This window comes from Aeromonas sp. 5HA1 (assembly GCF_029237245.1).
In the GTDB taxonomy this organism is placed as follows: Bacteria; Pseudomonadota; Gammaproteobacteria; order Enterobacterales; family Aeromonadaceae; genus Aeromonas; species Aeromonas salmonicida.
In genome coordinates this window covers 1-55,656 of the sequence record NZ_JAACFW010000024.1, presented here as the reverse complement: position 1 = coordinate 55,656, position 55,656 = coordinate 1, and the positions used below count along the sequence as shown (strand labels likewise).

53 protein-coding genes are annotated in these 55,656 nt (G+C 61.4%); 25 read left to right on the top strand and 28 right to left on the bottom strand.

The window, feature by feature from the left end; translation table 11 throughout:
* Window positions 1–171 precede the first annotated feature (171 nt).
* Window positions 172–1,116: an ElyC/SanA/YdcF family protein gene (locus GWQ27_RS18645; protein WP_275908016.1), complete on the top strand. Its 945-nt coding sequence runs from the start codon at window positions 172–174 to the stop codon at window positions 1,114–1,116.
* A 65-nt stretch (window positions 1,117–1,181) separates the two neighbouring features.
* On the opposite strand, the gene GWQ27_RS18640 is transcribed toward GWQ27_RS18645, so the two are convergent.
* Window positions 1,182–1,796 carry a superoxide dismutase gene (locus tag GWQ27_RS18640; RefSeq protein WP_087757083.1) on the bottom strand — a complete coding sequence of 205 codons (615 nt, stop codon included), beginning with the start codon at window positions 1,794–1,796 and terminating at the stop codon, window positions 1,182–1,184.
* Window positions 1,797–1,817: 21 nt separating this feature from the next.
* The gene (locus GWQ27_RS18635; RefSeq protein ID WP_034523673.1) at window positions 1,818–2,243 is read right to left on the bottom strand and encodes a hypothetical protein; all 426 of its coding nucleotides are present in this window, start codon (window positions 2,241–2,243) and stop codon (window positions 1,818–1,820) included.
* Window positions 2,244–2,542: 299 nt separating this feature from the next.
* Here GWQ27_RS18635 and GWQ27_RS18630 point away from each other — a divergent pair, with 299 nt between their 5' ends.
* Both GWQ27_RS18630 and GWQ27_RS18625 read left to right on the top strand, forming a co-directional pair.
* Window positions 2,543–3,454: a triacylglycerol lipase gene (locus GWQ27_RS18630; protein ID WP_275908015.1), complete on the top strand. Its 912-nt coding sequence runs from the start codon at window positions 2,543–2,545 to the stop codon at window positions 3,452–3,454.
* Window positions 3,451–4,203 (top strand): lipase secretion chaperone, encoded by a 753-nt coding sequence (locus GWQ27_RS18625; protein ID WP_275908014.1) that lies wholly within the window; start codon window positions 3,451–3,453, stop codon window positions 4,201–4,203. Before GWQ27_RS18630 ends, GWQ27_RS18625 begins: the two co-directional genes overlap by 4 nt.
* Window positions 4,204–4,460: 257 nt before the next feature.
* On the opposite strand, the gene GWQ27_RS18620 is transcribed toward GWQ27_RS18625, so the two are convergent.
* From GWQ27_RS18620 to sgrR, 4 genes are all read right to left on the bottom strand, one after another.
* Entirely contained in the window at window positions 4,461–5,162 is a 702-nt protein-coding gene (locus GWQ27_RS18620) for a hypothetical protein (RefSeq protein ID WP_155602206.1), read from the bottom strand.
* A gap of 46 nt (window positions 5,163–5,208) precedes the next feature.
* Window positions 5,209–5,604 (bottom strand): thioesterase family protein, encoded by a 396-nt coding sequence (locus tag GWQ27_RS18615; protein ID WP_005316053.1) that lies wholly within the window; start codon window positions 5,602–5,604, stop codon window positions 5,209–5,211.
* A gap of 198 nt (window positions 5,605–5,802) precedes the next feature.
* On the bottom strand, window positions 5,803–7,980 hold the full coding sequence (gene katG, locus GWQ27_RS18610) for a catalase/peroxidase HPI (RefSeq protein ID WP_275908013.1): 2,178 nt from the start codon (window positions 7,978–7,980) through the stop codon (window positions 5,803–5,805).
* Between the two features lie 192 nt (window positions 7,981–8,172).
* Complete coding sequence (gene sgrR / locus GWQ27_RS18605; RefSeq protein WP_275908012.1) at window positions 8,173–9,849, bottom strand: HTH-type transcriptional regulator SgrR; 1,677 nt, start codon at window positions 9,847–9,849, stop codon at window positions 8,173–8,175.
* 100 nt (window positions 9,850–9,949) lie between these two features.
* On the opposite strand from sgrR, the gene GWQ27_RS18600 reads away from it, so the two are divergent.
* The 3 genes from GWQ27_RS18600 to GWQ27_RS18590 all read left to right on the top strand — a co-directional run bounded on the left by GWQ27_RS18600 (window position 9,950) and on the right by GWQ27_RS18590 (window position 12,296).
* A complete protein-coding gene (locus tag GWQ27_RS18600) occupies window positions 9,950–10,126 on the top strand; it encodes a hypothetical protein (RefSeq protein ID WP_275908011.1) in 177 nt (58 codons plus the stop codon).
* Between the two features lie 164 nt (window positions 10,127–10,290).
* Window positions 10,291–11,559, top strand: a complete 1,269-nt coding sequence (locus GWQ27_RS18595; protein ID WP_275908010.1) for an aminotransferase class I/II-fold pyridoxal phosphate-dependent enzyme — start codon at window positions 10,291–10,293, stop codon at window positions 11,557–11,559.
* 110 nt (window positions 11,560–11,669) lie between these two features.
* Window positions 11,670–12,296 (top strand): glutathione S-transferase family protein, encoded by a 627-nt coding sequence (locus tag GWQ27_RS18590; protein WP_275908009.1) that lies wholly within the window; start codon window positions 11,670–11,672, stop codon window positions 12,294–12,296.
* 383 nt (window positions 12,297–12,679) lie between these two features.
* Here the strand turns inward: GWQ27_RS18590 and GWQ27_RS18585 are convergent, their stop codons facing one another.
* Window positions 12,680–13,855: an iron-containing alcohol dehydrogenase gene (locus tag GWQ27_RS18585; protein WP_275908008.1), complete on the bottom strand. Its 1,176-nt coding sequence runs from the start codon at window positions 13,853–13,855 to the stop codon at window positions 12,680–12,682.
* A 196-nt stretch (window positions 13,856–14,051) separates the two neighbouring features.
* Between GWQ27_RS18585 and GWQ27_RS18580 the strand changes: the two genes are divergently transcribed.
* Window positions 14,052–14,633 (top strand): hypothetical protein, encoded by a 582-nt coding sequence (locus GWQ27_RS18580; RefSeq protein ID WP_275908007.1) that lies wholly within the window; start codon window positions 14,052–14,054, stop codon window positions 14,631–14,633.
* A 222-nt stretch (window positions 14,634–14,855) separates the two neighbouring features.
* Here GWQ27_RS18580 and GWQ27_RS18575 read toward each other — a convergent pair whose 3' ends face one another.
* Entirely contained in the window at window positions 14,856–15,308 is a 453-nt protein-coding gene (locus tag GWQ27_RS18575; RefSeq protein WP_275908006.1) for a hypothetical protein, read from the bottom strand.
* 473 nt (window positions 15,309–15,781) lie between these two features.
* Between GWQ27_RS18575 and GWQ27_RS18570 the strand changes: the two genes are divergently transcribed.
* Window positions 15,782–17,254: a C69 family dipeptidase gene (locus tag GWQ27_RS18570; RefSeq protein ID WP_275908005.1), complete on the top strand. Its 1,473-nt coding sequence runs from the start codon at window positions 15,782–15,784 to the stop codon at window positions 17,252–17,254.
* A 62-nt stretch (window positions 17,255–17,316) separates the two neighbouring features.
* On the opposite strand, the gene GWQ27_RS18565 is transcribed toward GWQ27_RS18570, so the two are convergent.
* From GWQ27_RS18565 to GWQ27_RS18555, 3 genes are read right to left on the bottom strand one after another with little or no spacing between them, the layout of a single operon-like run.
* Window positions 17,317–18,063 carry an SDR family oxidoreductase gene (locus tag GWQ27_RS18565; RefSeq protein ID WP_271773750.1) on the bottom strand — a complete coding sequence of 249 codons (747 nt, stop codon included), beginning with the start codon at window positions 18,061–18,063 and terminating at the stop codon, window positions 17,317–17,319.
* Between the two features lie 56 nt (window positions 18,064–18,119).
* Window positions 18,120–18,365, bottom strand: a complete 246-nt coding sequence (locus GWQ27_RS18560) for a DUF3624 domain-containing protein (protein ID WP_169047292.1) — start codon at window positions 18,363–18,365, stop codon at window positions 18,120–18,122.
* Window positions 18,362–18,907 (bottom strand): N-acetyltransferase, encoded by a 546-nt coding sequence (locus GWQ27_RS18555; RefSeq protein WP_011899119.1) that lies wholly within the window; start codon window positions 18,905–18,907, stop codon window positions 18,362–18,364. Before GWQ27_RS18555 ends, GWQ27_RS18560 begins: the two co-directional genes overlap by 4 nt.
* Before the next feature lie 188 nt (window positions 18,908–19,095).
* Here GWQ27_RS18555 and GWQ27_RS18550 point away from each other — a divergent pair, with 188 nt between their 5' ends.
* Both GWQ27_RS18550 and GWQ27_RS18545 read left to right on the top strand, forming a co-directional pair.
* Window positions 19,096–20,538, top strand: a complete 1,443-nt coding sequence (locus tag GWQ27_RS18550; RefSeq protein WP_275908004.1) for a RimK family protein — start codon at window positions 19,096–19,098, stop codon at window positions 20,536–20,538.
* Between the two features lie 24 nt (window positions 20,539–20,562).
* A complete protein-coding gene (locus GWQ27_RS18545; RefSeq protein ID WP_219593337.1) occupies window positions 20,563–21,099 on the top strand; it encodes an MgtC/SapB family protein in 537 nt (178 codons plus the stop codon).
* A 55-nt stretch (window positions 21,100–21,154) separates the two neighbouring features.
* Here GWQ27_RS18545 and GWQ27_RS18540 read toward each other — a convergent pair whose 3' ends face one another.
* The 3 genes from GWQ27_RS18540 to GWQ27_RS18530 all read right to left on the bottom strand — a co-directional run bounded on the left by GWQ27_RS18540 (window position 21,155) and on the right by GWQ27_RS18530 (window position 25,390).
* Window positions 21,155–22,771, bottom strand: a complete 1,617-nt coding sequence (locus GWQ27_RS18540; protein WP_275908003.1) for an alpha-amylase family protein — start codon at window positions 22,769–22,771, stop codon at window positions 21,155–21,157.
* A 149-nt stretch (window positions 22,772–22,920) separates the two neighbouring features.
* Window positions 22,921–24,888, bottom strand: a complete 1,968-nt coding sequence (locus tag GWQ27_RS18535) for a TonB-dependent copper receptor (RefSeq protein WP_275908002.1) — start codon at window positions 24,886–24,888, stop codon at window positions 22,921–22,923.
* Between the two features lie 244 nt (window positions 24,889–25,132).
* Complete coding sequence (locus GWQ27_RS18530) at window positions 25,133–25,390, bottom strand: DUF2442 domain-containing protein (protein ID WP_005316103.1); 258 nt, start codon at window positions 25,388–25,390, stop codon at window positions 25,133–25,135.
* 258 nt (window positions 25,391–25,648) lie between these two features.
* Between GWQ27_RS18530 and GWQ27_RS18525 the strand changes: the two genes are divergently transcribed.
* A complete protein-coding gene (locus GWQ27_RS18525) occupies window positions 25,649–27,613 on the top strand; it encodes an LTA synthase family protein (RefSeq protein ID WP_275908001.1) in 1,965 nt (654 codons plus the stop codon).
* A 64-nt stretch (window positions 27,614–27,677) separates the two neighbouring features.
* Here GWQ27_RS18525 and GWQ27_RS18520 read toward each other — a convergent pair whose 3' ends face one another.
* The gene (locus tag GWQ27_RS18520) at window positions 27,678–28,148 is read right to left on the bottom strand and encodes an Lrp/AsnC family transcriptional regulator (protein ID WP_021138960.1); all 471 of its coding nucleotides are present in this window, start codon (window positions 28,146–28,148) and stop codon (window positions 27,678–27,680) included.
* Window positions 28,149–28,306: 158 nt separating this feature from the next.
* Here GWQ27_RS18520 and GWQ27_RS18515 point away from each other — a divergent pair, with 158 nt between their 5' ends.
* Window positions 28,307–28,825: a cyclin-dependent kinase inhibitor 3 family protein gene (locus tag GWQ27_RS18515; RefSeq protein ID WP_234591795.1), complete on the top strand. Its 519-nt coding sequence runs from the start codon at window positions 28,307–28,309 to the stop codon at window positions 28,823–28,825.
* A gap of 15 nt (window positions 28,826–28,840) precedes the next feature.
* On the opposite strand, the gene metA is transcribed toward GWQ27_RS18515, so the two are convergent.
* Window positions 28,841–29,785 carry a homoserine O-succinyltransferase gene (gene metA, locus GWQ27_RS18510; protein ID WP_021138958.1) on the bottom strand — a complete coding sequence of 315 codons (945 nt, stop codon included), beginning with the start codon at window positions 29,783–29,785 and terminating at the stop codon, window positions 28,841–28,843.
* Window positions 29,786–29,930: 145 nt separating this feature from the next.
* Here metA and GWQ27_RS18505 point away from each other — a divergent pair, with 145 nt between their 5' ends.
* Both GWQ27_RS18505 and GWQ27_RS18500 read left to right on the top strand, forming a co-directional pair.
* Window positions 29,931–31,169 (top strand): DUF3391 domain-containing protein, encoded by a 1,239-nt coding sequence (locus GWQ27_RS18505; protein ID WP_219598292.1) that lies wholly within the window; start codon window positions 29,931–29,933, stop codon window positions 31,167–31,169.
* A 58-nt stretch (window positions 31,170–31,227) separates the two neighbouring features.
* Window positions 31,228–32,391 (top strand): CinA family nicotinamide mononucleotide deamidase-related protein, encoded by a 1,164-nt coding sequence (locus tag GWQ27_RS18500; protein ID WP_275908000.1) that lies wholly within the window; start codon window positions 31,228–31,230, stop codon window positions 32,389–32,391.
* A gap of 43 nt (window positions 32,392–32,434) precedes the next feature.
* Here the strand turns inward: GWQ27_RS18500 and GWQ27_RS18495 are convergent, their stop codons facing one another.
* The 3 genes from GWQ27_RS18495 to GWQ27_RS18485 form a co-directional block, all read right to left on the bottom strand.
* Window positions 32,435–33,529, bottom strand: a complete 1,095-nt coding sequence (locus GWQ27_RS18495; RefSeq protein ID WP_275907999.1) for an ABC transporter permease — start codon at window positions 33,527–33,529, stop codon at window positions 32,435–32,437.
* A 109-nt stretch (window positions 33,530–33,638) separates the two neighbouring features.
* Window positions 33,639–34,568: an ABC transporter ATP-binding protein gene (locus GWQ27_RS18490; protein WP_275907998.1), complete on the bottom strand. Its 930-nt coding sequence runs from the start codon at window positions 34,566–34,568 to the stop codon at window positions 33,639–33,641.
* The gene (locus tag GWQ27_RS18485) at window positions 34,561–35,535 is read right to left on the bottom strand and encodes an HlyD family efflux transporter periplasmic adaptor subunit (protein WP_275907997.1); all 975 of its coding nucleotides are present in this window, start codon (window positions 35,533–35,535) and stop codon (window positions 34,561–34,563) included. Before GWQ27_RS18485 ends, GWQ27_RS18490 begins: the two co-directional genes overlap by 8 nt.
* A 288-nt stretch (window positions 35,536–35,823) precedes the next feature.
* Here GWQ27_RS18485 and GWQ27_RS18480 point away from each other — a divergent pair, with 288 nt between their 5' ends.
* The 3 genes from GWQ27_RS18480 to GWQ27_RS18470 all read left to right on the top strand — a co-directional run bounded on the left by GWQ27_RS18480 (window position 35,824) and on the right by GWQ27_RS18470 (window position 39,616).
* Entirely contained in the window at window positions 35,824–37,491 is a 1,668-nt protein-coding gene (locus tag GWQ27_RS18480) for a FapA family protein (protein ID WP_337589937.1), read from the top strand.
* A 169-nt stretch (window positions 37,492–37,660) separates the two neighbouring features.
* Window positions 37,661–38,470, top strand: a complete 810-nt coding sequence (gene yidA, locus GWQ27_RS18475) for a sugar-phosphatase (protein WP_169047284.1) — start codon at window positions 37,661–37,663, stop codon at window positions 38,468–38,470.
* A gap of 366 nt (window positions 38,471–38,836) precedes the next feature.
* The gene (locus GWQ27_RS18470) at window positions 38,837–39,616 is read left to right on the top strand and encodes a gamma-glutamyl-gamma-aminobutyrate hydrolase family protein (RefSeq protein WP_021138950.1); all 780 of its coding nucleotides are present in this window, start codon (window positions 38,837–38,839) and stop codon (window positions 39,614–39,616) included.
* Here GWQ27_RS18470 and GWQ27_RS18465 read toward each other — a convergent pair.
* On the bottom strand, window positions 39,613–40,026 hold the full coding sequence (locus GWQ27_RS18465; RefSeq protein WP_192873393.1) for a hypothetical protein: 414 nt from the start codon (window positions 40,024–40,026) through the stop codon (window positions 39,613–39,615). The two genes, GWQ27_RS18470 and GWQ27_RS18465, sit on opposite strands and share 4 nt — an antisense overlap.
* 115 nt (window positions 40,027–40,141) lie before the next feature.
* On the opposite strand from GWQ27_RS18465, the gene GWQ27_RS18460 reads away from it, so the two are divergent.
* Window positions 40,142–41,668 carry a mechanosensitive ion channel family protein gene (locus GWQ27_RS18460; RefSeq protein ID WP_275907996.1) on the top strand — a complete coding sequence of 509 codons (1,527 nt, stop codon included), beginning with the start codon at window positions 40,142–40,144 and terminating at the stop codon, window positions 41,666–41,668.
* A gap of 41 nt (window positions 41,669–41,709) precedes the next feature.
* Entirely contained in the window at window positions 41,710–42,108 is a 399-nt protein-coding gene (locus tag GWQ27_RS18455) for an STY0301 family protein (protein WP_275907995.1), read from the top strand.
* Window positions 42,109–42,137: 29 nt separating this feature from the next.
* On the opposite strand, the gene GWQ27_RS18450 is transcribed toward GWQ27_RS18455, so the two are convergent.
* The 6 genes from GWQ27_RS18450 to GWQ27_RS18425 form a co-directional block, all read right to left on the bottom strand.
* Window positions 42,138–42,848, bottom strand: a complete 711-nt coding sequence (locus GWQ27_RS18450; RefSeq protein WP_265463054.1) for an HAD-IA family hydrolase — start codon at window positions 42,846–42,848, stop codon at window positions 42,138–42,140.
* A 116-nt stretch (window positions 42,849–42,964) separates the two neighbouring features.
* Window positions 42,965–43,933 carry a tyrosine recombinase XerC gene (xerC, locus tag GWQ27_RS18445; protein WP_275907994.1) on the bottom strand — a complete coding sequence of 323 codons (969 nt, stop codon included), beginning with the start codon at window positions 43,931–43,933 and terminating at the stop codon, window positions 42,965–42,967.
* Window positions 43,926–44,606, bottom strand: a complete 681-nt coding sequence (locus GWQ27_RS18440) for a DUF484 family protein (protein ID WP_005316158.1) — start codon at window positions 44,604–44,606, stop codon at window positions 43,926–43,928. The genes xerC and GWQ27_RS18440 overlap by 8 nt, the downstream gene beginning before the upstream one ends.
* Before the next feature lie 82 nt (window positions 44,607–44,688).
* A complete protein-coding gene (dapF, locus tag GWQ27_RS18435; RefSeq protein ID WP_011899114.1) occupies window positions 44,689–45,519 on the bottom strand; it encodes a diaminopimelate epimerase in 831 nt (276 codons plus the stop codon).
* 182 nt (window positions 45,520–45,701) lie between these two features.
* Window positions 45,702–46,952: a diaminopimelate decarboxylase gene (gene lysA, locus GWQ27_RS18430; RefSeq protein WP_005316164.1), complete on the bottom strand. Its 1,251-nt coding sequence runs from the start codon at window positions 46,950–46,952 to the stop codon at window positions 45,702–45,704.
* Window positions 46,953–46,972: 20 nt separating this feature from the next.
* Window positions 46,973–47,149, bottom strand: coding sequence for a lipoprotein (locus GWQ27_RS18425; protein ID WP_073531790.1), 177 nt, complete (start codon window positions 47,147–47,149; stop codon window positions 46,973–46,975).
* Between the two features lie 73 nt (window positions 47,150–47,222).
* Here GWQ27_RS18425 and cyaY point away from each other — a divergent pair, with 73 nt between their 5' ends.
* Together cyaY and GWQ27_RS18415 are read left to right on the top strand one after the other, a co-directional pair.
* Entirely contained in the window at window positions 47,223–47,537 is a 315-nt protein-coding gene (cyaY, locus tag GWQ27_RS18420; protein ID WP_265463052.1) for an iron donor protein CyaY, read from the top strand.
* The gene (locus GWQ27_RS18415; protein WP_275907993.1) at window positions 47,534–48,187 is read left to right on the top strand and encodes a carboxylesterase; all 654 of its coding nucleotides are present in this window, start codon (window positions 47,534–47,536) and stop codon (window positions 48,185–48,187) included. Before cyaY ends, GWQ27_RS18415 begins: the two co-directional genes overlap by 4 nt.
* A gap of 119 nt (window positions 48,188–48,306) precedes the next feature.
* On the opposite strand, the gene GWQ27_RS18410 is transcribed toward GWQ27_RS18415, so the two are convergent.
* On the bottom strand, window positions 48,307–50,838 hold the full coding sequence (locus GWQ27_RS18410) for a class I adenylate cyclase (RefSeq protein ID WP_275907992.1): 2,532 nt from the start codon (window positions 50,836–50,838) through the stop codon (window positions 48,307–48,309).
* Between the two features lie 323 nt (window positions 50,839–51,161).
* On the opposite strand from GWQ27_RS18410, the gene hemC reads away from it, so the two are divergent.
* From hemC to GWQ27_RS18390, 4 genes are read left to right on the top strand one after another with little or no spacing between them, the layout of a single operon-like run.
* On the top strand, window positions 51,162–52,091 hold the full coding sequence (gene hemC, locus GWQ27_RS18405) for a hydroxymethylbilane synthase (protein ID WP_275908023.1): 930 nt from the start codon (window positions 51,162–51,164) through the stop codon (window positions 52,089–52,091).
* On the top strand, window positions 52,088–52,822 hold the full coding sequence (locus GWQ27_RS18400) for a uroporphyrinogen-III synthase (RefSeq protein WP_275907991.1): 735 nt from the start codon (window positions 52,088–52,090) through the stop codon (window positions 52,820–52,822). Before hemC ends, GWQ27_RS18400 begins: the two co-directional genes overlap by 4 nt.
* Window positions 52,819–53,868 (top strand): uroporphyrinogen-III C-methyltransferase, encoded by a 1,050-nt coding sequence (locus tag GWQ27_RS18395; RefSeq protein ID WP_005316199.1) that lies wholly within the window; start codon window positions 52,819–52,821, stop codon window positions 53,866–53,868. Before GWQ27_RS18400 ends, GWQ27_RS18395 begins: the two co-directional genes overlap by 4 nt.
* A 10-nt stretch (window positions 53,869–53,878) precedes the next feature.
* Entirely contained in the window at window positions 53,879–55,042 is a 1,164-nt protein-coding gene (locus GWQ27_RS18390) for a heme biosynthesis HemY N-terminal domain-containing protein (RefSeq protein ID WP_113720746.1), read from the top strand.
* Between the two features lie 94 nt (window positions 55,043–55,136).
* Here GWQ27_RS18390 and GWQ27_RS18385 read toward each other — a convergent pair whose 3' ends face one another.
* A complete protein-coding gene (locus GWQ27_RS18385; protein WP_169047275.1) occupies window positions 55,137–55,388 on the bottom strand; it encodes a YkgJ family cysteine cluster protein in 252 nt (83 codons plus the stop codon).
* Window positions 55,389–55,656: the final 268 nt, after the last annotated feature.

Below are 55,656 nucleotides of genomic sequence, written 5' to 3'. Positions count from 1 at the left end.
TTTATATGAGTACTTTATATGGGTGAGGGATCAAGCGGTTAGAAGACAGCCAGATGCGACAGCCTCTGCCCGAGTGACACCATAGGCAGTTATCAAGCCTGACGCGCAGCGGCAACTTGTAATAGAATGACCCTCTGTCTCCTCCTACTTCAGACCCGAACTGCACCGCGCATGAAGAAGTTTGCCAAGATCCTCCTCGCCTGCTTTTGCCTGTTGCTGGTAGCTGCCGCCATGCTGCTGGGTTACAGCGAGTGGACCGTCTCGGACACCCGCCACTACACCTATGACGATGTCGATGCGGTGCCCTACAACAGGGTCGCACTGGTGCTCGGCACCTCCAAGTACCTGATTGGCGGCAGTTCGAATCACTACTTCAAATACAGGATCAAGGCCGCCGCCGAGCTCTACAACAATGGCAAGGTGGACTACATACTGGTCTCCGGTGACAACGCGACCGTCCAGTACAACGAGCCACGCCAGATGCGACGCGCCCTGATCCAGGCCGGCATTCCGGCCAAGGTGATCTACAGCGACTACGCCGGCTTTCGTACCCTGGACTCCATAGTGCGCGCCAAGGAGGTGTTTGGTCAGGCCCACTTCACAGTGGTGTCGCAGGCCTTTCACAACGAGCGAGCCATCTTTATCGCCCGCCACTTCGGCATCGAGGCCGTCGGCTTCAACGCCAAGGATCCCAGCGCCTATCAGGGTATCAAGACCCGGGTGCGCGAGGTGTTTGCCCGGCTGATGGGGCTGCTCGACCTCTATGTACTGGACAAGGGCCCCAAATTCCTCGGTGAGCCCATCGTCATCGGCGGCCCGGTTCCCTGTCTAACATTGAGTACCCTGGGTATGAGCCAGCCCTGCCTGCCTATTCCCCCTGTGACGCAGGACAAGCAGCCGCGCGACAAGACCGCTCCCGCCGTCAATGCCGCCAGCTCGGCCGCGGCGACCAGTGCCGCATCGACCACGAGCGCAGCAGCGACGACAGGTATATCGCCTGCAACCAGTGCTGCCACAGCGACCAGTTCGTCGGCTGCAACCACATCGGCCAGTTCGTCGCCTGCAACCAGTGCATCGGCGGCAACCAGTTCAGCAGGCGCCAATCCAACGCCCTGACCAGACAAAAAGAGACCCGCCGGATAGCGGGTCTCTTTTTGTGAATGGAACAAGACGCTAGCAGATCAGGCCAGCGCCTGCCGGTAACGACGCTCCACCTCGTCCCAGTCGATCACGTTGTAAAACGCGGCTATATAGTCGGGACGCTTGTTCTGGTACTTGAGGTAATAGGCGTGCTCCCACACGTCCAGCCCCAATATGGGCGCATGGCCCTGCATCAGGGGACTGTCCTGATTGGCACTGCTCTCCACCTGCAATTTACCCTCCTTGTCGACCACCAGCCAGGCCCAACCGCTGCCAAAGCGGCTCAACGCCGCCTGGGTAAAGGCCTGCTTGAAAGCATCCAGCCCTCCCAGATCCCGCCGGATCGCCTCCGCCAGCTCGCCAGTCGGCTCACCGCCGCCTTGCGGGCTCATCACCTGCCAGAACAGGCTGTGGTTGGCATGGCCCCCCCCATGATTGCGCACCGCCCCCTGCACCTTGACCGGCAGGCTGTCGAAGCGGGCGAGCAGCTCATCCACCGGCAAGGCGGCCAGCTCAGGAAAAGCTTCCAGCGCGACGTTGAGGTTGGTGATGTAGGTCTGGTGGTGACGACTGTGGTGGATCTCCATGGTCAGCGCGTCTATGTGGGGTTCCAGCGCATCGTAGGCGTAAGAAAGGACTGGCAGGGTATGGCTCATGATCACCTCTTTTTATTGTGATTAATGCAGTTGATGGGCGGGCTCGGCGTGGCACAGGCACTGACCGAGGCAACGCTGAATGGCATCCTGAGTACCGTGCTTGCGCACGAAGGCGATCAGCTCGGTATGGGTGCTGCGGGTATGGCGCAGAGCCGCGGCCCGCAGTGGGCTCGGACAGGCGGGGGACTGGCTGGTAGCAAGCAGGCAATCGTGGATATGGCACAGCAGATCGGCTGCGCGGTCCGGCAGCGTCATGGCGATCAACAGATCCGCCAGATTGTGGTGAGCCACCACCAGGGCAGCCACTGCCTCGTCTGCATCGTGCCAGAAAGAGAACTGCTGGCGAGCCAGCCACAGCGCCTGCTGATAGTAGGAGAGTGCCTTGGCGTACTCGCCGGCATCGAAGTAGCGATTGCCACTCAGAGTCTGCTGCTTCCAATGCACCATGCTGCTGTCCGAGTCGGTTGTCCCGACCCATCCCTTCACCCAGGTTCCTGTCATGATCCCAGCCACTCAAATGATAATAATTATTATTTAACTTATGTGGTGACCGAATACAAGGGATACTTGATCTTCGCCAGCCTGACGCCTTCTCCTCTCCTGCCCATATGGGTAGGGCTTTTTTGAATCTGTCTGTTTAGTGATCACTTGCACAGATGCAACTGGCCGGGTTGGCCATGCTGGCGGGTACTGGCATGAAGCCGGTGGCTGTCGGATGGACAGCCTATTTCACAAGGATGATGACGATGAAAAGATGGCTATTGGTGCTGCTGTGCACCCTGCCCATGCTGGGTCAGGCGGCAGGTTATACCCAGACCCGTTACCCCATGGTGCTGGTGCATGGATTGTTCGGCTTCGACAAGCTGCTCGGGGTCGATTACTTCTACGGTATCCCCCAGGCCCTGACCCGGGACGGTGCCCGCGTCTTTGTCGCGCAGGTCTCGGCTACCCACAGCTCGGAACTGCGCGGTGAACAGTTGCTCAAGCAGGTGCAGCAGGTGCTCGCCATCACGGGTGCTGACAAGGTCAACCTCATAGGTCACTCCCACGGCAGCCCCACCATACGTTATGTCGCTTCTGTCGCCCCGGAACTGGTCGCCTCCGCCACCAGCGTGGGGGGCGTCAACTATGGCTCCGAGATAGCGGACCTGGTGCGTGCCAACGTAGCCCCTGGCTCGATAGCCGAGAAACTGGCAGTCGCGGCCGCCTCGGCACTCTCTGGTGTCATCTCGCTGCTCTCCGGCGGCAGCCAGCTGCCACAGGATCCTCTCGCCTCCCTCGATGCGCTCACCAGCGTGGGAGCCCAGCGCTTCAACCAGCGCTACCCCGAGGGGCTGCCCAGCCAGTATTGTGGCGAAGGGCCGCTGCGCGCCGCCAACGGCGTTTATTACTTCTCCTGGAGCGGGCGCGGCAGCATGACCAATGTCCTGGATCCGGTGGATCCTGCGCTGGCCCTCACCAGCACCTTTTTCAGCGAGCCCAATGACGGCCTGGTCGGGGTATGCAGCAGCCACCTCGGCAAGGTGATCGGCACCGGCTACCGGATGAACCATCTGGACGAGGTCAATCAGTCGTTTGGCATCCATCACCTGTTTGATACCGATCCTGTCACCCTCTACCGCCAGCACGCCAACCGCTTGCAGGGTCTGGGGCTATGAAGCGATCCCTCCTTCTCGCCCTGCCTCTGTGCGGAGCCTTCTTGCTGGGGGCCGCCCTGTTATGGCCCGACCCGCCGCCGAGTCTGAATGCCGCCCCCGAACAGGGAGCCCTGCGTCATCAGCTGGCCCAACGCCTGGAACAGGGCGAGGCTGACGCAGAGAACCCACTGCTGGCCCGCCACCAGGTTTTTCTGGCGGCGGAGGGCCGCCTGACGGTGCCGACGGATCCGGACCTCGCCAGCCTGCAGCAGCTGTTTGACCAGCGTGAACAACTGCGCCAGCAGAGCTTCACCCCGGCCGAGCAGGATCAGCTGTTTGCCGAAGACAGACTGATGGAGCAGTGGACCCTGCGCCGCAAGGCGCTGGCCCAGGCGAGCGATGCCGACAAGAAGATGCTGGCCGGTGAACTCGAACTCTGGCTGACGGAGCAGCCCCAATGGTTCAGAGAAGCAGAGGTCAACAGCCGCCTGCTCGGCGAGTTGCAGACGCTGGCGCAATTACCCCCCGCCGAGCGGGAAGCCGTGCTGCTGGAGCAGCTGGGACCAGAGGCCGTGGATCGACTGCATCAGCTGGAACAGAGTCAGCAAGGGTTCGAGCAGCAGCTGGCAGGCTATCTGGCCGAGCTCACCCCTTTGTCCGCCCGTGATCGGGCCGAGCAGCAACAGGAGATACTGGCGCGCTGGTTTCCCGCCGAGCAGTGGCGACGGGTCGAGGCACTGACCCGGCTGCGGCTCGAAGAACAGCCATAAAAAACAAGGGGACCGCGATGGCCCCCTTGCTTCATGCTGCAACCGCACTCATTGTCGCTTGTTGGCCCTCGGCAGTGGCTGCCAGGTCCAGGGGAATAGACCACAACGACAAGGGGATCCTGACGGCACCTTGTTTCATGCTGCAACCGCACTCATTGTCGCTTGTTGGCCCTCGGCAGCGGCTGCCAGGTTCAGGGGAATAGACCACAACGACAAGGGGGCCCTGACGGCCCCCTTGTTTCATGCTGCAACCGTACTTATTGCGGCTTGTTGGCACCGGGCAGTGGCTGCCAGGTGAGACGGGTCACCTGGGTGCCTTGCACATCGCACTTGAGGTTCAGATCCTGCCAGCCCTTGTCCTGGCGCAGGGAGACCTCTCCTTCGATGCCCGATTCACTCACCTTGAGCGTCTTCTGCTCGAAGGTCACCTTGTCGCCCCTGGCCAGATCCATCAGCTTGCCGTTGCAGAGCCAGTGGGTGAGTTCGGCACCTTTCAGCTTGACGCTGCCACTGCTGGCTTTCTGCTCCGCAGGGCTGATGGCAAACAGCCTGGCCAGGTCAGCAGATCGCTTGGTGAGCCAGGCTTCACGCTGTTGCATGCTTATTTTGCTGACGAACTCGGCAGGCTGTCCCTTGTTGTCAAGCCAGTGGGTCAGCTTGCCTTGCTCATCGAAGGCAAACTGGGCGGCAGGTTCTCTGACCCCGAACAGCTTGCCCCCCTTGAAGTAGTAACGGCTCTCCCCTTGCAGCTTGCCCTGCTCGTTCATGATGGGCACGGCTATGATGACGGGGACGCCATCGATCCAGGCCTTGATCTCCACACCGTCATGACTGAACAGACGGGTGTCGAGGGCGCTCTCGGCCCCCCGGTCGATCAGGGTGAACTGCTCCGCAAGAGAAGCGGCCAAAGAAGGCAGGGAACAGAGTCCCAGTGTCAGAGCAGTCACTGTGTTGCGCATTATGTTCCTGTGCATGGTTTTCCTGTGGTAGGCCAACAGGCCAAGGTTAACTCTCTATCAGCCAGGCCCGCAGCGCTTCCCTGTGCTTGTCACTCAAGGGCAGGGATTGGCGGGTCTGATAGTCAAAATGGATCAGGGTCGTTTCGCCGGTGACGGCCAGCTCACCGCCCTGCCAGGCTTCCTGCCAGAGCGTGAAGGAGCTGGAGCCGATGCGGCGCACCCCTGTGTTGATCGATACCTGCTGACCATAAAACAGCTCGCGTTTGAACTGTACCGTATAGCCCGCGATGATCAGGTGCCAGTTATGCACATCCAGCTCGGGAGAGAAGATGCGAAACAGGGGATCCCGCGCCGCCTCGAACCAGACCGCCGGCACCGTATTGTTGATGTGGCCGAGGGCATCTGTCTCTTGAAAACGGGGTTGGATCTGCATTTCCAGCATGGGTGACTCCTTGTCAGCAGGGGCTTGGTAGCTAGCCATCATCAATGAATCAAGATGTTACCTGATATCCAGTCCAAAAAGACAGGGGCGGCACTGCTCCCCGGCACTGGCCAATCTCTGTCGCAACCCCAGGCAAGCCTTGGCTCAGGACAAAAAAATACCCCGCACACCCGGGTGTGCGGGGCCGTCGGGTCAGCCTTAACTCATCAGATCAAAGCGGTCCGCATTCATCACCTTGTTCCAGGCACTGATGAAATCGCAGACGAACTTCTCCTTGTTGTCATCCTGGGCATAGACCTCGGCGTAAGCACGCAGTACCGAGTTGGAGCCGAACACCAGATCGATCCGGGTCGCCGTCCATTTCACCTTGCCGCTCTTGCGATCGCGCACTTCATACAGACGATCTCCCGCCGGGTGCCAGGTGTTGGCCATGTCGGTGAGGTTGACGAAGTAGTCGTTGGTCAAGGCCCCTTCCCTCTCGGTAAAGACACCGTGCCGGGTGCCGCCATGGTTGGTACCGAGCACTCGCATGCCGCCCACCAGAACCGTCATCTCATGGGCCGTCAGCCCCATCAGCTGGGTGCGATCCAGCATCAGCTCCTCCGCCGTGACCGCATAGTCCTTCTTCAACCAGTTGCGGTAACCGTCGGCCAGCGGCTCAAGCACGTCGAACGACGCCACATCGGTCTGGGCCTGACTGGCATCACCACGACCCGGACTGAAGGGAACTGTCACCTCGACCCCGGCGGCCCTGGCCGCCAGCTCAACACCCAGGTTACCCGCCAGCACTATCACATCCGCCACGCTGATCTGGCTGGCGGCGGCGATGGGCTCGAGCACCTTGAGCACCCGTGCCAGTCTGGCCGGTTCATTGCCTTCCCACTCCTTCTGCGGGGCCAGCCGGATACGGGCACCGTTGGCACCGCCACGCAGATCCGAGCCCCGGAAAGTACGGGCGCTGTCCCAGGCGGTACTGACCATATCGCTGATGGAGAGGCCGCTGGCGGCAATGCTGGCCTTCATCGCAGCCACGTCATAATCGGTACGCCCGGCGGGAACCGGATCTTGCCAGATCAGATCTTCAGACGGCACATAAGGCCCAACGTAGCGGGTTTTAGGCCCCAGATCCCTGTGGGTCAGCTTGAACCAGGCGCGGACGAAGGCATCGGAGAAGGCCGCCGGATCAGCGCGGAAACGCTCGGCGATCTTGCGGTACTCGGGGTCGAACTTCAGCGCCATGTCGGCGTCTGTCATGATGGGGTTGCGGCGAATGGCAGGATCTTCCACATCCACCGGCTTGTCCTCTTCCCGTATATTGACGGGCTCCCACTGCCAGGCACCGGCCGGGCTCTTTTTCAGTTCCCACTCGTAGTTGAACAGCAGGTAGAAGTAGCCGTTGTCCCAACGGGTGGGGTGGGTGGTCCAGGCCCCTTCAATGCCGCTGGTCACCGCATTGCGACCAATGCCGCGCTGGGTCTTGTTGAGCCAGCCCAGCCCCTGATCCTCGACGTCGGCACCTTCCGGCTCAGGCCCGAGCAGCCGGGCATCCCCATTGCCGTGACATTTGCCTACCGTGTGCCCCCCGGCCGTCAGGGCGACCGTCTCTTCGTCATCCATCGCCATGCGGGCAAAGGTGACCCGCATGTCCTTGGCGGTTTTCAGAGGATCAGGATTGCCGTCGACCCCTTCCGGGTTGACGTAGATGAGCCCCATCATCACTGCCGCCAGCGGGTTGTCCAGATCCCGCTCGCCAGAGTAACGACCGCCGGGCTTGCTGCTCGGTGCCAGCCACTCCTTCTCCGCTCCCCAATAGATGTCTTTCTCGGGGTGCCAGATATCCTCGCGGCCGAAGGCGAAGCCGAACGTCTTGAGCCCCATGGACTCATAAGCCACGGTGCCGGCCAGAATAATCAGATCGGCCCAGCTGATCTTGTTGCCATACTTTTTCTTGATGGGCCACAGCAGACGCCGTGCCTTGTCCAGGTTGGCGTTGTCAGGCCAGGAGTTGAGCGGAGCAAAACGCTGATTGCCGGTACTGCCACCACCACGGCCATCGGCGATACGGTAGGTACCGGCAGAGTGCCAGGCCATGCGGATCATCAGGCCGCCGTAGTGGCCCCAGTCTGCCGGCCACCAATCCTGGCTGTCGGTCATCAGGGCGGTCACATCCTGCTTGAGGGCGGCCATGTCGAGCTTCTTGAGCTCTTCCCGGTAATTGAAACCGGGCCCCAGCGGATTGGTCTTGGTGTCGTGCTGATGGAGAATGTCGAGGTTGAGGCTCTTCGGCCACCACGCCATGTTGGCTTGCTCACCGGAGGTGGTACCACCGTGCATGACCGGGCATTTTCCTTGGGAACGTTCTGAATTGTTGCTCATCTTTTTCCTCATTTGCTCTGCTTTCCATAACCTGAACCAGCATGGCACTTTGGAATTGAATGTCCAATGAACTGCAACCCGCCGACCCATAGTAAAAACGGCAATTAAAACAGGATGACGATCTGCCGGAAGAGCACCTTGCAGGTACAAGGTGAGGCGAGATAGCTTCAACCCGCCACATAAACATCGTCCTTACTCGGGGCGAAGCCAGGCACTGCGAAAATCAAACCAACCGAGCGCCGTCATGCGCACCCCGTGCACGCCGACCCGGCTCTCCAGCTCCAGCCAGTGGTGGAACAGGGGCACGAACCAGCCCTGTTGCTGCACCCGGGCCAGCAGAGCGCGCGGGCCCGGCTCCTCACCGCTGGCACGCCACCGGGTCAGGCCCTGCCATAAAGCATGCTGACTGGCCCACACCTTGTGCAGCAGCGGCGTGCCCAGCAGCCAGGCGTAGGGGGCGAAGGCATGCTCGTGCTCCAGATTGAGGGTGCCGAGCCAGAGATCCACATCCTCATCCACCCCGCTCACCCAACGGCCGTAATCCAGGGTGCGAACCTCCAGCCGGATCCCCTGTTCTGCCAGCAGGCTGGCCATGGCGCCGGCACACTCGTTGAACTCCAGGTGCTGATTGAAACAGGCCAGCACCAGCCGCGTCGGCAGTTGCTCCGGCGTTGGCAATGATGCAGGCAGGGCCTCGCGCCAGTGGGGCAACAGACCCAGCGCACTGGTCCAGCCCCGCTGCAACTCGGGGGCGACCCGTGCCATCAGGGCGATGGGGTTGAGCAGCTGGGCCAGCCAGTGACGCAGGGCGGGATCCTGCAAGGAGACGGATCTGTCGTCCTGCAGCAGGAAGTAGCAGCCGGATTCAAGCTCGGACTCACCGCGCATGGTGCCGAGTTCAGGGCTGTCACGTCCCAGCTGCAGGTGGGTCTCCAACCGCTCCGCCAGCTCCGGCAGCATCCAGATGTCGATCTCGTCGAGCAGGGCACGCAGGCCGAAGTAGTCGTCAAACGCCTCCAGACAAAGGTGGAGGGGATCGTTGGCGGTCACCTTGTAGGGGCCCGTGCCCACCGGCTGCAGGGCAAAGCCCGCCTCCCCCTTGAGCTCCCGCGGCAATATGGTTGCCACCGGTTCGGCCAGCAGGTGGGGCAGCAGAGGATCCGGGCTGTCGAGATACAGATCCAGAGTGCGTGGCCAGGGGCTCTCCAGCCGTGCCAGATGGGCGAACAGGGGACGATCCCGCAGTGCCAGCAGACTCTCCATCACATCTTCTACCACCAGCTCACGGCCGTGGTGAAAGCGCACCACCGGCCTCAGATAGAAGCGCCAGTGACAGGGCCCCAGACACTCCCAGTGGTGTGCCAGATCCCCTTCGATTTCCCCATTTTCCTCATTTCGTCGGGTGAGACCGTTGAAGATCTGTCGGCTCAGGTGAATTTCGGAGCGACGCAGCGGATCCGTGGGCAGCAGCTGGGGCAGCGGCCGATAGTAGGGCACCCGCAGGATCTGGCGCCCCTCCCGGGTGGCCTGGCCGAGCTGCTCGATCAGCAGCGGGGTGAGCAGATCCAGCCGACCTTCCGCCAGCCGCACCGCCTGGGCAAGCTGGCCCTGACTCAACAGATCCCGCAGGCGGCGCCGGGTCAGACTCTCCTGGCTGTCGAGCAGGGTGAGCCGGGAGCGCCGTCCCCTGCCCGCCTCGGCTGACCAGCTGAGCCAGCCCTGATCCTGCATCCGCCGCAGCAGCAGGCGGGCGTTGCGCGGGGTGCAGCAGAGCAGGTCCGCCACTTCGGCGAGACTTGCCTCCCGCTCATCGCAGCCAAGCTGCTGGGCGAGTCGTTGAAACTGCTGATAGAGGCGACTGGTCGGCATAAAAGAGGAAATCCTTTTGCTATAAGTCATCAGTTTTTACTTCCGCATTTTAGCTCAATACTGCTGATGAACATGAGAGCCACAGCACAGGAGCATCATCATGAACCAGCAAAGCGCCCCCAAACCGAACCGGAACCAGCAAACCCTGCGTCGTTACTTCAAGCGGATCCTGCCTCGCCCGCTGACCCTGATTGAGGATCCCATGAGCCAGCTCAACCGCCTGATGCAGTGGGACATGCACCAGATCGATGACAAGGAGTATCGTCGCCGCCTCTGAGTGCAGCGTCAGTTGCTCAAGGGCGAGGCCCATCGTCAACGGATGCCATTGCTTTACCGGATTGGGTGGTTTACATCGCCGCTGAGCCTGATAGATTGGACGTCTATCCATCTATAACTGCCCAGCTATAACTGCGACAAGCAACATCCAACAAGGAGTGTGTGATGAAAGATGCGACCCTGGCCCTGCACCACGGCTTTTCCAGCGATCCCACTACCAAGGCGGTCGCCGTGCCCATCTACCAGACGGTGGCCTACGAGTTCGACAGCGCCCAGCACGGGGCGGACCTGTTCAATCTGGCGGTGCCGGGCAACATCTATACCCGCATCATGAATCCCACCAACGATGTGCTGGAACAGCGGATGGCCGCGCTGGAAGGGGGCATCGCCGGGCTGGTGGTCTCGGCGGGTTCCGCCGCCATCACCTACGCCATCCAGGCGCTGACCGCCGCCGGTGACAACATAGTATCCACACCCCAGCTCTATGGCGGCACCTATACACTGTTCGCCCACATGCTGCCGAGCTTCGGGGTCGAGGTACGCTTCGCCAAAGATGACAGCGCCGAGGCCATCGCCGCCCTCATCGACGACAAGACCAAGGCGGTCTACTGCGAGAGCATAGGCAACCCGGCGGGCAACATCGTCGATCTGGCCGCCTTCGCCAAGGTGGCCCACGCCCGTGGCGTGCCGCTCATCGTCGACAACACGGTCGCCACCCCGGTGCTCTGCAAGCCCATCGAGCACGGCGCCGACATAGTGGTGCACAGCCTGACCAAATATGTCGGCGGTCATGGCAACTCGCTGGGCGGCGTCATCGTCGACTCGGGCAAGTTCCCCTGGGCGGATAACGCCGAACGCTTCCCCCAACTGACCAAACCCGAGCCCTCCTACCACGGGGTGGTCTATACACAAGCCTTTGGCCCCGCCGCCTTTATCGGCCGGGTACGGACAGTGCCGCTGCGCAATACCGGCGCGGCGCTGGCCCCCATGAACGCCTTCCTGCTGCTGCAAGGACTGGAGACCCTGAGCCTGCGCATGGAGCGCCACGTGGACAACGCCCTTCAGGTCGCCCACCACCTCAAGCATCATCCCAAGGTAGCCTGGGTCAGCTACGCCGGTCTGCCGGGACATCCCCACTATCTGCTGGCGGAGAAGTACATGGGGGGCCGGCCGTCGGCCATCCTCTCGTTCGGTTTGAAGGAGGGCTATGAGGCCGGGGTTCGCTTCTACGATGCCCTCAAGATCTTCAAGCGGCTGGTCAATATCGGCGACGCCAAGTCGCTGGCCTGCCACCCCGCCTCTACCACCCATCGCCAGCTGAGCGAGGAGGAACAGGTCAGGGCCGGGGTCAAGCCGGAGATGATCCGCTTGTCGGTGGGGATAGAAGCGATCGAGGACATATTGGTGGATCTGGATCAGGCGCTGGAGGCCTGAGTCAGCCAACGAGAGAGCGGGCACTGCCCGCTCTCTTGATTTCTCCATGCCGGTGAACCAGTCACCTCGCCGACGCGTATACCGACTCCTGCCACCGAATCGAGGTTCCAATGATAATCCTGCACCACCTGAACAAATCCCGCTCCCAACGCATCATCTGGCTGCTCGAAGAGCTGGGCTTGCCCTACCAGATCAAGGCCTACCAGCGCGACGCCACCACCTTTCTGGCGCCGCCCGAGCTGAAAGCCATCCACCCCCTCGGCAAGTCGCCTGTCATCGAGCTGGAAGGACGAGTGATGGCCGAATCAGGCGCCATCACAGAGTATCTGATTGCCCGCCACGCCCCCGAGCGGCTGGCGCCAGCTCAGGATAGCCGCGACTACCCCGAATACCTGCAGTGGATCCACTTTGCCGAAAGCTCCGGCATACTGCCGCTGCTGCTCGACATGTTCGTGCGCAAGGATGGCAGCCCGATGCGCTTCCTGCCGGACTACGCCAAAGCGGAGTGCGCCAAGGTGCTGGGCTATCTAAATGCGGTCTTGAGCACTCGCCACTATCTGGTGGGGGACCGTCTCTCCGGCGCCGACATCATGAACTCCTTCCTGGTGGATCTGCTGGCCCAGGGCGGCCAGCTGGCACACTTCCCGCACCTGCAAACCTACTGGGAACGTCTCAATACCCATCCGGCCCGCCAGAAGGCCGCGACACTGGAGCGTGAGCTGGATCTGGGCGCCTGATCCTCTGCCCTCAGCGCCTCACCCCGGAATGCAAAACGCCCCGACAATCGGGGCGTTTTCTTTTCAGCTCGTCAGCCAAATGATCAGAGCCCGTGGGAAAGGACCCTCGCTACTATATTGCCCGGCTCTCTCCTTCGCCCGGAGCTGGAACCCCAGACTTAAAGAGCGTGTGACAGGATCCTGGCGACTATATTGCCCGGCTCTCTCCTTCGCCCGAAGCTGGCACCCCAGACTTAAAGGGCATGTGACAGGATCCTGGCGACTATATTGCCCGGATCTATCCTTCACCCGGAGCTGGAACCCCAGACTTAAAGGGCATGTGAAAGGATCCTGGCGACTATATTGCCCGGATCTATCCTTCACCCGAAGCTGGAACCCCAGACTTAAAGAGCGTGTGACAGGATCCTGGCGACCTTGTCCGGATCTATGTCCTGCTGCTCACCGAGCGCCGTCAGGCCGAAACGCTTGAGGTTGGAGCAGATGCCGGGGATACAGCTCTCACTCAGGCCGTAGTCGGCGAGACGGGTGCCCACCCCCATCTGCTGGAAGAACTGCTCGGTGCGGATGATCGCCTCCTCGGTGCGCAGCGCCTTGTCCTCCCGGCTCGAATGCCAGACCCGCTCGGCGAACTGGGCCAGCTTCTCCTGCTTCTGGGCCGCCTGCTCACGCAGCAGGGAGGGCAGCACCACCGCCAGGCTCTGGGCATGATCCAGCCCGTGCAGCGCGGTGAGCTGGTGGCCGATGGCGTGAGTGGACCAGTCCTGCGGCACGCCGCGGCCGATGAGACCATTGAGCGCCAGGCTGGCGGCCCACATCAGGTTGGCGCGCACCTGATAATGGGTGGGATCCACCAGGGCTTTGGGGCCGTTATCCACCAGCACCTGCAGCAAGCCTTCCGCCAGCCGGTCCTGCACCTCGCCCCCCACAGGGAAGGTGAGGTACTGCTCAATGATGTGGACGAAGGCATCCACCACCCCATTGCCGATCTGGCGGGTGGGCAGGCTGTAGGTGGTGGTGGGATCGAGCACGGCAAACACAGGTTGCACCAGCGGATTCATGAAGGAGAGCTTGGCCTCCCCCCGGCTCACCACAGCGGCGGGATTGCTCTCCGAGCCGGTGGCGGGCAGGGTCAGCACGCAGCCCAGAGGCAAGGCCGCCTTGACGGGCGCCTTGTGCAGCAATATCTCCCAGGGATCCCCGCCCTCGAAGCAGGCCGCCGCGGCCACGAACTTGGTGCCATCCACCACGGATCCGCCGCCGACCGCCAGCAGGAAGTCGATGCGCTCGCGCTTCACCAGCGCCACCGCCTCCATCAGCTGATCGTACTGGGGGTTGGCCCCTATGCCTGAAAACTCCTGCCAATCCCTCCCCGCCAACGCCTGGGTCAGCTGGTCATAGACGCCGTTTTTCTTGATGCTGCCACCGCCGTAGAGCACCAGCAGGCGACTGCCTGCCGGGATCAGGTCGGGCAGGCTGGCTATCTGGCCGTCACCAAAATAGACCCGGGTAGGATTGGCATATTGGAAGTTGTACACGGCAAAGCCCTCGGTTGAATGCATGCAAGGGGATTGTGCGCCCGTGGCTCCGGCAGGTCAAAAAACGGGAGCCGGCTATCAAAACACGCATTGCGTTCGAGTCCAGCGGGTTGGTCAGGCGCGGCTCTGCTATGGTCTGTCAGGAAGGCGGTGCCATGTGCCATCCGGGCCTGCATGCCCACCTCCTTTCATCCTCATTTCCCGTCATAAGGTCTGAAACATGAAATTGAAGCATGCATGGATTGCCGGTCTGCTCTCCCTCTCGACCTGCCTGGTGCAAGCCGCCGAGGTGGTCACCGAAGTCGCAACCGCCCCGGGCAAGGCCAGTCTGGTTGAAGCCGTGACTGCCCAGGCGACGGTGACTGCCATCGACATGGCGAGCCGCAAGGTCAGCCTGAAAAATGACGCCGGTGAAGCGTTCGACATAGTCGCCGGTGAACAGGTCACCAACCTGCAAAACCTCAAGGTTGGCGATACGGTGGCACTGAGATACCTGCAGATGCTGGATCTGGAACTGCTCAAGGGCACGGCAGGCGTCAGACAGCGCGTTGTCGAGATGGATGCGGACAAGGCCGCCGCTGGCCAGAAGCCGGGGGCCGGGGTGGGGGTCAAAGTCACACTGTATGGGGACGTCATCGACGTCGACAAGGCGCAGCAGACGGTCACGGTCAAAGGGGTGGATCACACCCTGGTGGTCAAGGTGCACAACCCGGCGCAGTTTGCCCTGATCGCCAAAGGGGATCAGATCAAGGCCGTCCAGACCCAGGTGGTGGGTATCGGCATTGTGCCCGAGAAAAAATAGTGCCCGAGAAAAAATAGTACCCGAGAAGAAATAGCGCCGGAGCAGAAACGGGGCCGGGAGGCAGCAGCCCCAAGAGCCCGTCAAAAAGGGAGGGACATCACCCCTCCCTTTCTCATTGTGATGTCATCATCCCTTCCACATGGGAAAGGCGGCGTCATTACCCGAGGCAACACCTTGCCCCCGATGACCACAGATTGCCGTTCGAGTCGTGCAGGCAATCACTCAGGTAGTCTTGGTCTCTTCCTTTGGCTCGCTCTTCTTGCCGGTGAGGCGATCCATGGCATCTTGCAGCATGGTATCCTTCTGCTCGTTCAAGGCCTTGCTCTGCTGCTCGCGCTCTTCGGGGGTCAGCTGCCTGTTGTCGGCGATCGCCTTGAGCTTCTCCTCTATCTCGTTGAACTTCTTGCGATCAAACCCAAGCGCCTTGTCCACCAGCTGCTGCATCATGCCACCCTTGTCCGAGTTCATGTCCAGCGCGGGCGGCAGCTTGCTGTTCTTGGCCAGATGCTCATAGGTGAGCGCCTGCTGCGCCTTGCTGGTCAGTCGCTGGGAGGAGAGGTTGACCAACTCCTCCCAACCGCCACCCTGACCACTGTCGGCACCGCTGAGGGTGGCGAGGGCGCGGGAGTTGGACGCACTCTGGGCAAGTTGCTGGCTGTAAGGTTTGATATCCATGGGGACTCCAATCTGTATGCCGATCCGGCATGACGCTTTGGCTGATTCGATAACATGGGGCGCCAGGCCCCACCATTGTCAATTAAACGAGCAAGTTACAGGCCAACTTTCCAGATGGGGCCAAATCCCGCACTCAGGCTGGCGCCACGCCCATTGCTCGCAGCAAGCCAGGCGTCAGAATCATGACTCCTGCGCCGCCCCGTCATGATATTGCGGCACATCTCTCTACACTCGAGCGCCTCTGCCAGAGAAAGCCAAGGATTAGCGCGCAGATCACAAAACAAACAACTACATAAGCCTACAATTTTGGCGCACGATAGAACCAGCAAGCAGTGTTATGGATGAAATGTTTGCGACATCAATGATCGGCAGACCAATCCACCGGCATACTTCCATGCCGCCATCGGCCTGCGGCAGCGCGCATCCCATCCCACCGCCTGACTTTCACTCACAGTTACGCTTCGGGCAATGCCATGAAAAAACACACCTTGAGTCTCCTCTCCGCCACCCTGCTCACCCTGCTTGGCACCAGTGCCGACGCCTGCACCGGCCTCATCGTCGGCAAGGGCGCCAGCGCGGATGGCAGCGTGATGATCGCCAGAAACGAGGATTTTGGCGTCAACAACTGGAACAAGTACCTGGCCTTCCGGCCCGCCCAGCAAAACGAGGGCAAGAGCTGGAAACTGGGCAACGGGCTGGAAGTGCCCATGCCCAAGGCCTTCCTCGCCTACTCCGCCATTCGTGACTGGGACGCCGCCACCAGCGACCCGGCAGGTAAATATTATGAAGAGCGCGGCATCAACGAGTTCAACGTCGCCCTCTCGGCCACCACCAGTGCTGAGGTCAACGACAGGGCCCAGAAGGCGGATCCGCTGATCGAAAAAGGGATCATAGAAGCCATCATACCCACCCTGATCCTGCCACAGGCCAGGAGCGCCAAAGAAGGCGTCGCGCTGCTTGGCCGCTATGTGGAGCAATATGGCGCCGGTGAGGGCAACAGCCTCTATCTGGCGGATGTGAACGAGGCCTGGCTGATGGAGATAGGCTCCGGCCACCACTGGATCGCGGTACGGGTGCCGGACGACAGCTACGCCATGGTGGCCAACGGCCTGCGCATCCACGGCGTCAATCTAGACAGCGCCGATGTGCTGCACTCCCCCAGGCTGCTGGAGTTCGTGCGCGAGCACAAGCTGCTGGATAACGCCGACCCCAAGGACTTCAACTTCGCCAAGGCATTCGGGGTCATTGCCGACCCCTACAACGTGGATCGGGAGTGGCTCGGCCAAAAAATGCTGACCGCCTCCCACCAGCAAGCCACCCGGCAGGCGCAATATCCGCTGTTCATGAAGCCGGATGCCCCTATCGCCGTGCCGGACGTGGCCAGGGTGCTGAGCGCCACCTATGAGGGCACGCCGCTCGCTGGCAAGGCGGAGCGACCGATCCGCATCGATCGTCAGCTCGAATCCCACGTGATCCAGCTGCGCAAGGAGATGCCCAAGGAGCTGCAGGGGCTCATCTGGCAGAGCTACGGCGTGCTGGCCGAGTCGGTGATGGTGCCGCTCTACAGCCCGCTGGAATCCTACCCTCTGCCCTATCGCATCGGCAGCGACAGCTACTCCGATGATTCCGCCTACTGGCAGTTCCGCAGCCTGACAGCGCTGGCCAACACCAATCCGGACAAATATCTGCCGCTGCTGCGGGGCGTCTGGAGCAAGGAGAGCGCCAAGCTCTACAAGGAAGTGGCGGTGCTAGACAAGACCCTCAAGCAGACCTACGCCAATGACAAGGCCACCGCGCTCGGGCTGGCCGCCGACTACTCCTACGGCCAGCTGGAGCAGACCTACCAGATGGCCAAAGAGTTGCGCTACAAGCTGATGACGGATCTCACCAAGCGCAGCGAGAAGAAGTACTCGGAGGAGGAGTTCAAGAAGATCATGAGCCTCTGACCGGCTCTTCAAAGCAAAGAGGCACCCTTGGGTGCCTCTTCTTGTTTCGTCAAACGGGAAGCTCAGCCACGGCTGATATGGAGCGGGCCGAAGGTCTGCGCCACCGGCATTATCTCTATGCTGTTGATGTTGACGTGGGCGGGCTGCTGGCTGACCCAGAGCACTGTATTGGCGATGTCTTCCGGCCGAATGGCCTGCACCCCCTGATAGACGGTAGCCGCCTTGGCGTCGTCACCGTGGAAGCGCACGTTGGAGAACTCGGTGCCGCCACACAGACCCGGCTCCACGTTGGTGACGCGGATGGCGGTGCCCGCCAGGTCGGCGCGCAGGTTCAAGCTGAACTGTTTCACGAATGCCTTGGTGGCGCCGTAGACGTTGCCGCCCGGATAGGGGTAGGTGCCGGCGATGGAGCCTATGTTGACCACGTGGCCGCGATTGCGCGCCACCATGCCCGGCAGCAGCAGTCGGGTGAGCAGGGTCAAACCGCTGATATTGGTGGCTATCATCTGCTCCCAGTCTTCGAGATCCGCCTTGTGGGCGGGTTCCAGCCCCAGCGCCAGACCGGCGTTGTTGACCAGCAGATCCACTTCCTGCCAGGCAGCCGGCAGGCCAGCGATGGCGGCTTGAGTCGCCGTCTTGTCCTGCACGTCGAATACCAGCGGCAGGAAGCTGTCACCCAGCTCATCGCCCAAGGCAGCCAGACGTTCAGCACGTCGGCCTGTGCCTATCACCCTGTAACCCGCATCCACCAGCTGACGGCTGATTGCCTCCCCAAAGCCGGACGAAGCACCCGTTACCATTGCAATCATCTGAACCTCCATATCTACACCGATATTGTTATTTATGTGTTTGAATCCACTCAGATTCATTCATCGCTCAATTCACGCCCGGTCACCTTGCGCCAGATAAACACAGCCAGATGGAGCAGGAACAGGCCTGAGCCTCCCAGCGCGAACAGCAGGCAGGTGAGGGCATTGACCGAGGTGTCGGCACCAAACCACCACCACACCAGCCAGCCGATCAGGCCTATGACAAACGTCTGGATGGCGCAGACAGGGCAGCGCCCCAGCTTGGCCTTGATGGCGGTGGCAAGGCAGTCTTCACAACTCATCCTGAGCAGCCCGCCTTGCCGTGTTGCAAGGCTGCTTTACCGCCTATGCGGTGCTTGCGGGCCAGACCGCGCAGCTGACGCTCCTCGTCACCAATAAGTGACAACACCAGCCGGTGAGCATGCTGGTCGCGGCCATAGTAATCTGGCAACCTCTGCTGCGCCTTGAATCCCAGCGCCTGATAGAGGGCAAGCGCCTCTTCATTGGCATCGCCCACCTCGAGGCGCACAGCCCCCCAGCCAGCTTCGCGCCCCTCCCGGATCACCTGCTCCAGCAGACGGCGGGCCCAGCCCTGACGACGAATGGTCCAGCGGATGGCGAGGGTCTGGATCACCAGCCGATCCCACCCTCTGTGCTCCAGCAGGCTGAGATATCCCATCAGCTGCGACGTCTCATCCAGCAGCAGCAGGGTGCGCCCCTTGGCGTGGGTGAGCAGATAGTGCCAGCGGCTGCGGCCAAAGGCGACTTCGGGGGGAAAGCAGTAGCGTTCCAGCTTAACGATGGCGCCCAAATCATCGGTTCGGGCCGCGCGCACGGTCAACACAGGGAGTCCTTGTTCGGTTATTTATCTTCAGCACCAGAAATGCGACTTGTATCACAAGTTACCAAAGCAGAATATTAGGCACTGTAACCTCTTGTTTCCCCTCGCGCCATTGTCGTGCTTGTCGGTGCATCGAAGCCCACTGGGGATACTGCCATTCAAGGCAGTCCTTTCTGTGGAGCCGAAGAACTATGAGTACCTATGTCATCGTCGAAGAGCTGGGCGACTGGCCTTGCCATGCCGATTATCTGCTGACCGCCCGCACCTACCTGCAACACGGCGTGCCGACCACGGGCGGCAGACCCCGCATCATCAACCTCTGCCGCGATCTGGAGCACCTGAGCGCGGGCTACTACTGCTCCCTGCTGGCGCAGGCCCGGGGTCATCACTGCCTGCCGGGATTGCAAGCCATCAGCGTGTTGCAACCCCAGCAGCCGCCAGCCAAGCTGTGGCGCAAGGTGCAGGGCTGGCTGGCCCAGCAGAGCGAGGATCGCATTCGGGTTCGCGCCATCTTCGGTCAGAGTGAACAGAGCGAGCTGGCGGGACTGGCCCGCTACTACTACGGCCTGAGCCAGTTGCCGCTGCAGGAGCTGACCCTCAAACGCGGTCGGCACGGCTGGTCGGTGCGCCAGCAACAAAGTCTGTCTCCGCTGGATCTGAGCCAGAGCGAGAAGGCACTGATGCTGCACCATGCCCAGGCGCTGGTCGGCGCCGGGGATGGGGAGCATGCGCCGCCGCTCTACCAGCTCGCTATCCTGGTGGATCCCGATGATGGCCGCGCCAGCAGTGATGCCCTGGCCCTCGACCGCTTCATCAAGGCGGCAGCTGCACAGGGGATCCAGGCCGAGATACTTGCCCCCTCCGCCATAGAGCGGCTGCCGGAGTTCGACACCCTCTGGCTGCGGGCAGAAACCGCCGTCGGCCACTACACCTTCGAATTTGCCCGCCGCGCCGAGCAGCTCAAGATGCCGGTGATCGACAGCTCCCGCGCCATCCTCGCCTGCAGCAACAAGCTCTATCTCTACGAGCTGATGGTGCGCAGCGGCGTGCCCATGCCGCCCACCATGGTGGTTACCCGCCGTGGTCGCCACCAGGTGGACGAGCTGGTGCAGCGGCTCGGCCTGCCGCTGATGGTAAAAGTCCCCGACGGTGCCCAGGGGCGGGATCTCGCCATGGCCAGCGATGAACCGCAGCTCGCCCACCTGTTGGACGAGGGACTGGGTCGCTCCGCCCTGCTGCTGGTGCAAAGCCGGATCCCTGCCGAATTTGACTGGCGTATCGGCTTTCTCGACGGCTCGCCGTTGTTCGCCTGTCGCCGCTACCGCCCGGAACCCGGCAACCGCATCCGCCGCCGCAAACACCCCCTCGACATGAGCCGGATAGAGGCACTACCGCTCACCGAGGTGCCGGAGCGAGTGCTGCAAACGGCCCGCCGCGCCGTGCATCAGCTTGGCAACGGCCTGTTCGGGGTCGACCTGCGCCAGCAGGGGCGCGACTGCGTGCTGCTGGAAATCATCGACAATCCCTGGATACGTGGCGATATTGAGGACAGAGAGGCAAAGGACCTCTACGAGCGCCTGGCCAGGGCCTTCCGGCAACGGCTGGAAAACCGGGGGCAGAGTGCGGCAGGATAACAAGCATCGACAGCAGAGGTGATTATGATGACAGCGGATTGGTGGGACATAGCGCCCCTTGGCTGGGAGAACATCCTGGCCTGCCTGGTATGCGGCACCCTGGTGGGGCTGGAGCGGCAACTGCGCGGCAAGCCGGTCGGGATCCGCACCTCTTCGCTCATCATTCTCGGCACTTACTGCTTTCTCGCCATCGGTGCCGCCGTCAGCCCCCAGGGGGCCGATCAGGCACGGGTGCTGGGTCAACTCATCACGGGGATCGGCTTTCTTGGCGCCGGCGTCATGATGACCCGGGATGGTCAGGTACTGGGCGTCACCTCGGCTGCGACCGTCTGGATGCTGGCGGCACTCGGCGCCCTCATCGGCATGGAGATGCTGCACCAGGCCGTGCTGCTCACCGGCGTCACCCTGGCCATTCTGGTGGGGGTGGATTATCTCGAGACCAGCTTCAAGAGTCTGCGCCGCGGGGTGCACAACCGGCTGGAGAGCTGGCGCCACGGCAATAGCCATGTACCTGCCGCCAATACCCATCAGGACGAGCTTGGCAGCGGTATCGAGAAGTAACCCACCACAATGAACAAGGGCTCCAGACTGGAGCCCTTGTTGTTACTCGCCAGCCTTATTGCAACAGCAGGAAGCGACCGCTCAGCGGTGGCAAGTCCACCGTCACGCTGCTGCCACCCAGCGCCAGACTCTCGCCGCTTTGCAGATCCACCAGGGCACTGCCACTACGCAGTTTGCCGACCGGCAGGGCATAGCTTTGAGGCGTGGTGGAGACGTTGAGCAGGTAGACAATCTGCTCTGCCGCCGTCTGTTTGATGTCGCCATAAACGCTGCCATCGGCCACCAGCTTAACTCGCTCCCCCTGATAGAGGGCGGGATGCGTGGCGCGCATCGCCAGCAACTGGCTGAGCCACTGCTTGAGTTCGACCTGATCGCTGCTCGGCACGAAACCGGTGACACCGGGCACCTTGCCATCGCTGCGGGCCACGTGATCGTCACAGAGTCCCTGCGCCGCACAGTCGCCACTCACCTGCTTGGCAAAGCCCGGTACCTCGTCGCCAAACTCCTCGCCGTAATAGAAGGTGATGGGGCCTGAGCGAGCCGCGAGGAAGCTGAAGGCCGCCTTGTGGCGCTGCCAGTAGTCCGCCGGATTGAAATTTCCCCGCTCCAGCAGGTCACCGAAGCGTACCAAATCGTGGTTGCCCAGCATCAGATTGGGCATGGCGTGGTTCGGATAGCTCTCCACCTTGTTCCAGCTGGCATCCAGCACGCTGGCCCCCTGCCCGCCCTTGCCGGACTCCTCCACCGCCAGCGCCTGTACTATGCCGTAGCGCAGCGGGAAGTCGAACGCCGAGGAGAGCGCCGGATTGTCGCTCGGGCCATAGGCCTGAGCCCGGATCTCGTCAGCACTCTTCCATACCTCACCCACCATGTAGCCCAGGGTGCCCCACTGCTGGCCCGCCGCCTTGCGTGCCGCACTGGCCTGTTCGACCTCGCCGCGAATGGCACGCCATTCGTCCAGCCCCAGCTGATAGGCCTGATCCAGTCGCCAGCCGTCGATGCCGTACTGTTCGACCCAGTAACGCGCCACCTCCTTGAAGTAGGCGAGGCTCTCGGGTTGGCTGTAATCCACCAGCTGACCGGGATAACCGGCCCCCCCGCTCTTGAGCACAGGCTGACGCCCCTCTGGCGACGGCTTGCTCACTCCCACCTTGTTGACGTGACCGAACACGCCATCGAGAAAGACGTAAAGGCCGCGCTGGTGCGCCGCATCCACCAGCTGTTTGAGCTGGGCATTGCTGCCAAAGTTGGGATCCACGGTGAAAAAATCACAGGCGAAGTAGCCGGTAGCATCCAGCTTGTCATCTCCCCCCTGACCCGCGCAGGAGTCAAATACAGGGGTGAGCCAGATGGCGTTGACGTTGAGACTCTTGATGTGATCCAGGCTGTCGATGATCCCTTGCAGATCGCCGTTGTGCCCGGAGGGGCCATAACCGACGCCATAGTTGGCGGCGCTGTCGCCATCGACGAAAGACTCCACCATCACCTGATAGGTTCTCAGGTTGCAGGCGGCCTGGTCATTGCCATAACAGGCGCGACTGGCCGAGGTCACAGGTGGATTGACCACGGGTGGCTGAGCCTCGCTGCTGGAGCCACCGCCCCCGCTGCCGCACGCCGTCAGGAACAAGGCGGCCCCGAGCAGGCCGCCATAGCGCAAACGTCCTTGTTTCATTGTTATCTTCCCGCTGTGGTGGTGCTGGCGCAGAGCGCGCCACCCTTGAGGTCATGATACCCAGCTCACCACTGCGGGTCTGTGACTGAAAACGTTACCCGCTTCAGTCAATTAGAGCCCCTCTGACTGACAGTTGGCACGAACCCGGTTCAAAGCACGCCGGCAGAGGCGAAGCGATAGTTGACTGACAGCCAGAAGGCGCGGCCCGGCTCGGGAATACGACCAATCTGCTCATACCCCAACCCCGCCTGGCTGGCGTGTACCGACTTGGAGAGGTGCTCGTAGTAGAAGGTATCGAACAGGTTGTCGATACCGGCGGACAACTGCCACCCTTCGCTCACCTGCCAGGCACCGCTCAGGTTCATGGTGAAGAAACCAGGTGTCTCCCCCTGATCCTGACCGGCCACTGTGCCAGATCCCACATCGACCCTCTTCTGCGCCGCGACGGCGCGCCCCAGCAGCGTAAAGCTCCAGTCCTCATCCGGCTGCCAGCCCAGGGCCAGCTTGCCATCGAGTGGCGGCATCTGGGCCAGCGGCTTGCTGTCGCTCTGGTTTTCGCCGTAGACCACTGCCAGACCACCATCGAGGCGCCACTGTTCGGCAAACTGCCAGCGCCCTTCCAGCTCGCCGCCCCGGGTCTGAGCCTCTATGTTGCGCACCTGGTTCGACTTGCTGTGATAGAGCAGGTAGTCCTTGATGTCGGCACTGAACAGGGAGAAGGTCAGATCCAGATCGCGGCTGCGCAGGGCCAGCCCGGCATCCCACTGGCGGCTGCGCTCGGGGTTGAGGGTAAAGGGGACGCTGTCTTTGCTGCGCTCCCAGTAATCCGGTGCCCGCTCGGCCTGGCCCCAGGCCAGATAGCTCGACCAGGCTGGCGACCACTGGTATTCGTAGCGGCCAAAGCCGCTGTCGAGCACCAGCTTGTCGCTATAGAGGGTCTGATCGCCGGCGCCATATTTGGTGGTCTCCACCCGATCCTGACGATAACCCCCCTTGTAGCTGTGGGCCCCCTGCTGGCGACCCAGCTCGCTGAACCAGCCTTGCTGTTCGAATCGCAAAGTACGCTGGCGAGGCTGGCTGGCGTAATCCACACCGCTGCGGGCCCTGTGCTGATCCCGGTTGGCATCGAGTCCGGCGGTCAGCAACCAGTCGGCCGGCAGGGCGATATCGTTGGCCCAGCGGCCGCCGGTATTGCGACGATCCGGGTTGGAAAGCATCTTGATGCCGCTGTTTGGCCGCAGGCTGAAGTTGTCCATGATGTGGTCTATGTCGTTGTCCCACAGCGTCAGCTCACTGCGGCGCCACTGCTGGCTGATCGCCTCCTGCTTGAACTTGAGACCGAAAGACTCCCGGTCGAACATGGGGCCATCCATCATGCGATCCGCGTAGGCGGCGCGGGCGTTGCTGCGCTCGGCGGTCAGCTCGAGCAGGGTGTTGTCGCCCGGCGTCCAGCCCAGCTGGGCCGTGCCGTTTTCCCGGCGATAGAAGGAGCGCACCTTGTCGCCATGACCATCGCGGTAGTCATCGCTGTCGGAGTGGGTGAACTGGCCGCGCAGATAGCCCTCGGGGGCGCCGACGGTGGCATCCAGCATCTGGTCGTCACGACCGGAACTGCCATACAGCGCCGAGGCTTCGGCCTTGACACCGGGAGCACTGAACTCGGGTCTGTCTCGCTCGAACAGCACGGTTCCCGCCAGGGTGGCACCCTGCTCCAGGGATTGCGGCCCCTTCAACACCCGTATCCGGTCGAAAGATTGGGGAAACACATAGGCGGTGGGCGGGTCCATGCGACCGCCACAGCCGCCGGCCAGCATGCCGCCATCCATCTGCACGTTGAGGCGGGACATGCCCATCCCCCGCAGCACGGGGTCTCCCCCCAGCCCCCCCTTGCGCACCATGCTCATGCCGGTGACGTTCTTCAGATAACCGGCGCCATCGGCGGCAGGCATGGGGGACCCCGGCTTCTTGGGATCCAGCGTCACTTCCAGAGTGCTGGTCGGGCGGCTGGCAACCACCACCATGGGCTCCAGCCGTTGCACCTGCTCCTGACCGGCTGCGCCGTGGCAGGCGAGGCCGCCCACCAGCAAGGCGAGAGGGGTCCGCATAAAATGAGCCATGAATTTTCCTTATCTATCTGTTTATCTTGTTTTTTTAACCTCTACCAACAAACCTTTCTGCTGGGGAAAGGTTTGCCGTCTGGCCGTAAAAAAGGCCTGCGACCAAGATGTGGCAAGCCTTGTCAGGCGACGGCAAGAGAGGGTTGGCAAAATGTTGCGCAGGTTTTACCCAAATTGGGTAGAGAAGGCAAACGGACAAACATTCCAGTTACAGGAATCTGGGGATGGCTCACAAAAAAGAGAGTTAGTTGAACGCCTCCCGCTCATTGATGGGTTTGATCAGGTGATACACCTCGTGGGCCGAGAGGGTGCAGCCAGCGGGCCATTCCAGCTGATGACGGCGGTTGATGAAGACCCTGGCACAGCGCCGCTCAGAATCCAGCGCCGCAAACAGGGGCTGTGCGCGCCAGGGGGCCAGATCCAGCGCTCCCGTGGTACCGTCGGAAAGCACCACAAACAGCCGCCATCCCTGCAAATATTCCACATCGATAAAGACCGGCATCCCTTCGGCTCCGATTGAGAAAATTCGGCGCCATTATAAACAAGCCCCCAGCGCCGCTTTGCAGGACGGATCACACTTTTTCCAGCCATTTATGCTGTCTTCAATCCCTGCGTCTTGTCACATAAAAGGCATAAATCGTGCCAGAACATCTCTTTTACCGGCACCTGATGCAACCTTTCCCCAAGCACAAGGTCATAACCCTGCAATATAAAAACAATGTGCCCGAGGACGGGTGCAAACAGGCTTGTAGGAACAACAATGACCACTATCAAACAATGGCTGGGACCGTTTTGGCCCATCGCCGTTTTTTCATTTATCGCGCTTGTCTCTCTCTCCGCCAGCCGAGTCGGCCTCGGCGTGTGGCAACTGGAACGGGTCGATGCCGTCGCAGGTTGGCCAGAGATGCTGCTGCAAGGGCTGCGGGTCGATATCGCGACCCTCTGCTGGATATGGGGTGTCCCCGCCATGCTGACCATGCTGCTGGCCGGGCCCCACGCCATTGGCCGGGCCTGGTTGCAACTCATCAGGGTCTGGCTGACGCTGGGACTCTGGCTGATGCTCTTCCTCGAGATCTCCACTCCCTCTTTCGTGACCGAGTACGGCGTGCGGCCCAACCGCCTCTATGTGGAGTACCTCATCTATCCGAAAGAAGTGCTCTCCATGCTGTGGGCCGGCCGCAAGGGTGAACTGCTGATCGCCATGTTGTTCAGCCTGCTGACCCTGGGAGGAGGTTGGTGGCTGAGCGGTCGTCTGCTGCGCGGACTCAGCTTCCCCCGCTGGTATCTGCGCCCGGCCTTCGCCCTGCTCATTCTCGCCATAGGCTTCCTCGGCGCCCGCTCCAGTCTGGGTCATCGCCCTCTGAATCCGGCCATGGTCGCCTTTGCCAGCGACCCTCTGATCAATGCCCTCACCGTCAACTCCGCCTACTCGGTGTTTTTCGCCATCAAGCAGATGGGGGGCGAAGAGGATGCCAGCCAGTTCTATGGCCAGTTGCCTCGGCAACAGATCCTCGACCTCATTCGCCAGGAGAGCGGCCGCGAGCTCCATGACTTCAGCTCGACGGCCCTGCCCAGCCAGACCTTCAACGAAGCCAGCTATAGCGGCCAACCCAAGAATCTGGTGATCCTGTTGCAAGAGAGCCTGGGAGCCCAGTTCGTCGGCTCCCTCGGCGGTCTGCCACTCACCCCCAATCTGGATGCGCTCTCGCAACAGGGTTGGGCATTCGAGCAGCTCTACGCCACTGGCACCCGTTCGGTGCGCGGCATAGAAGCTGTGCTGACCGGTTTCACGCCGACCCCGGCCCAGGCCGTGGTCAAGCTAGGCAAGAGCCAGACCAACTTCTTTACCATCGCGGATCTGCTCAAGCAACGCGGCTACGACACCAGCTTCATCTATGGTGGCGAGAGCCATTTCGACAACATGCGCAGCTTCTTCCTCGGCAACGGCTTCACCACCATAGTCGAGCAGAAAGACTTCAAGAACCCGGTATTCGAGGGGTCATGGGGCGCCTCCGACGAGGACCTGATGACCAAGGCAGACGAGACCTTCAAGGCACTGCACAAGGAGGGCAAGCCCTTCTTCAGCCTGGTGTTCAGCTCCAGCAACCACGATCCCTTTGAATTCCCTGACGATCGCATCGATCTCTACGAACAACCCAAGCAGACCCGCAACAACGCCGCCAAGTACGCGGACTACGCCATCGGCGAGTTCTTCAAGAAGGCGAAGCAGTCCGACTACTGGAAAGACACCCTGTTTCTGGTCATCGCCGACCACGACAGTCGGGTTGGCGGTGACAGTCTGGTCCCCATCCCCCGCTTCCACATTCCCGGCGTCATCGTCGGTGACGGCATAGCCCCGAAGCAGGACCCGCGCATCGTCAGCCAGATCGACATGGCACCGACGCTGCTCTCCCTGATGGGGATAAGCGCCGACTATCCCATGCTGGGCAAGGATCTGACCCGCATGCCAGCCGACTGGCCGGGGCGCGCCATCATGCAGTACGACAAAAACTTCGCCCTGATGCGGGGCAAGGATGTGGTGATCCTGCAACCGGAGCGTCCGGCGCAAGGCTTCATCTATGAGGATGCCAGCGAAACCCTCACACCTGCACCGCAACCTGATGCCATGAAGGATGCCGCCCTCGGGCTGGCGCTGTGGGGGAGTCTGGCCTACCAGAAAGGGCTCTACCAGACGGCGCCGGATACCCGGACAGTGCTGAACTGACCCCGCCAACGCAACAACATAAAACCCGCCAGTTGGCGGGTTTTATGTTGGGCGAGACACGCCATCAGATATTGAGGAAACAGGGCAGGGAACGGCTGAATCTGTGCTCGAACACCAGCGAGGTTTCGAGGTGCACTACCTCTTCCCGTGAAGTGAAGTGATCGAACACGAAGTTGCGCAGGTGCTCGGTATCGGCGACACAGAGATGCACCAGAAAGTCATCCTTGCCGCCCATGTGAAACAGGCTGATCACCTCGGGCAGCGCCAGTATGGCATCGCGGAAGGCATCGATGATCTGGCGGCTGTGGCGCGCCAGTTGCAGCGAAACCATGGCCTGGATATGACCACCCAGCGCCTGATGATCCACTTCGCAATGTGCCCCCTTGAGCACCCCGTCCTGCTGCAGCTTGCGCACCCGCTCCAGGCAGGTGGACGGAGCCACCCCGACCAGGGCAGCCAGATCCTTGTTGGTCATGCCCGCATCGCGAAACAGATGGGCCAGGATATCCAAATCCAGTTGATCCAGGTTTCTCATCTTAACTCCTTGAACCGATCAATTTTTTAGACTCTGCCCGTAAACCGGGCCGAACACAACGCAGATTGACATAGAGACAGCACCCCCTATGCTTTGGCGCACTCAGGATCCGGGCCATGTCAGGCCCCCTCCCCCTTGCAGGCCTCATAAGGACCTTTATGTACTCGTCTCATCCCTTCTGGAGCCAGGAAGTGCCCCGCGTCGATGGCCAGTTGCTGCTGACCCCCTGCCCCGGCACCCAGCAGGTACCGCTGCCACTGGCACTGGATCAGCTGAGGTTTGCCGGTGCCCACGGGGTAGTGACGCTCATGACCGCCACCGAGCTGGCAGAGCTGGATCTGGCGCATCTCGGTCGTCAGGTCGAGCAGGAAGGCATGCGCTGGTTCCACCTGCCCATCGAAGACGATCAGGCCCCCGATGCCGCCTTCGAACACGCCTGGCAGCTGGCGTTGCCACAACTGAGCGCGCTGCTGCACGATGGCAAGCATCTGGTCATCCACTGTCAGGGGGGCAGCGGCCGCACCGGTCTGGTTGCGGCCGCCCTGCTGATCTCCCTCGGCCAGCCACAACAGGAGGCCATGGCCGCCATCAAGGCCCACAGGCCCAAGGCCTTCACCCTGCCGGCGCATCGCCAATGGCTGGATGCCCTGGCCACGCGGCTGGATCAGGCCGACTGACCCTGACCGCTGGCCCTACTTGGGTTGCTGGTAGGTAAACACCTTGCCGATATCTTCCACCCGATAGCTGGTGAGCTGGTAGACGTAGTAGTTGAGCCAGTTGGAAAACAACAGATGGCCGTGGCTGCGCCAGCTGGCGCGCGGCGGCTGGGCCGGATCATTGTTCGGGTAGTAGTTGACCGGAATGACGGGGTCGAGCCCGGCAGCCAGATCCCGCTGATACTCTCCATCCAGGGTCAGCACATCGTATTCAGGGTGGCCGGTGACAAATACCTGACGACAATCCTTGGTGGCCGCCAGGTAGACCCCCGCCTCCTCGGACTCGGCAAAGATCTGCAGGTCGGTGTGGGCACGGATGAGATCCCCGTCGAAGGCCGCATAGCGGGAGTGAGGCGCGACGAACTCGTCGTCGAAACCGCGCAGCAGCGGCTCGTTCTCATCGAGGCGATGATGGCGATAGACACCGGACAGTTTCTCGCCATGGGTCTGCTTCTCCATGCCATACAGGGCCTTGAGCGCCGCCTGTACGGCCCAGCAGAGGAACAGGGTCGAGGTCACATGTTGATGGGACCACTCTATGATCTCGACGATGCGCGGCCAATAGACCACCTCCTCGAACTCCACCAGCCCGAGCGGTGCCCCCGTGATGATCATGCCGTCATAGTTGTTGCCGCGAACCTGCTCGAAATCGTGATAGAAGTTCTCGAGATGGGCCTGAGGCGTGTTCTTTGACTCCCGATCGTCGATCCGCAGCAAATCCACGTCCACCTGCAGCGGCGAGTTGGAGAGCATCCGCATCAGCTGGATCTCGGTTTCAATCTTCTTGGGCATCAGGTTGAGGATCAACACCCGCAATGGGCGGATGTTCTGGGTGACGGCCCTGGATTCCGTCATCACGAAGATGTTCTCCTGCCCCAGCACTTCGGCGGCAGGTAACTGATCCGGGATCTTGATCGGCATGCTTACTCCCTGTACTGCATCGGTAAATATGTCTGGACATCCAGAAGCCTATAACAAAGCCACCCAGCCTGTCATCAGATACCTTTTGTATTCACCCCCACCTTTGACTAGCATACGGCTCAGTGTGTCTCTCGCAGCCAAGACAATGACAGGTATCAAAATTTCCGTAGACCGACTGCAAGTCGGCAATTTCGTCTCTCTGCCACTGGGTTGGCGCGAACACCCCTTCCTGTTTTCCAGCTTCAAACTCAAGAATGAAGAAGAGATAGAGTTGATCCGTCGGCTCGGGCTCAAGATGGTCACCATCATTCCGGACAAGAGCGATGCGCCGCCCAAGCCACTGAGCCAGCTCCAGGCACAGCCTGCCGAGGTGCCGGACACCTCGCTGCGCCAGGCCGAGATGCAGCGGGATAAAGAGCAGCGCATCGAGCAGTTGCAACAGTATCGTCGTGATTTGCAGCAGTGCGAGAAGCAGTTCCAGCAATCTCTGGCGCAGGTACGCAGCGTCATGAGCAAGATCCAGTCCCGTCCCCTCAACGCCATCGGCGAGGCCCAGGAGCTGATCAACGCCATGACGGAGCAACTGCTGGCGGTGGATGAGATGGTGCTGCACCTGGTCTCTGACAGCGAAGATAGCAACAACCTCTACTTCCACTCCCTCAACGTCAGCGTGCTCAGCATGCTGCTGGCCAAGGAGTGCAACATGTCGGCCGACGAAATTCGCCAGGTCGGCATGGGCGCCCTGTTCCACGACATCGGCAAGCTGAAGATCCCGAGCCAGATACTGCGCAAGACAGAACCACTCACCAAGCCGGAGCAGAACCTGATGGCCCAGCATTCACGCTACGGCCTGGATCTGCTCAATCTGGCCAAGGATTTCCCCGCCGAGGCGAAAGGAATCGTGCTGCATCACCACGAATATCTGGATGGCAGCGGGCCCGAGGGGCTCAAGGGTGGGCAACTAGACCCGCTCACCCAGATGGTGTCGCTGATCAACGAGTACGACAACCTCTGCCACCTGCAGGCCAAGGTGCCCTACTCGGCCCTGAGCGGCCTCTACAAACAGCGCAAGGCCCAGTTCAACCCTGAATACCTCAGCATGCTGATCCGGCTGATGGGCATATACCCGCCAGGCAGCGTGGTGCAGCTCTCCAACGGTCAGGTGGGACTGGTGATGTCGGTCAATGCCTCCCGCCTGCTCTACCCCTCTGTGCTGGTGTACGATCCGCGCATCCCTCGCCAGGAGGCTGTCATCATAGATTTGCAGCAGGCCGAGCTGTCCATCGCCAAGGTAATCCACCCCAAACGACTGCCGCCAGCCGTGTTTGAATACCTCAATCCGCGTACCCGGATCAGCTACTACTTCGAGCAAGCCAAACCCTGATTGCCCCGGCCATGGTGCATGGCCGTCCCAGTTCACTTCCCCAGCCCAAGGAGCCCCCATGCGTATCGAGATCATCAGTACCGGAGACGAGATAGTGACTGGGCTGGTGGTGGATACCAATGCCGCCTGGCTCAGCGCCCTGCTGCTGGATCAGGGCTGGCAGGTGCGCCGCCGCGCCACAGTGGGGGACAACCTCGCCGACCTGAAAACCGTGCTGCAGGAGAGCGCCAGCCGCGCCGACGTGGTGCTGGTATGCGGCGGTCTGGGCCCCACCGCCGATGACCTCACAGCGCAGGCGGCAGCCGAAGCGTTCGGACAACCGCTAACGCTGTTCCCTGAGTGGCTGGCCACCATAGAGGCGCGCTACGCCAGTCGGGGCCGCCCCATGGCGCAAAGCAACGCCAAGCAGGCCTGGCTGCCACAGGGGTGCGATATCCTGGACAACCCGGTCGGCACCGCCTGCGGTTTCGTGGTCAGTCAGATGAACAGCCAGGGCCGGAGTCAGCTCTTCTTCACCCCGGGCGTACCGTTCGAGTTCAAGCAGATGGTGCGCGAGCAGATTTTGCCGCGCCTCAAACAGCTGGCTGGCGCACAGACCGATACCGAGCTGCGCCGTTTCTACAGCTTCGGCATTTCGGAATCGGCCCTCTCGGACATGCTGGATGCGGCGCCCTGGCCGGCAGGCATAGAGCTGGGTTATCGCTCCGCCATGCCGTTGATCGAGCTGAAACTCATCGGTCACGGTGCGACCAGGGTAGACATGGAGGCCGCCGAGGCGCGACTGCTCGCAGCCATCCAGCCCTGGCTGGTGGGACGCGGGAATGACGAACCCACGCAGCAGATCCTGACCCTGCTGGGGGACAAACCGCTGACGCTGCTGGAGGGGGAGAGCCGGGGTGCCCTGCTTGCACTCTGCCACGATCATCCCCGGCTGGAGGCTCACTACAGCCCCCATCTTGCCAGCGAGCTGGCATTGCTGCCCGGCACCACAGCGGGCTTGCATCTGACCATAGGACAAGAGGGGGCTGACGGCGTGCCGCTGCTGCTCTGCGCCCATGGGCAGCAGACCGGCCAGACGGTGAGGGTCAACCATCCGGACCCCGATAGCCGACGCAAGATCCTCGCCTTCGCCGCCCTCGACATGCTGCGCCGCCACCTGCAAGGCTTGCCCGTGCTTGGCGACTATCTCACCCTGCCCAGAACGGCGCAGCGCAGCAGCTAGGCATCAAACGCCGCTACCCGCGCATCTGGCATCGGCGTACGCTTCAATCCAGACTCTTCTTGAACCTGTGGGCGGCCAGGGTCAGCACCAGCAGGGTGAACCCCGCCAGCCAGAGCACATCCGTCAGCAACTCCGACAGCTCCCCGCCCCGCAGCACTATGCCCCTGATCAGCCTCATGAAGTGGGTGGCAGGCAGCACCTCTGCAATCCACTGGGCCGCCACCGGCATCCCCTCGTAGGGAAACATGAAGCCCGACAGCAATATGGATGGCAGCAGTATGAACACCGTCATCTGCATCGCCTGCAACTGGGTCTGGGCCAGAGTGGAGATGAGCAGCCCCAGAGTCAGGCTGGCGGCAATAAACAACAGGGTCGCCAGCAGCACCTGACTGAGTGCCCCGTTGATCGGTACGTCAAAGATGAAGTGGCCGAGCCCGAGTATGATGGCCACCTGGACCAGCCCCACGCCGATATAGGGCAGTATCTTGCCAAGCATCAGCTCCATGGAGCTGACCGGGGTAGTGATGAGCAGTTCCAGATTGCCGCGCTCCCGTTCGCGCACTATGGCCGCCGAGGTGAACATGATCATGGTCATGGTGAGGATCACCCCGAGCAGACCGGGCACTATGTTGACCGCAGATCGCCTAGCCGGATTGAAGTAGAGCACCGTCTCGAAAGTGGGTGGGGCAGATTCAAGGCCCGGTTTTAGATCGGAGAGCGGCATGTTGCGAAGGCCGAGCAGGGCCCCGGCTATCATGGTATCCGAGCCATCCACCAGCCACTGCCCTGCCGTCTCACCGGCGCTGAGGCGGCGGCTCAAGTCAGGGGGCAGCACCAGCACGGCCCGCACCTCGCCCCGGGTCAGGGCGGCCTCCGCCTCCTGTACCCCCACGTAATGACGCTCTATACGCACCACCTGGCTCGCCTTCACCGCCTCCACCAGCAGCCGTCCCGGCACGCTCTGGCTCATCTCCACCAACCCCACCGGTATGTGGCGCACATCCGTGTTGATGGCGTAGCCGAACAGCAGCAGCTGGATCAGGGGTATCATGACCACCATGCCAAACGTCAATCTGTCCCGCGCCAGCTGCCTGAGCTCTTTCTGGGTAATGGCCCAGAGCCGTCGCAGACTGTTCATCGACTCGCTCCTTCAGGGCTCATCACCGCCACAGTGCCAGAGGTCAGTCTGTCCCGTGCCAGCTGCCTGAGTTCTTGCTGGATAATGGCCCAGAGCCGTCGCAGACTGTTCATGCCCTCGGCTCCTGACCGGTGCAGCTGACGAACACATCCTCCAGGCTGGGTCTGACCAGCGCCATGGCGGCACCGGCCAACGCTGGGCAGGCCTGCTGCAACCAGGCAACCGGTTCAGCCAGCTCCTTGTCCACCAGCACCCGCAACCGCTGGCCAAGCTGGGCGGCGGATCGCACCTGTGTCAGCTGCAGCAACTGCTGCTTGAGCAACCGCAAGTCGCTGGTCTGCACTTCCACCACCCGGGTGCTCATGGCATCCATCAGCGCCTGTGGTGACCCCTGGGCACGTACCTGCCCCGCCTCCATGATGGCCAGCGCATGGCAGCGCTCCGCCTCGTCCATGTAGTGGGTGGTCACCAGTATGGTGGTGCCCCCTTCGCTGAGATCGAACAGTTTCTCCCAGAAATCGCGCCGGTTCTGCGGATCCACCGCCGAGGTGGGTTCGTCGAGCAGCAACAGGTCCGGATGGTGGATCACTGCCGCCGCCAGCGCCAGCCGCTGCTTCTGGCCGCCACTCATGGCACCGGCCCGCTGCCGCGTCAGCGACGTCAGTTCATAGGTCTCCAGCAACGCGTGCAGGCGCGCCGTCAACGACTGGCCAGCCATGCCGTGAATGCGCCCCATAAACTCCAGATTTTCCCAGGTCGTCAGCTCGTCATAGAGGGAGAACTTCTGGGTCATGTAGCCGATCCGGCGCCTGAGCGCTTCAGCCTGTTTCGGAATGCTCAGACCCAACACCTCCACTTCTCCCGCCGAGGGAGTGAGCAGGCCGGTCAGCATGCGCAGTGTGGTGGATTTGCCGCAGCCGTTGGGGCCAAGAAAACCGTGGATCTGCCCTCTGGGCACGCAGAGATCCAGCCCGTTCACCGCCAGAAAATCGCCAAAGCGCCGGCTGACACCCTTGGCTCGGATCGCCAGCTCACTCATGAGCGGACCTCTCATCGCCGGGATCGGCCTGCAGCGGCAAGCCGCTCGGCAGATCCTGCGCCCCGTCGGGCAGGTCTATCTCGGCCAGATAGACGAGTCGGGCCCTGTCCTGTTCGTTGAGGGCGTAGTAGGGAGTGAAAGCCGGTTCTTTCGAGATCCAGCGCAACCGGCCGGTGAGCGGCTCGGCCACCCCATCCACCACCACCCGCACCGGCTGGCCGATGCGGTAACTGGCGAGGGAGGGCTCAGGCACATAGACCCGGGCGTAGGGCGCCTGATCCGCCTGAATGGCGGCCAGCACGGCACCGACCGACACCCTTTCGCCGATATGATAGGGCAGGCTGTCGAGCCGGCCACTGCGAGTGGCAGTGATGGAGAGATCCGCCAGCTCCCGTTCGGCCAACGCTACCTCGGCACCGGCTGCCTGCAAGGCAGCATCGGCCTCGTCAATGTCTTCGCTGCGTACGCCACGGGCCAACTTGTCGAGCTGTTGGCGGGCCCCATCCTGCTCGGCCAGCGCGCCGTCGCGCAGGGCGCGGGCCTTGTCGAGATCCGCCGGGCTGACCAGCTTCTGACGCACCAGTCGGTCGATGCGCACGAAGTTGCGCTCGCTCTCCCTGACATTGGCCTCGGCCTTGTCGAGATTGGCACGGGCGGCGGCAATGTCCTCCGGTCGCTCGCCATTGGTCATGCGGGCGAGGGCAGCACGAGCTTGCGCCTCCCCGGCACGGGCACGGGCCAGCACCGCCTGCTGGCGGCGATCGTCCAGCCTTGCCAGCAGGGTCCCCTCCTCCACCATGCTCCCCTGGGCCACCGGCAAGGCCCGGATAATCTCGCTGGCGGTGGCGGTCAGCAGCACCCGATCCCGCTCCAGCGTACCGAGCGCCGTGGTAGAAACCTGTGGCTGGCAGGCAGTCAGCAGGCTAAACAGGCCTAAAGGCAACAGACAATGACGCAAGATCGACACTCCTCTCGTGACCTTCAATCTCGTCCCGATACAAAGCATTCCGGGACGCTGGGCCGACACGTCTCTCACTGACAAGCCGGTTCCTTGAGTGGTCAGCATACCCGCTGTCATCCCTGATTTCCTCGCCCCAGCTCACCCATTTGTACTTAGCGCGTTGACCCAAAAAGAGAAATACCCGAATACTGCAGACCGGCGTGATGTTGATGACTCGCGTTTTTAATAAAAAGCCGATTAAATGGAAGCAAGTAGCGATCTCACTGGAGATCATGGCGAGAGTAAGGGAGCCGGGTGTTAAGCAAAGAGTGGTTACTGTTATCAGCCGATATGGAATACGCCTGTCTGCGCATCGTGCCCGGGCTGACCAAACCCGTTTCGGAGAGCAACATCCTGGCGTTGTTGCAGGCCTCCAACTGTCGCCGCTACCAGCCGCTGCCGGAGGGGATCAAGCAGGCCATCAGCTTGCTCAATACCCTGTTGAGCAACCCGGCCGCCCCGCTGCCCCGCAACCCAGTCCCCATTGCCCAGCGCCACGATGCCCGTGTCACGCTGATCGTCGAGAAGGACCGGATGAGCGCCATCGCCCAGATAACCGCCGATTGGGGTGGCAAGTGTCTCACCACAGAACAGCTGGAGCTGGCAATCCAGGCCAGCGAGGCCAACCAGGGAATTCAGGATGCGCTCATTGCCGCAGCCATACAGACCGCCAGGGAGGCGGCACCGGGCTCCTTGCTCAAGTTGCCGGTGGCGCTGGGCCAGGCTGCGGTCAATGGCAAGGACACCCATCTGGAGCTGCTGGTGGAGACACCCGCCGAGCGGATCCTCAAGCCCCAAGAACAAGATAATGGCCGGGTCGACATGCGGGATCTGGGCACCATAGTCACGGTCAAAGCCGGTGCCCAGTTGATGCGACGCCACCCTGCGACCAAGGGGGTGCCCGGTTTTACCGTCACGGGCCAGGATCTGCCCGCCAAAGATGGCAAAGACAGCGCCATGAGCGCAGGCGATGGCACTTGTCTCTCCCCTGACGATCCGGATTTGCTGCTTGCCAGCCGGGCCGGCCTCCCCTGCAAGGAAAAAGCGGGCATGAAGGTAGATGAGGTCTTGAGTGTCAAGCAGGTGGATGCTCGCCATGGCCATATCACCTTTGAAGGGGGGCTCATCGTCAATGCCGACGTCCAGCCCGGCATGAAGGTCAAGGTCAGTGGCGACATCGTCATCGGTGGTTTTATCGAAGGGGCCGAGATCGAAGCTGGCGGCAGCATAACGGTACGCCATGGCATCATAGGTAGGCGCAACGAGCAGGGGGAATACCTGTGCCGCCTCAGTGCCCAGGGCGAGATCCACGCCAGTTATGCCCAGTACGCCAAGCTGGAGGCAGGGGGCGACATCCAGATCCAGAGCCAGCTCAACCACTGTTACAGTTGCAGCGGGCAAGACATCAAAGTGGGCGACACCAATATGCGCAAAGGGCATCTGCTCGGCGGCACCAGCATTGCCAATCGCCTCATCATGGCCCCCATTCTGGGCGCCTCAGCGGCCAACCACACCAAGTTGCAGATCCTTGGCGGCTACTTCACCCACAAGGAGCAGGAGCTGGCCCTGCGCCAGCGCAAGCAGGAGTGCCGGGCCCAGCTGGACAAGCTGCAGGATCTGCTGCTCAAGCTGTTGCAGTTGCCCAGCGACAAACGCAACCCCGAGACCCTGCAGAAGATAAAGCTGATCCGTACCAAGCATCTCGAGGAGAGCAAGCTGCTGGATGAGCAGCTGGAGGCAGCTCAGGAGGAGCTGCAAAAGCTGATGGCGGAGATGGATATCATCGCCACCCAACGGGTCTTCTCCGGGGTCGAGGTGGAGATGGCCCACTATCACTGTCGGGTCGATATCGAGCATGGCCCCATCCACTTTGCCATTCGCGAAGATCAGGTGCAGCTGACCCCTTACGTACCGCAAAAATGACCCTGGCCGGAGACAACCGGCCCTCTCCTCATTGCCCTTCCACCTTGCGAGCGGGCGCCCAATCCTCGGAATCCATCCCGTCAATCCGTGATCCAGACGGCGATTTTCGCTACACTCGGCCTCCCATTGGCCCCATAGGGCGGGCCAGCCAGACTTCAGGTAGTGAGAGATGTACAAGCTGATCGCATTGGATATGGATGGCACCCTGCTGAACCCCCAGGGCCAGATTTCACCCCGCACCCACGCCGCCATTGCCGCCGCCCGCGCCAAGGGAGTGACAGTGGTGCTTGCCTCGGGCCGCCCCCTGGAAGGGATGAGCCGCTATCTGGTAGAGCTCGGCCTCACGGGGCAGGATGACTACGTCATCTGTTACAACGGCGCTCTGGTGCAGCAGGTTGCCGACCAGCGCATCATTCGCAGCCAGCTGCTCACCGGAAGCGACGCCAGCGCCATCGCCAGACTGGCCGACGAGCTGGAGGTGAACGTACACGGCTTCTCGGTCAGTCAGGGCCTCATCAGTCCCAGAGTCAGCACCTATACAGAGCACGAATCCCGCCTCATCGGCATGCCCATCAATCTGATCGATTTTGCCACTCTGGCGGCCGACGAACAGATCATGAAGGTGATGATGATCGACGAGCCACCCCGGCTCTCCCGCGCTATCGAACGCCTGCCAGCCGAGCTGTACCAACGCTACACTGTGGTGCAGAGCGCCCCCTTCTTCCTCGAATTCATGAACAAGCAGAGCAACAAGGGCACAGGGGTCGCCGCACTGGCCGAACATCTGGGCCTTGACGCCTCCCAGGTCATCGCAGTGGGGGATGCAGGCAACGACCATCACATGATTGAATACGCAGGACTGGGGGTGGCCATGGGCAACGCCACAGATGAAATCAAGGCGCTGGCCCAACACATCACGGGCCGCAACGACGAGGATGGTGTCGCCCAGGTGATCGAACGGTTCATCCTGAACGCCTGAGCCAAACAAGGGGCCTCCACCAGGGCCCCTTCTGCTATCCGGCCAACCTGACCAAATGTTTAATATATCCACCACGAGTATCCCCTTCATACCCACTGCATCCCGTCAAGGCCCCTATAAAAGGGACTCGAGCCTGTGTGCCGCTCATGGCGATTAACATTTCAGCATCATTTCGTTTGACATATTGAACGGCCTTGGCAGACTGGGATCAGGATCCAGGCCGTCATTGCCCAGGCTGACCGACGATTCTGGTACTGCGGCACGACCCTGATCCCACGACCATGCCTTGAGGCATGCCCTTGCCCTCTCGCTGGCAGCAAGGGCCTTCCCAAGGCGCAGGACCGCAAAGGATAGCCAAGGTGAATCATGACTCGCATCCCCCACACCCCGCGTAAACCCGTCGTACTGATGACAATGGGCGCCCAGCCCCGCAACGGTCACGCCTATCAGGTGATGACCCACAAATACATCACGCCCCTGGTGGACATCAGTGGCTGCGTGCCACTATTGGTCCCCACCTGCTGCGGAACGGAAGACCTGGCGCAGTATCTGGATCTGGCTGATGGCGTCTATTTGAGCGGCGCCGGATCCAACATAGATCCTGCCCTCTATGGCCAGGAGAACCTTACCCCGGAGAAGCAGCAGGACAGAGACAGGGATCTGTTCGACATTCCGCTGGTACGTGCCGCTCTCGATCGCGGTCTGCCAATCCTCGGGATCTGTCGCGGCATGCAGGAGATCAACGTGGCCCTCGGGGGCGACATACACCAGAAGGTCTACAGCGAACCCGGCTTTGACGACCACAGGGAAGATTCAGACGACCCGGTCGATGAACAGTACGGGGAGAGTCACCAGATTGAACTGGTGCCCGGCAGCTGGTTTGCAGATCTGATGGGGCAACCTGCTATCCCCGTCAACTCGCTGCATGGACAGGGGATCAAGACGCTGGCAAAGGGGCTTGAGCCGCTGGCCCATGCCGAAGACGGGCTGGTCGAGGCCATTCATGCCCCCACCCTCTCCCCCTTCCTGCTGGCGGTACAGTGGCATCCTGAGTGGAAGGCGACCGAAAATCCCCACTCCATCAAGATCTTCCAGGCCTTTGGTGACGCCTGCCGCCAACGCCGTGATGCCACTCCCGACAACTAGTCACCGAACCCACGCGGCTTGAGCTTGGGCAAGCCACCGCGCTCGGGACGCATAGTGCTGCACACATCCATGCCCTTGAGCCCGCGCTGGATATGATCCGGCGTGTGGCCAAACACCATGCCGTTGCTGCGGTAAAGGTTGTCATCGTCGAGCTCGAACAGCTCGCCACCGATGAGCATCTGTTCACGACCATCCACCACCTTGCCCCGTTTCAGCGGCAGCGTCATATCGGTCAGCACCTCGCCGGTGGCACACCCCTCAAGCCAGCGGGCCTCGTCGGAGAAAGGGGTAATGGCAATCTCGCGCCAGGAGCCATCCCTGAACTCGACCCTGTATCTGTCAGTGAACAGATCGCATCCAGCCAGTGGCAACAATGCCACCAAGCAGATGATTTTCTTTGTTAATTGCACCAAGTCGCACTCTCCTGTCGAGACTGACAACAGCATAAATAAATCGTGTCGCCAGCGCACCCTTTACCCTTGTCTAACCAGCTATGCTGGAAATATCCAACGATAAGGGGCTGTTATGTTTAGCGATAATTTCGTTGCCCTACCTACCTTGCAATGGATTGGCGAACACCCGTTCTGGACCCTGCTTACCCTGTTCTTGCTCATCACCCATTTTCTGCGCAGCCCGGGGCGGCGGCGCGAGCTGATTTCCGAGCTCGGCTTCGTCATGATGAGCATGGTCGTGATCCTGCTGATCCAGTTCGAGGGAGGCTGGTTCCGCCTGCCTCTTCCTCACCGCTGGCTGGTGGAGATCTCCAGTCTGCTGGCCGGTCTGGTGCTGGTGAAGGTCTGGGGCATATTGCTGTTCCAGTTTCTGCTGCCCCTGTGCCAGATCCGCATACCGCGCATCATAGCGGACATCGTCATCACCATCGGCTACATCAGCTGGTGCCTGTTCCGGCTATACGCTTCCGGCATGGCCCTTGGCGAGATAGTCACCACCTCGGCCGTCATCACCGCCATCATCGCCTTCTCCATGCAGGACACACTGGGCAACCTGCTGGCTGGAGTCTCCATCCAGCTGGACAACTCCATCGCCATCGGTGACTGGTTGCAGGTGGAAGCCATCCAGGGCCGGGTGGTGGAGATCAACTGGCGCGCCACCACCATGGAGACCCGCAACTGGGAAACCGTGGTGATCCCCAACAGCCACTTGCTCAAGCAGCGTTTCACCGTGCTGGGACGGCGACAAAATGCCCCCCTCCAATGGCGGCGCTGGGTCTGGTTCGATCTGACCCTGGATACATTGCCGACCCAGATCATCGCCCTGATCGAGAAGTCCTTGCGGGAAACCAATCTGCCCTGTGTGGCCAAATATCCTCAACCCGACTGTCTGTTGATGAATGTGGAAGGGGGAATTGCCCGTTATGCCGTTCGCTACTGGCTGACCGACCTGGCGCGGGACGACCCGACCGATTCCATGGTGCGCAGCCTGATCGATGCCGCCCTGCGCCGTAACGACCGGCGTCTCACCCCCCCCATTTTCAATGTCTTCATGGCCAAGGAGAAACAGCATCAGGATGCCCGCCACAAGCGCCACACAGTCGAGCGCACCGCCACCCTGCGCAAGTTGCCGCTGTTTGCCATGTTGCAGGAGGATGAGCTGATCCAGCTCGCCGATCAGGTCAAATTCGCCCCCTTCGTCAGTGGCGACATCATGCTGGAGCAGGGGGAGGTTTCCGGCTGGCTGTTTGTGCTGGTCAAAGGAGAAGCTGAAATGCTGGTCAAGGTGGAGGGGCGTGAATTGCCGCTCGGCACCCTCAATACCGGCGACTTCTTCGGCGAGCTGAGCCTGCTCACCGGCGACCCCAGTCCCTTCACGGTGCGGGCACTCGGCACCGTTGAAACCTACCGCATCAATCAGGCCATGTTCCAGGAGCTGGTGATGCACAGGGAGTCTCTGGTCGAGCCGCTCTATCGGGTGCTGAGCAGTCGCGAGCAGGAGCAGCAGACACTGTTGGCAAGGGAGGCGGAGTCCATGAAGCAACCACCGCAACAGCGTGATCTGCTCAATAAACTGATGAAGCTGTTCAGTGGAGGATGACGTAGCATGGGGCACCACATGATGCCGGGAGACCCCACATAATGTTACTGACCGCACTGGCTTTGAGCGCCAGTCTGCGATTTGACTGCCCGCCAGCCATAGACACCCGCCAGCAGCTGTTGAGCCAGCCTCGGGGCTGGCAAGCCGTGGCCCGTAACAACCTGGGAGATGCGGGCCAGCCCCTGAGCCACAGGCTGGATAACCTGGCCCTGTTTGATGGCGATCCGGGCGAGCTTGCCCAGCTCAAACCGGACAATGGTGACAACGACGAGACTCACTACTGGAGTCTGGACAGCCGCAATCCGCGACCATTTTATCTGGTCTGCCACTATGGGGGCACAGCCATCACCTTGCAGCAGGCGCTCCCCCCGGGCATCAACTACTGCCGCGTCAACCAGACCGACCATGACCAGCTGCGCGGACTGATTTGTCGTCAATAAGGGCCGCGAACAGCTGCCGGCGAACACGATCAGAGCAGCAGGTCTGCCAGCTCTCCCAGTCCGTTCAGTTCCACATCCGGCAACAATGGCAACTGCCGCCAGGAGCGCTGGCGGTCATTGAGCCAGGCGGCGCGAAAGCCGTGCAGGCGGGCGCCCAGCACATCCGTCTCTGGATGATCCCCCACGTGCAGTATCCGGTCTGGTGCCAGCTGGAGGGCGGCCTGCGCCTGGACAAACATGTCCGGCGCCGGTTTCATCCTGGCACCCGCCCCTGCCTTGCAGACCAGGGTGAAGTAGTCATTCAGCCCGGCCTGGGCCAGGTCCAGATTGCCATTGGTGATCACCACCAGCGGATAGCGCTCGGCGAGTCGTGCCAGCAACTCATGGGTCGCGTCACTCACCTCAATCTTTGAGCGTTCGGCGAGAAAGCCGGCGAACACCTGCTCCGCCTCGCGACTGGCGATGGCTGCCGCCATGCCGCCCTGCAACATGGCCTCATGAATGGTGCGCTGGCGCGCCAGACTGACATCCTGGCGCAGCTCGGGATGGGCGATCAGCATGGTGCGTTTGAGATCCAGCCAGCGTGGCTTGTCCAGCATGGCGGTCGCCAGGTATTCGCTGCGCAGATGCTCAAGCATCCACTGCTCGGCCCGTTCAATGGCTGGGCCGTTGTCGTAGAGGGTGTCATCGAGGTCGAACGAGATGGCAGCAACCGGCTGCCAACGGCGATAAAAATGCATTCATGCTCCTTCACTGCGGGGTGATCTGGCCCCCTTGTTCATCTTCCGGCACATCTGGCTACCCTGGCGGTTTGGATGCTCAGATAACCCCAGACACTCCTTCACAGAGGTAAAGGTCACTCATCTTCCGGCGTGGCAGGATCCCGCTTTGCTCTTGGGTGGGCATTGTCATAGACCTTGGCCAGATGCTGAAAATCGAGATGGGTATAGATCTGGGTAGTGGAGAGATCCGCATGACCCAGCAGCTCCTGCACGGCACGCAGATCGCCGGAGGACTCCAGCATGTGAGTGGCGAAGCTGTGGCGCAGCTTGTGGGGATGGACGTGGGCATTGAGCGCCTGCTTGTTGCCCCAGCCATCGAGCCGCTCCTGTACGGAACGGGCCGACAGCCGCTGTTTGCGCTTGGAGACGAACAAGGCGTCGGCCTCGTCCCCCGCCAGCAGAGGGCGAACCTTGAGCCACTTGTGCAGCCACTCCACCGCCATTCTTCCCATGGGCAGCACCCGCTCCCGCGAGCCCTTGCCGGTCACCTTGAGCTGACGGTCATCGAGCTTGATGTCACCCAGATTGAGCCCCACCAGCTCGGCCAGCCGCAGGCCGGAAGAGTACATCAACTCCATGATGGCCCGATCCCGTACCGCCAGGGGATCCTGCTCGTCTGTGATATTGAGCAACTGGTACATCTCGTCCACATCCAGATTTTTCGGCAGCGGTCGCCCCTGTTTGGGGGTCACTATGCCACGGGCCGGGTTGGCGGTGAGCCGTCCCTGGCGCACCTGCCAGTCGCAGAAACTGCGCAAGGCGGAGATCTTGGTAGAAAGGGAGCGGGGAGCGAGCCCGGCCTTGTGCATCCGGGTCACCAGACTGCGCACCTGGCTCGCCTCGAGCCGGGCCCAGTCGCTTACACCCAGCCTGACCAGCTCGGTGGCCATGGCCTGCAGATGGGATTCATAGTTGCTGCGAGTGTGAGGGCTGAGCTGGCGCTCGACCCTCAGGTATTCGATAAAGGCCGCCAGCTCATCGGCCAGAGAGGCTGGCAGAGGCTCGGCGGCAGGGAGAGACGCTTTGGCCGGTTCCCTAGCCATGGGTCAGTTCAGGCAGACGCAACTGCAACAAGCGACCCAGCTGACCCAGCAGCAGGGTGTCGTTATGGGGGCTGAAGTGGCTGGGATCGGAACTGGCAAAGGCCAGCACGCCGAGATCGCCGAGCCGCATCAGAGCCACGGAGTTGACCAGCACATCGTGGCCAAACAAGGCCTGCTTCTCACTCTGGTTGAGGCGGCCAAAATAGTAATCCTGCCCCGGCAGCCGTTGACCCAGCAGTTGCTCGAGTTGCTTGCCGTCCGCCATGAAGCGCAGCTCGGGGCCGCTCAACTGGAATTTCTTCGGGCTGAGCCAGAGCCGCAGGCCGGTCAGCCGCAGCCGCTGCACGAACGCCTTGCCCATCACGGCGCTCACCTCGAACAGAGACTGGCAACCATAGAGCTCGCCGTAGAGGTCGGCATAGACCCGGAAGATCCGCTCGTTCTCGCTGGCAATCCCCATCAACTCGGTGATCTCCTGCTCCAGCTGCTCGATGCGCTCCCGCTGCCTGTCCATCTGGCGTTCAACCAGAGAGACCGAGCCTTTGCGTTCATGGGGAATGCGGATCCGGTCCAGCATGGCCGCGTGGCGCTGGAAAAACTCGGGATAACGGGCCAGGTACTCCAGCACTGTGGCTTCATCCACCAGTGGCTCCTGCCGTTTGAGTTCGCTCATAAATTGGTTGGTCCATTACAGAAAAAGGGCACTGGGCCCTGACATTATCGCGCAGCAGAGAGGGCTTGCGCCCTCGTCATGCCTATAACTCTATCTGGCCGTCGAATACATGCTCGGCCGGGCCCGTCATATAGACCGGCTGACCCGGCCCCTTCCAGGCTATGGTCAGCTTGCCACCCGGCAGACTGACGGTGACCCGCTCCTTGAGCTTGCCCTGACTGATGCCAATCACCGCCGCCGCACAGGCGCCGGTACCGCAGGCCAGGGTCTCACCCACACCGCGCTCGAATACCCGCAAGCGGATCTCGGTGGCGTTGACCATCTCCATGAAGCCGACGTTGACCCGTTCGGGAAAGCGCTCGTGCCGCTCCATGATGGCACCCAGAGTTTCCACCGGCGCATCGGCTACCGACGGAACTTCAATGACGCAGTGGGGGTTGCCCATCGAGACCACACCACACATCACAGTATGCTCTTGTGCCCGCAACAGATAGGTTTTTTCCGCCTTCTGAGCCCGAAACGGGATCTTGCCCGGCTCAAACTGGGGCACCCCCATGTTGACCGTGACCTGATTCTCTCCTTCCAGCTGCAGGCTAATGCGGCCACGGGCCGTGCTGACCGCAATGCGATCCCGGTTGATCAGCCCCTTGAGGCGCACGAAACGGGCGAAACAGCGGGCACCATTGCCGCACTGCTCCACCTCGCTGCCATCGGCATTGAAGATGCGATAGTGGAAGTCGAGTTCAGGGTCATAGGGCGGCTCCACCAACAACAGCTGGTCAAAACCGATCCCGAAGTGGCGATCCGCCAGCTTCTTGATGACGTCATTGCTGAAAAACACCTTCTGGGTGACACCATCCACCACCATGAAGTCGTTGCCCAGCCCATGCATCTTGGAAAAATCTATCAACATAGTGCGTTCCTGTACCCTTTAGGCAGTAAATGCTCGGCGCACCAGCGATCCGCTCAATCGTGCGTTCCCCTGCTATCAGGGCCGTCAATGCTCGCAACACCGGCAATCGGTCAACTGCTCGCGCGTTCAACGCACACAGAGACGCATCTGGAAAATCCAGTCGCCGTGGTGCCTTCCTGTGTTCAGGGCAGTAGATGCTCACCACGCCAGAGATCGGCCAACTGCTCGCGCTCTCTGATGAGGAAGGATTGGGTGCCATCCACCAGCACCTCGGCCGCACGCGGACGAGTGTTGTAGTTGGATGACATGGTAAAGCCATAGGCACCGGCGGAGCGTACCGCAAGCAGGGAGCCCTCGGCGATGGCCAGGGTGCGCTCCTTGCCGAGGAAGTCGCCGGTCTCGCAGACCGGGCCGACCACGTCATACAGCGCCTTCTCATGGGCCGTGCGGCTGTCCACCTCTATGATGTTCATCCAGGCGCCGTAAAGAGAGGGGCGCAGCAGGTCGTTCATGCCGGCATCGATCAGGGCAAAGTTGCGAGTTTCACCCGGCTTCAGGTACTCCACCCGGGTCAGCAGCACACCGGCGTTGGCGACGATGGCTCGGCCTGGTTCGAACAGCAGGGTCAGATCCCTACCCGCCAGCTTTTGCTTGAGCGCCTCGGCATACTCGGTGGGATGAGGTGGCTGCTCGGCACCATAGTTGACCCCGAGGCCGCCGCCCACGTCCAGGTGATGGATGTGAATGCCTTCCGCCGCCAGGGTATCGATCAGGCGCAGCAGCTTGTCGGCCGCCTCCATGAAGGGGTTGAGTTCGGTCAGCTGGGAACCGATATGGCAATCCACCCCCTTGATCTCTATGTTGGCCATGGCCGCCGCCTTGCGATAGATGGCAGGCGCCTGCTCGATGGGGATGCCGAATTTGTTCTGCTTGAGGCCGGTGGAGATATAAGGGTGAGTGCCGGCATCGATATCCGGATTGACCCGCACCGAGACCCGGGCCTTCTTGCCCATGCTGCCCGCCACCCGGTTCAGACGCTCCAGTTCGGCTTCCGACTCCAGGTTGAAACAGAGGATCTCTTTGTCCAGCGCCAGCCGCATCTCGGCTTCGCTCTTGGCCACGCCGGAGAAAACTACCTTGGCCGGATCACCGCCCGCCGCCAGCACCCGCGACAACTCGCCGCCGGAGACGATGTCAAAACCCGAGCCCAGGCGGGCCAGCAGGTTGAGCAGCGCCAGATTGGAGTTGGCCTTGACCGCATAGCAGATCAGATGGGGAATATCGCCCGCTGCCTGATCGAAGGCATGCCAGTGGCGTTCCAGGGTCGCACGGGAGTAGACGTACAGCGGGGTGCCGTATTGCTCGGCAAGGTGTTGCAGCGAGGTTTGCTCGGCCTGAAGCTGGCCGTCGGCATCGTAGTTAAAGTGATCCAAGGGGGCGGTTCCTTCCTAAATTATTGCGGCGCGGCCTCTGGGGCAGCTTCGACGGTCGCAGGCGTCTGTGCTTGCGGTGTACTCTCGGTCTGGGGCTGCTCGGGAGGCGGCATGTAAAGCGGTCCCGTCAGGCCACACGCGGCCAAACCAAGAGACAGAAGAGTGGCGAGCAGACACTTGGTAAGCTGGGTAATCATAATGGTTCGCTGCGAAAAAATTTTTGGCCCTCTATAATCGCACTCACATTGTTAAAAGCAACAGGATAAACCGATGAAGGATCACGAGTATCACGCCCTGACCGACGCCTTTTTCCAATATGTGGAAGACACTGTCGACGCAGGATATCCGGATATTGACTGTGAACGTGCCGGTGGGGTCTTGACCCTGTCGTTCGAGAACAAGACCAAGGTCATCATCAACAAGCAGGAGCCCCTGCACCAGATCTGGGTCGCCACCCGCGAGAACGGTTTCCACTTCGAGCTGCAAGGGGCAACCTGGATCGACAACCGCTTCGGCCATGAGCTCAAGGCGCTGCTGACCAAAGCCTGTACCACACAGGCAGGTGAGTCAGTGGTATTCCCATGATTGACATTCATCCACAGGACGCCCGCCACGCCGTGATCTGGCTGCACGGGCTGGGGGATTCCGGAGCCGGGCTGGCCCCGCTGGTGGACGCGCTGGACTTGCCTGCCGACCTGCCGGTTCGTCATCTGCTGCCCGACGCGCCCGAGCGGCCCATCACCATCAACATGGGCTACAAGATGCGCGGCTGGTACGACATCAAGAGCTTCGACGATCCGGCAGACCGCGCCGTAGAGTCCCATGTGCGTGAATCCGCCACTCGTATCGCCGCCCTGCTGGACCAGCTGGTGGCCGAAGGGTTTGCCCCAGAGCGCATCCTGCTGGCCGGTTTCTCCCAGGGCGGAGTGATCGCCTCCTTCACTGCTCTGCGCCATCCGGTTCGGCTGGCTGGCCTGCTTTGCATGTCTACCTATCTGGCTGCGCCCGAACAACTGGTCGAGGAGATGAGCGAGGCCGCCCGCAGCCTGCCCATCTGCTACATGCACGGCATCTATGACGACGTGGTGAATCTCTCCATGGGCTGGGATGCCAAGAACCGGCTGGAAGCGGCGGGGCTCACCCTCGAGTGGCACGAATATCCGATGCGCCACGAGATCTGCCGCCCCCAGCTGGATGACATCCGTCACTGGCTGCTGGCACGCCTCAGTGCCTGATCGGGCTCACGACGGATAAAACAACGGCCTGCTTCTGCAGGCCGCTTTATATTCGATTTGTTCGAGGATGTTCTTGAGGCTGCTTGCCTCTCTTGCGACCCTTCGCCGGGCCACATGAGCTAGCCAGTGGCAGACCCCAGCTCGCGGGCCGGACTGGCGTTGTCACGCATCTGACCCTGACTGCGGTAGGGGATCACCTCCAGCTCGCCATTGATCTGCACTATCTCGTAGTACTGGGGCAAGTTGAAGTTGCTGAACTGGCCCGCATCGCTGAAACGCTCGTGGCTGGAAGCATAGAAACGGTTCACCCCCTGCACCAGCTCATCCTTGTTGCCGGCAAAATGCTGGTAGATCTCCACCCGGTTCGCCTCATCCAGGATATAGATGTTGGTGCCCGCATCCCGGGTATCGAAGAAGAACTGCACCAGCCCTTCACTGGCGTAGGCATCGACTATGTCGGGCAGATGCTGACTGTGGGTCTTGTCGAGCCGCAGCGGCAGGTGATCCAGCTTGTTGTGGGAAATATGGCGGTAGAAGTCGATGGCGTTTTCCAGCTTCTTGACCGATACCCCGCGCCGTTCGAAGAAGATACCGTACTTCTCGCGACCCAGCGCCAGCGTCTTGACCAGTTGCAGCTTGTCGCGCGCGAGACGCAACTCAATGCACTCGGCCACCAGTTGCTGGAAGCGGGTCCGAATAAGAGAGCGGAAGTGCTGGCTGTAACAGAACACTTCGATCATCTCGGGAGCCGCCGCATCCTGATGCATCTTGCCGAGAATAGTGGTGAGAGCATCCACCACGGCTTCGTCGCCCTGGAAGTGCAGGGTGCGGATCTCGCTCCAGGAGTTGCGATAGACCAGGTCCACCGAGCCTACCAGACACTCCTGATTGCGACCGAACGAGAACACATCGGCAGCATTGGCATCGAACTCGATCACCTGACCCATCCAGTGGCTGGTCGGGTCCGTCTCCAGGTTGAGGAAAATGGAGAGCTGACGGATCTCGCACGGACGGCTGAGGGCCAGGTTGGTGGCGCGGGGATACTTGACCGGGAAGGTACCGGACAGGTCGCGGCAGAACTGGTGCAGATTGTCGATGTGCAGATCCGATCCCTGATTGAACAGGTGCACCCGGGACTGGGGCGTCAGCAGACCGTTGAAGTAGGCCCAGGAGACCAGCTTGCTGATGTAGCCGTTATATTCGAGCGGCGCCCGGCCAATGATGTCTACCGGATCCAGTGAATGCTTGTAGAGATACCAGCCGGCGCGGTTGAGGCGACCATGAGGAACCTGCACTAGGCTCAGATCCGGCTCACTCAGATCCGGCGCTATGGTCAGATTGATGCGCTGCACCTTGCCCGGCAGGCTCTCGAACGCGGCGTAGAGCTTGCGTGACAGTATGCCTATGTCTTCCGGATTGATGGACTCGCTGATGTTGTTGCGCCGGGCAAACTGGATCAGGTTGCGATAGCTCTGCATCAGGGCTTCCAGCAACTCGGCGTGGGCCACCTTGACGTCTTCGACCTTCCACTCCTGGCGGTAATCCAGATGGTGGAGCCGCTCCGGGCTCCAGCCCCAGTAGGAGACCAGCTGGGTCATCTGCTCGCGGCGCCAGGCCGGGGAGTGCTCCTCCTTCGGATGGCTGAGGCCGTCACACACTTTCAGATAGAAGCAGCGGCGCACCAGATCGAGGCGCTGCATGTCACCAATGGACTTGAGGTAGTTGGTCACCTTGTCCAGCATCAGACAGTAGTTGTCGAGCCGGTAGTGCATGCCATCGTTGTGCTGGAACCAGTCGCGACTGGTGACCGACAGCAGACGGGTGTTGGGATACTCGTGAGAGTAAGCCTCCATCAGCACCGACTTGAGCACGGCTTTGTAAGGGGAGTCGATGCCCTTATAGAGCTGCCACAAGGCGGAACCGAAGTACTCTTCGGCCGGAATCCGGTTGAACCCACCCAGATCGAGCCAGTCATCCTGGCTCAGCTTGCCATCCGCAAACAGGCTGTCCACATACTCGTCGTAGTGATCGTCATACTCGGCAGGCACCAGATACCAGAGCAGGCGCTTGCCCGCGATCAGCATGGCACTGCGGTAGAACTCGTCGAGCAGCAGCAGGTGCTGGGCGCTGCCACAGCTCTCTCCCTGCATCTGGGCGTCGTTGCACTGGCGGAACTTGTCTTCGGGGATCAGGAAGAAGTTGAGATCCACCCCCCGCTGCTCGGCCCACTTGGAAAGTTGCTGGCACTTGAGATCCAGCAACTCGAGCCGCGCCTGCGACAGGCCGGCCACGTGGCAGACCCAGATGTCGAGATCCGAGTGGCAGCACTGACCGATGGACGAAGTGCTGCCCATGGAGTAGAGCCCCTGGATCGACTTGTCATGGGTAGTGAGGCCGTTCTGGCAGTTGGCGTTCTGGCACAGATCCTTGATGAAGGCCTGCTGGGCCTCGTTGGCGGTAAAACTCCAGATGCCGTGGGGCACATCACCTGCCACATAACCGGGCAACAGGGGATGATTGAAGTGCAGCATGACAGGCAGCAGTTGGAAGACCTGCTGCCCATAGCGACTCATGAGACCTAACGCCCGTTGCGTCTTGAGACGATTGAGTTCGTCGTAGCGCGCCACCAGCGTATCGAGTTTTACCAGCAATGCCCTGCCTATACCAAGGTAAGAAATGACGCACCAAAACGGGGAGACGTCAAAAAAGTGTGATCATGTTAACAATGCAAACAGCGGTGGTAAACAAGCCCGCACTGAATCACCGGATTATTTCTGACAAGCCACTAAACAGTATCAATGGAAAGCAATAAAAATTAATAATTTCATGTAGTTAATAAATTAATTTACCTTAATGAAAATCATTTTCAGCAGCCCTTTTTGAGCTTGGCCCCGCTTTTGTGGGCTGCGCCATGAAAGCCCCTGCAAAGGGTGGTAAGATCGTTTTCCTTCTAAAGATGAAACAACTGATTGATATGGCAGCCCGAACCCTGAAAATTGCCACTCGCAAGAGCCCATTGGCCCTGTGGCAGGCCAACTTCGTCAAAGACCGGCTGGAAGCCCTGTACCCCGAGTTGCAGGTCGAGCTGGTGCCCATGAGCACTCAGGGTGACAAGATCCTGGATACCCCTCTCGCCAAAGTGGGTGGCAAGGGGCTGTTCGTCAAGGAGCTGGAAACCGCCATGCTGGAGGGCCGCGCCGACATCGCCGTCCACTCCATGAAGGATGTGCCGGTGGAGTTCCCGGAAGGGCTGGGCCTGCACACCATCTGTGAGCGCGAAGATCCGCGCGATGCCTTCGTTTCCAACCGTTTCAGCCAGATAGAAGCACTGCCGCAGGGCGCCGTGGTCGGCACCTCCAGCCTGCGCCGTCAGTGTCAGCTGCGGGCCGCCCGCCCGGATCTGGTGATCCGCGACCTGCGTGGCAACGTCAATACCCGTCTCGCCAAGCTGGATGCCGGTGAATATGACGCCATCATTCTTGCCGCCGCCGGCCTGAAGCGTCTGGAGATGGCACATCGCATCACCGCCTTCATCGAGCCGGAGCAGAGCCTGCCTGCCAACGGTCAGGGTGCGGTCGGCATCGAATGCCGCCTCGATGATCACGAGCTGCACACCCTGCTGGCACCGCTGGAGCACGCCGAGACCCGGATACAGGTGCTGACCGAGCGAGCCATGAACCGCGCCCTGCAAGGGGGCTGTCAGGTCCCTATTGGCGCCTACGCTCTGGTACAGGGGGATGAGGTCTGGTTGCGCGGTCTGGTGGGCAGCCCGGATGGCAGTCAGGTGATCCACGACGAGATCCGCGGTCCGCTGGCAGACGGTGAGGCCCTCGGCCACACCCTGGCCCAGCGTCTGCTGGCGGCCGGTGCCGACGTTATCCTGGCCGAGGTCTACCGGGCATGATACCCCTGGTGGTGCGCCCGGCCGCTCAGGCCGCCGAGCTGGTGCAACTGCTGCGCCAGCACGGCCACGCACCGCTCTGCTGTCCACTGCTTGAAACGGCAGCGGGCAGCGAACTCCCCCGCCTGCCCGAACTGCTGCCCCAGGCTGACATCGTCATCGCAGTCAGCGTGCATGCAGTTCATTTCACTCATCATTTTCTGTTGCAAACTGGTCAGACCTGGCCAAGTATTGACTACTTTGCGGTCGGCCAGGCCAGCGCGGATGCCTTCGCCGAAGTCGGTATAGAGGCGAGCTGCCCTGACGATCCCCGTAGCGAAGGGCTGCTGGCCCTGCTCGCCCTGCAACAGGTGAGCGGCAAGCGGGTATTGATACTCAGAGGCAATGGGGGCCGGGATCTTATCGCCCGGACGCTGGCCTCACGCGGTGCTCTGGTGCACTATTGTGCGGCCTATGAGCGCCACTACCCCGAACTCGACGGGGACGCATTGACTCGCCATTGGCAGGCAGCCGGGCTCGACAGCCTGCTCATTACCAGTGGTGAACTGTTGCAACGGCTGCTGGAGCTGGTGCCAGGCCAGCAGCAGCCCTGGCTTTATGACCGCCTCTTGGTGGTGCCCAGCCCCCGCGTGGCCGACATGGCCAAGATGGCGGGCTTTACCCATATCACGATTGCCCAGGGTGCATCCAACCAGGCCCTGACGGCCGCTCTGGAACTGAGGAAGATGGAATGACTGAACAACAAGAATCCCAGGTCAAGCCCCAGCCGACCGCCGTGGTCAATGGCGGCAAGAGCCGCTCCGGCGTTCTGCTGGGTGGCGTTGCCATACTGCTGGCCCTCGGCCTGACTGGCGGTCTCTACCTGCATGGCCACCAGAGCGCCGTGGCTCAGCAGGGGGAACTGGATCAGCTCAAGCAGCAACTGGCCGAGGCCATGAACAAGCTGGATCAGAGCAACAGCAAGGATAGCGAGCAACTGAGTGCGCTGGGCAAAACCCAGCAGCAACTGCAAGAAGAGCTCAAGGGTCTGCAGAATCGGGTGCTGGATCTCAACGACAAGCGTCCCAACGACTGGATGCTGGCCGAATCCGAATACCTGGTACGCATGGCGGGCCGCAAGTTGTGGCTGGAACATGACCTCATCTCCGCCATTACCTTGCTTGGCAATGCCGACGAGCGGATCAAGGCGCTCAACGATCCCAGCCTGATGCCCATTCGCAAGGCACTGGCGGAAGACATAGCCCAGCTCAAGGGGATGCCGCGCATCGACCGTGAAGGATTGACTCTGAAACTGGCCGCCCTCTCTGACCAGATAGAGCTGCTGCCACTCTCCACCGTCAGCATGCCGGAAGCCAAGACCGAGCCGGATCAAGCCGTCAGCACCAATCCGGACGAATGGGAAAGCAACCTGAAGAAGAACTGGGTCAAGTTCACCGAGAACTTCATCACCATACGTCGCCGCGATGGCGCCGTGGAAGCCCTGCTCTCCCCGCAGCAGGAGATCTTCCTGCGCGAAAACCTCAAGACCAAGCTGCTGCAAGCCCAGCTCGCCGTCTACCGAGAGCAGCAGGCACTGTATGACGACAGCCTGGAGAAGGCACAACGCTGGCTGACCCAGTATTTCGATACCGACAACAGCGCCACTCACTACATGCAGTCCGAGCTGGACAAGCTCAAGAGCGAGCAGATCCAGTTCACCTATCCGGATCGCTTCAAGACCCAAGCCATGCTGGAAGAGGTGCTGACCGAGCGCCTGCAACGCATTCTGGCCAGCAACTGAGGAGGGCACCATGATTCGTCTGATTGTTCTGGTGGCCGTGATGATAGCCGGGCTGATGTTTGGCCCTGAAGCATCCGGCAACAAGGGGTATGTGCTGATCGCCCTGGGTAACTACACGGTAGAGTCCTCTGTCACCAGTGCCGTGATCCTGGCCGTGCTGTTCTACGGCGCCCTGCTTGTCATCGAATGGCTGCTGGGCAGGGTATTCGGTCTGCGCCGCAAGACACTGGGCTGGTACGGTTCACGCCGGCGCCGCAAGGCCAACCAGCAGACGGTGGCAGCGACACTGGCCATGGCCGAAGGTCACTACAGCCAGGCCGAGAAGCTGATGCTCAAGGGCGCCAGCAACAGCGATACCCCGCTGCTCAACTATCTGAGTGCCGCCAAGGCCGCCCAGGCCCGTGGCGACGACGTGCGCCGGGATCAATACCTGCAAAAGGCGCAGGAGGAGAACCCCAAGGCCGAGCTGGCACTGACCCTGACCCAGACCCAGCTGCAAATTGAGCAGGGCCAGTACGACACTGCGCTGGCCATGCTGGAATCCGTCTACGCCCTCAACCCGCGCCATCCCATGGTGCTGGATCAGCTGCGTCAGGTACATCTGGCCCGCGAAGACTGGGCGGCCCTCATCGACCTGATCCCCGTGCTGCACAAGGTGGGCAAGCTGACCCCCAAACAGGAAGAAGATTTGCTGCATCGGGCCTGGACCGGTCGGCTCAAGGCTGCCAGTGACGCCCTCGAAACCCTGCGCCCTGTCTGGCAGGATCTGCCCCGCAAGCTGCGCCAGGATCCGGATCTGCTGGCCGCCTACGGCGATCGCCTGCGTGAGCTTGGCGCCGACAGCGAAGCCGCCGAACTCTGGCTGGACGCGCTGCGCAAGCAGGTCTCCCCCCAGTTGCTGGCTCGCCTGCCCAAACTCAAGCTCGAGAGCTACCAGCCGGTGCTGACCCTGTTGCAGAAGATACAGGATCAACCGGGTGTCGAGGCGGCCCTGGCCCAGGTCTATCTGCTGGCGGGTCAGCTGGACCAAGCCCAGCGCCTGCTGGAACAGGAAGTGGCGAAGACACCTAGCGCCGCCATCTACCACGCCCTTGGCCAGGTAATGGACAAGCGCCGGCTCACCAACAAGGCCAACGAGTATTATCGTCAGGCCCTGGCGCTGGCCGACGTCTGACCCGGCTGCCGCTGACGGATACCACCCAAAAAGAGAGGCCGCGATTGCGGCCTCTCTTTCTTCTGATCTGCTCTGATTTTACGCCGCAGCCGGTTTATGCCGTCTGTCGCTCCAGCTCACCGATGAGCCAGATGGCCTCTTCCCGATGAAAGCCGCACACATCCTGCATGGGTCGAAAACCACCGCAAACCGTTGGCCGATCAGGCTGGTCGAAGATCTTGCAACCCAGCTGCATGTCGAGCTGTACGCAGGGCACACCGGCCGGCTTGCCGGCGGGCATACCCGGGATGGCACTGCTGATACTGGGGGCGATGCAGCAGGCACCACAACCTTGACGACATTCCATGTAACGCTTTCCTGTGCGTGGCGAACCAGTCTAGCAAAGAGCCGTGATTCCCCTTAGCCTTATCCCGGCGCGCCCTGAAATAGCGACCTCCCAGACAACAAAAAGCCCGACGGCAACAGCCGTCGGGCTTTTTCAACAGCAGTGTCCCGTCCTGAATATGGTTTACACCTTTCCCCCACATAAACGGAGAGCCCGATGGGACAAGGTGTGAAACGGACACAGCGCGATTACTCGCTGACTTTTAAACTGGCACTGGTCGAGCAGATTG

What these genes read in the sequence shown, in the direction of transcription:
- GWQ27_RS18645 (WP_275908016.1), top strand. Translation starts at nt 172, where the DNA reads ATGAAGAAGTTTGCCAAGATCCTCCTCGCCTGCTTTTGCCTGTTGCTG.
- GWQ27_RS18640 (WP_087757083.1), bottom strand. Translation starts at nt 1,796, where the DNA reads ATGAGCCATACCCTGCCAGTCCTTTCTTACGCCTACGATGCGCTGGAA.
- GWQ27_RS18635 (WP_034523673.1), bottom strand. Translation starts at nt 2,243, where the DNA reads ATGGTGCATTGGAAGCAGCAGACTCTGAGTGGCAATCGCTACTTCGAT.
- GWQ27_RS18630 (WP_275908015.1), top strand. Translation starts at nt 2,543, where the DNA reads ATGAAAAGATGGCTATTGGTGCTGCTGTGCACCCTGCCCATGCTGGGT.
- GWQ27_RS18625 (WP_275908014.1), top strand. Translation starts at nt 3,451, where the DNA reads ATGAAGCGATCCCTCCTTCTCGCCCTGCCTCTGTGCGGAGCCTTCTTG.
- GWQ27_RS18620 (WP_155602206.1), bottom strand. Translation starts at nt 5,162, where the DNA reads ATGCGCAACACAGTGACTGCTCTGACACTGGGACTCTGTTCCCTGCCT.
- GWQ27_RS18615 (WP_005316053.1), bottom strand. Translation starts at nt 5,604, where the DNA reads ATGCTGGAAATGCAGATCCAACCCCGTTTTCAAGAGACAGATGCCCTC.
- katG (WP_275908013.1), bottom strand. Translation starts at nt 7,980, where the DNA reads ATGAGCAACAATTCAGAACGTTCCCAAGGAAAATGCCCGGTCATGCAC.
- sgrR (WP_275908012.1), bottom strand. Translation starts at nt 9,849, where the DNA reads ATGCCGACCAGTCGCCTCTATCAGCAGTTTCAACGACTCGCCCAGCAG.
- GWQ27_RS18600 (WP_275908011.1), top strand. Translation starts at nt 9,950, where the DNA reads ATGAACCAGCAAAGCGCCCCCAAACCGAACCGGAACCAGCAAACCCTG.
- GWQ27_RS18595 (WP_275908010.1), top strand. Translation starts at nt 10,291, where the DNA reads ATGAAAGATGCGACCCTGGCCCTGCACCACGGCTTTTCCAGCGATCCC.
- GWQ27_RS18590 (WP_275908009.1), top strand. Translation starts at nt 11,670, where the DNA reads ATGATAATCCTGCACCACCTGAACAAATCCCGCTCCCAACGCATCATC.
- GWQ27_RS18585 (WP_275908008.1), bottom strand. Translation starts at nt 13,855, where the DNA reads ATGCATTCAACCGAGGGCTTTGCCGTGTACAACTTCCAATATGCCAAT.
- GWQ27_RS18580 (WP_275908007.1), top strand. Translation starts at nt 14,052, where the DNA reads ATGAAATTGAAGCATGCATGGATTGCCGGTCTGCTCTCCCTCTCGACC.
- GWQ27_RS18575 (WP_275908006.1), bottom strand. Translation starts at nt 15,308, where the DNA reads ATGGATATCAAACCTTACAGCCAGCAACTTGCCCAGAGTGCGTCCAAC.
- GWQ27_RS18570 (WP_275908005.1), top strand. Translation starts at nt 15,782, where the DNA reads ATGAAAAAACACACCTTGAGTCTCCTCTCCGCCACCCTGCTCACCCTG.
- GWQ27_RS18565 (WP_271773750.1), bottom strand. Translation starts at nt 18,063, where the DNA reads ATGATTGCAATGGTAACGGGTGCTTCGTCCGGCTTTGGGGAGGCAATC.
- GWQ27_RS18560 (WP_169047292.1), bottom strand. Translation starts at nt 18,365, where the DNA reads ATGAGTTGTGAAGACTGCCTTGCCACCGCCATCAAGGCCAAGCTGGGG.
- GWQ27_RS18550 (WP_275908004.1), top strand. Translation starts at nt 19,096, where the DNA reads ATGAGTACCTATGTCATCGTCGAAGAGCTGGGCGACTGGCCTTGCCAT.
- GWQ27_RS18545 (WP_219593337.1), top strand. Translation starts at nt 20,563, where the DNA reads ATGATGACAGCGGATTGGTGGGACATAGCGCCCCTTGGCTGGGAGAAC.
- GWQ27_RS18540 (WP_275908003.1), bottom strand. Translation starts at nt 22,771, where the DNA reads ATGAAACAAGGACGTTTGCGCTATGGCGGCCTGCTCGGGGCCGCCTTG.
- GWQ27_RS18535 (WP_275908002.1), bottom strand. Translation starts at nt 24,888, where the DNA reads ATGGCTCATTTTATGCGGACCCCTCTCGCCTTGCTGGTGGGCGGCCTC.
- GWQ27_RS18530 (WP_005316103.1), bottom strand. Translation starts at nt 25,390, where the DNA reads ATGCCGGTCTTTATCGATGTGGAATATTTGCAGGGATGGCGGCTGTTT.
- GWQ27_RS18525 (WP_275908001.1), top strand. Translation starts at nt 25,649, where the DNA reads ATGACCACTATCAAACAATGGCTGGGACCGTTTTGGCCCATCGCCGTT.
- GWQ27_RS18520 (WP_021138960.1), bottom strand. Translation starts at nt 28,148, where the DNA reads ATGAGAAACCTGGATCAACTGGATTTGGATATCCTGGCCCATCTGTTT.
- GWQ27_RS18515 (WP_234591795.1), top strand. Translation starts at nt 28,307, where the DNA reads ATGTACTCGTCTCATCCCTTCTGGAGCCAGGAAGTGCCCCGCGTCGAT.
- metA (WP_021138958.1), bottom strand. Translation starts at nt 29,785, where the DNA reads ATGCCGATCAAGATCCCGGATCAGTTACCTGCCGCCGAAGTGCTGGGG.
- GWQ27_RS18505 (WP_219598292.1), top strand. Translation starts at nt 29,931, where the DNA reads ATGACAGGTATCAAAATTTCCGTAGACCGACTGCAAGTCGGCAATTTC.
- GWQ27_RS18500 (WP_275908000.1), top strand. Translation starts at nt 31,228, where the DNA reads ATGCGTATCGAGATCATCAGTACCGGAGACGAGATAGTGACTGGGCTG.
- GWQ27_RS18495 (WP_275907999.1), bottom strand. Translation starts at nt 33,529, where the DNA reads ATGAACAGTCTGCGACGGCTCTGGGCCATTACCCAGAAAGAGCTCAGG.
- GWQ27_RS18490 (WP_275907998.1), bottom strand. Translation starts at nt 34,568, where the DNA reads ATGAGTGAGCTGGCGATCCGAGCCAAGGGTGTCAGCCGGCGCTTTGGC.
- yidA (WP_169047284.1), top strand. Translation starts at nt 37,661, where the DNA reads ATGTACAAGCTGATCGCATTGGATATGGATGGCACCCTGCTGAACCCC.
- GWQ27_RS18470 (WP_021138950.1), top strand. Translation starts at nt 38,837, where the DNA reads ATGACTCGCATCCCCCACACCCCGCGTAAACCCGTCGTACTGATGACA.
- GWQ27_RS18460 (WP_275907996.1), top strand. Translation starts at nt 40,142, where the DNA reads ATGTTTAGCGATAATTTCGTTGCCCTACCTACCTTGCAATGGATTGGC.
- GWQ27_RS18455 (WP_275907995.1), top strand. Translation starts at nt 41,710, where the DNA reads ATGTTACTGACCGCACTGGCTTTGAGCGCCAGTCTGCGATTTGACTGC.
- GWQ27_RS18450 (WP_265463054.1), bottom strand. Translation starts at nt 42,848, where the DNA reads ATGCATTTTTATCGCCGTTGGCAGCCGGTTGCTGCCATCTCGTTCGAC.
- xerC (WP_275907994.1), bottom strand. Translation starts at nt 43,933, where the DNA reads ATGGCTAGGGAACCGGCCAAAGCGTCTCTCCCTGCCGCCGAGCCTCTG.
- GWQ27_RS18440 (WP_005316158.1), bottom strand. Translation starts at nt 44,606, where the DNA reads ATGAGCGAACTCAAACGGCAGGAGCCACTGGTGGATGAAGCCACAGTG.
- dapF (WP_011899114.1), bottom strand. Translation starts at nt 45,519, where the DNA reads ATGTTGATAGATTTTTCCAAGATGCATGGGCTGGGCAACGACTTCATG.
- GWQ27_RS18425 (WP_073531790.1), bottom strand. Translation starts at nt 47,149, where the DNA reads ATGATTACCCAGCTTACCAAGTGTCTGCTCGCCACTCTTCTGTCTCTT.
- cyaY (WP_265463052.1), top strand. Translation starts at nt 47,223, where the DNA reads ATGAAGGATCACGAGTATCACGCCCTGACCGACGCCTTTTTCCAATAT.
- GWQ27_RS18415 (WP_275907993.1), top strand. Translation starts at nt 47,534, where the DNA reads ATGATTGACATTCATCCACAGGACGCCCGCCACGCCGTGATCTGGCTG.
- hemC (WP_275908023.1), top strand. Translation starts at nt 51,162, where the DNA reads ATGGCAGCCCGAACCCTGAAAATTGCCACTCGCAAGAGCCCATTGGCC.
- GWQ27_RS18400 (WP_275907991.1), top strand. Translation starts at nt 52,088, where the DNA reads ATGATACCCCTGGTGGTGCGCCCGGCCGCTCAGGCCGCCGAGCTGGTG.
- GWQ27_RS18395 (WP_005316199.1), top strand. Translation starts at nt 52,819, where the DNA reads ATGACTGAACAACAAGAATCCCAGGTCAAGCCCCAGCCGACCGCCGTG.
- GWQ27_RS18390 (WP_113720746.1), top strand. Translation starts at nt 53,879, where the DNA reads ATGATTCGTCTGATTGTTCTGGTGGCCGTGATGATAGCCGGGCTGATG.
- GWQ27_RS18385 (WP_169047275.1), bottom strand. Translation starts at nt 55,388, where the DNA reads ATGGAATGTCGTCAAGGTTGTGGTGCCTGCTGCATCGCCCCCAGTATC.